The sequence below is a fragment of the Paenibacillus sp. HJGM_3 genome (assembly GCF_045062745.1).
Taxonomy (GTDB): domain Bacteria; phylum Bacillota; class Bacilli; order Paenibacillales; family NBRC-103111; genus Paenibacillus_AA.
Genome location: NZ_JBJGED010000012.1, coordinates 1 through 57,671 on the forward strand (window position 1 = coordinate 1; position 57,671 = coordinate 57,671).

The 57,671-nt window shown below is 58.2% G+C and carries 57 protein-coding genes; 51 read left to right on the forward strand and 6 right to left on the reverse strand.

Translation table 11 applies throughout. The features are described from left to right. The 25 genes from ACI5FR_RS14735 to ACI5FR_RS14855 form a co-directional block, all read left to right on the forward strand. The coding region (locus ACI5FR_RS14735) for a WIAG-tail domain (protein ID WP_405455449.1) at positions 1 to 714 on the forward strand (714 nt) is incomplete at its 5' end. Positions 715 to 1,290: 576 nt separating this feature from the next. Further along, on the forward strand, positions 1,291 to 2,094 hold the full coding sequence (locus ACI5FR_RS14740; protein WP_405455451.1) for a glycosyltransferase family 2 protein: 804 nt from the start codon (positions 1,291 to 1,293) through the stop codon (positions 2,092 to 2,094). A 12-nt stretch (positions 2,095 to 2,106) separates the two neighbouring features. Beyond that, positions 2,107 to 3,258 carry a glycosyltransferase family 2 protein gene (locus tag ACI5FR_RS14745; protein ID WP_405455453.1) on the forward strand — a complete coding sequence of 384 codons (1,152 nt, stop codon included), beginning with the start codon at positions 2,107 to 2,109 and terminating at the stop codon, positions 3,256 to 3,258. After that, complete coding sequence (locus tag ACI5FR_RS14750; RefSeq protein ID WP_405455455.1) at positions 3,255 to 3,992, forward strand: glycosyltransferase family 2 protein; 738 nt, start codon at positions 3,255 to 3,257, stop codon at positions 3,990 to 3,992. The genes ACI5FR_RS14745 and ACI5FR_RS14750 overlap by 4 nt, the downstream gene beginning before the upstream one ends. A 24-nt stretch (positions 3,993 to 4,016) precedes the next feature. After that, positions 4,017 to 4,739: a sugar phosphate nucleotidyltransferase gene (locus tag ACI5FR_RS14755; protein ID WP_405455457.1), complete on the forward strand. Its 723-nt coding sequence runs from the start codon at positions 4,017 to 4,019 to the stop codon at positions 4,737 to 4,739. Further along, a complete protein-coding gene (gene rfbB, locus ACI5FR_RS14760) occupies positions 4,739 to 5,728 on the forward strand; it encodes a dTDP-glucose 4,6-dehydratase (RefSeq protein WP_405455800.1) in 990 nt (329 codons plus the stop codon). Before ACI5FR_RS14755 ends, rfbB begins: the two co-directional genes overlap by 1 nt. Positions 5,729 to 5,756: 28 nt before the next feature. After that, the gene (gene rfbD, locus ACI5FR_RS14765; RefSeq protein WP_405455459.1) at positions 5,757 to 6,608 is read left to right on the forward strand and encodes a dTDP-4-dehydrorhamnose reductase; all 852 of its coding nucleotides are present in this window, start codon (positions 5,757 to 5,759) and stop codon (positions 6,606 to 6,608) included. Continuing rightward, complete coding sequence (locus ACI5FR_RS14770) at positions 6,605 to 7,063, forward strand: dTDP-4-dehydrorhamnose 3,5-epimerase family protein (RefSeq protein WP_405455461.1); 459 nt, start codon at positions 6,605 to 6,607, stop codon at positions 7,061 to 7,063. The genes rfbD and ACI5FR_RS14770 overlap by 4 nt, the downstream gene beginning before the upstream one ends. 38 nt (positions 7,064 to 7,101) lie before the next feature. After that, on the forward strand, positions 7,102 to 8,208 hold the full coding sequence (locus ACI5FR_RS14775; RefSeq protein ID WP_405455463.1) for a CgeB family protein: 1,107 nt from the start codon (positions 7,102 to 7,104) through the stop codon (positions 8,206 to 8,208). 12 nt (positions 8,209 to 8,220) lie between these two features. Further along, entirely contained in the window at positions 8,221 to 9,210 is a 990-nt protein-coding gene (locus ACI5FR_RS14780; RefSeq protein WP_405455465.1) for a GT-D fold domain-containing protein, read from the forward strand. 50 nt (positions 9,211 to 9,260) lie between these two features. Continuing rightward, positions 9,261 to 10,592, forward strand: coding sequence for a glycosyltransferase family 2 protein (locus ACI5FR_RS14785; protein ID WP_405455467.1), 1,332 nt, complete (start codon positions 9,261 to 9,263; stop codon positions 10,590 to 10,592). A gap of 18 nt (positions 10,593 to 10,610) precedes the next feature. Next, a complete protein-coding gene (locus ACI5FR_RS14790) occupies positions 10,611 to 11,588 on the forward strand; it encodes an NAD-dependent epimerase/dehydratase family protein (protein WP_405455469.1) in 978 nt (325 codons plus the stop codon). Next, positions 11,585 to 12,919 (forward strand): UDP-glucose dehydrogenase family protein, encoded by a 1,335-nt coding sequence (locus ACI5FR_RS14795; RefSeq protein WP_405455471.1) that lies wholly within the window; start codon positions 11,585 to 11,587, stop codon positions 12,917 to 12,919. Before ACI5FR_RS14790 ends, ACI5FR_RS14795 begins: the two co-directional genes overlap by 4 nt. Positions 12,920 to 13,013: 94 nt before the next feature. After that, the gene (locus ACI5FR_RS14800; protein WP_405455473.1) at positions 13,014 to 13,949 is read left to right on the forward strand and encodes a GDP-L-fucose synthase family protein; all 936 of its coding nucleotides are present in this window, start codon (positions 13,014 to 13,016) and stop codon (positions 13,947 to 13,949) included. Continuing rightward, positions 13,946 to 15,289, forward strand: a complete 1,344-nt coding sequence (locus ACI5FR_RS14805; RefSeq protein WP_405455475.1) for a glycosyltransferase — start codon at positions 13,946 to 13,948, stop codon at positions 15,287 to 15,289. Before ACI5FR_RS14800 ends, ACI5FR_RS14805 begins: the two co-directional genes overlap by 4 nt. Before the next feature lie 42 nt (positions 15,290 to 15,331). Then, positions 15,332 to 16,627 carry a glycosyltransferase 61 family protein gene (locus tag ACI5FR_RS14810; protein WP_405455477.1) on the forward strand — a complete coding sequence of 432 codons (1,296 nt, stop codon included), beginning with the start codon at positions 15,332 to 15,334 and terminating at the stop codon, positions 16,625 to 16,627. A gap of 65 nt (positions 16,628 to 16,692) precedes the next feature. Beyond that, positions 16,693 to 18,006 (forward strand): glycosyltransferase 61 family protein, encoded by a 1,314-nt coding sequence (locus ACI5FR_RS14815; RefSeq protein WP_405455479.1) that lies wholly within the window; start codon positions 16,693 to 16,695, stop codon positions 18,004 to 18,006. Positions 18,007 to 18,064: 58 nt separating this feature from the next. Continuing rightward, positions 18,065 to 18,274, forward strand: a complete 210-nt coding sequence (locus ACI5FR_RS14820) for a DUF4214 domain-containing protein (RefSeq protein WP_405455481.1) — start codon at positions 18,065 to 18,067, stop codon at positions 18,272 to 18,274. 22 nt (positions 18,275 to 18,296) lie between these two features. Beyond that, on the forward strand, positions 18,297 to 19,574 hold the full coding sequence (locus ACI5FR_RS14825; RefSeq protein WP_405455483.1) for a glycosyltransferase 61 family protein: 1,278 nt from the start codon (positions 18,297 to 18,299) through the stop codon (positions 19,572 to 19,574). Further along, complete coding sequence (locus tag ACI5FR_RS14830; protein ID WP_405455484.1) at positions 19,571 to 21,088, forward strand: glycosyltransferase 61 family protein; 1,518 nt, start codon at positions 19,571 to 19,573, stop codon at positions 21,086 to 21,088. The genes ACI5FR_RS14825 and ACI5FR_RS14830 overlap by 4 nt, the downstream gene beginning before the upstream one ends. 25 nt (positions 21,089 to 21,113) lie before the next feature. After that, positions 21,114 to 21,938, forward strand: a complete 825-nt coding sequence (locus ACI5FR_RS14835) for a class I SAM-dependent methyltransferase (RefSeq protein WP_405455486.1) — start codon at positions 21,114 to 21,116, stop codon at positions 21,936 to 21,938. A gap of 133 nt (positions 21,939 to 22,071) precedes the next feature. Beyond that, positions 22,072 to 23,070, forward strand: a complete 999-nt coding sequence (locus tag ACI5FR_RS14840; protein ID WP_405455488.1) for an alpha-1,2-fucosyltransferase — start codon at positions 22,072 to 22,074, stop codon at positions 23,068 to 23,070. A gap of 19 nt (positions 23,071 to 23,089) precedes the next feature. Then, positions 23,090 to 23,884 (forward strand): DUF4214 domain-containing protein, encoded by a 795-nt coding sequence (locus ACI5FR_RS14845; protein WP_405455490.1) that lies wholly within the window; start codon positions 23,090 to 23,092, stop codon positions 23,882 to 23,884. A gap of 40 nt (positions 23,885 to 23,924) precedes the next feature. Further along, the gene (locus tag ACI5FR_RS14850; protein ID WP_405455492.1) at positions 23,925 to 24,554 is read left to right on the forward strand and encodes an FkbM family methyltransferase; all 630 of its coding nucleotides are present in this window, start codon (positions 23,925 to 23,927) and stop codon (positions 24,552 to 24,554) included. A gap of 10 nt (positions 24,555 to 24,564) precedes the next feature. After that, a complete protein-coding gene (locus ACI5FR_RS14855; protein ID WP_405455494.1) occupies positions 24,565 to 25,272 on the forward strand; it encodes a hypothetical protein in 708 nt (235 codons plus the stop codon). Positions 25,273 to 25,301: 29 nt separating this feature from the next. Here the strand turns inward: ACI5FR_RS14855 and ACI5FR_RS14860 are convergent, their stop codons facing one another. After that, positions 25,302 to 26,114 carry a class I SAM-dependent methyltransferase gene (locus tag ACI5FR_RS14860; protein ID WP_405455496.1) on the reverse strand — a complete coding sequence of 271 codons (813 nt, stop codon included), beginning with the start codon at positions 26,112 to 26,114 and terminating at the stop codon, positions 25,302 to 25,304. 258 nt (positions 26,115 to 26,372) lie between these two features. Between ACI5FR_RS14860 and ACI5FR_RS14865 the strand changes: the two genes are divergently transcribed. From ACI5FR_RS14865 to ACI5FR_RS14875, 3 genes are all read left to right on the forward strand, one after another. Continuing rightward, positions 26,373 to 27,395 carry a mannose-1-phosphate guanylyltransferase gene (locus tag ACI5FR_RS14865; protein WP_405455498.1) on the forward strand — a complete coding sequence of 341 codons (1,023 nt, stop codon included), beginning with the start codon at positions 26,373 to 26,375 and terminating at the stop codon, positions 27,393 to 27,395. A gap of 2 nt (positions 27,396 to 27,397) precedes the next feature. Continuing rightward, positions 27,398 to 28,348 (forward strand): GDP-mannose 4,6-dehydratase, encoded by a 951-nt coding sequence (locus ACI5FR_RS14870; protein ID WP_405455499.1) that lies wholly within the window; start codon positions 27,398 to 27,400, stop codon positions 28,346 to 28,348. A gap of 318 nt (positions 28,349 to 28,666) precedes the next feature. After that, positions 28,667 to 29,785 (forward strand): glycosyltransferase family 4 protein, encoded by a 1,119-nt coding sequence (locus ACI5FR_RS14875; RefSeq protein WP_405455501.1) that lies wholly within the window; start codon positions 28,667 to 28,669, stop codon positions 29,783 to 29,785. Positions 29,786 to 29,919: 134 nt separating this feature from the next. Here the strand turns inward: ACI5FR_RS14875 and ACI5FR_RS14880 are convergent, their stop codons facing one another. Then, entirely contained in the window at positions 29,920 to 30,399 is a 480-nt protein-coding gene (locus tag ACI5FR_RS14880) for a DUF4214 domain-containing protein (RefSeq protein ID WP_405455502.1), read from the reverse strand. A gap of 243 nt (positions 30,400 to 30,642) precedes the next feature. Between ACI5FR_RS14880 and ACI5FR_RS14885 the strand changes: the two genes are divergently transcribed. Both ACI5FR_RS14885 and ACI5FR_RS14890 read left to right on the forward strand, forming a co-directional pair. Continuing rightward, entirely contained in the window at positions 30,643 to 31,101 is a 459-nt protein-coding gene (locus ACI5FR_RS14885) for a DUF4214 domain-containing protein (RefSeq protein ID WP_405455504.1), read from the forward strand. A gap of 45 nt (positions 31,102 to 31,146) precedes the next feature. Next, on the forward strand, positions 31,147 to 31,737 hold the full coding sequence (locus ACI5FR_RS14890; protein ID WP_405455506.1) for an FkbM family methyltransferase: 591 nt from the start codon (positions 31,147 to 31,149) through the stop codon (positions 31,735 to 31,737). A gap of 55 nt (positions 31,738 to 31,792) precedes the next feature. Here the strand turns inward: ACI5FR_RS14890 and ACI5FR_RS14895 are convergent, their stop codons facing one another. Further along, positions 31,793 to 32,602: a hypothetical protein gene (locus ACI5FR_RS14895; RefSeq protein WP_405455507.1), complete on the reverse strand. Its 810-nt coding sequence runs from the start codon at positions 32,600 to 32,602 to the stop codon at positions 31,793 to 31,795. Positions 32,603 to 32,822: 220 nt separating this feature from the next. Between ACI5FR_RS14895 and rfbG the strand changes: the two genes are divergently transcribed. The 9 genes from rfbG to ACI5FR_RS14940 all read left to right on the forward strand — a co-directional run bounded on the left by rfbG (position 32,823) and on the right by ACI5FR_RS14940 (position 39,344). Beyond that, positions 32,823 to 33,938, forward strand: a complete 1,116-nt coding sequence (gene rfbG / locus ACI5FR_RS14900; protein WP_405455509.1) for a CDP-glucose 4,6-dehydratase — start codon at positions 32,823 to 32,825, stop codon at positions 33,936 to 33,938. After that, the gene (rfbF, locus tag ACI5FR_RS14905; RefSeq protein WP_405455511.1) at positions 33,935 to 34,714 is read left to right on the forward strand and encodes a glucose-1-phosphate cytidylyltransferase; all 780 of its coding nucleotides are present in this window, start codon (positions 33,935 to 33,937) and stop codon (positions 34,712 to 34,714) included. The genes rfbG and rfbF overlap by 4 nt, the downstream gene beginning before the upstream one ends. Then, a complete protein-coding gene (locus tag ACI5FR_RS14910) occupies positions 34,711 to 35,622 on the forward strand; it encodes an NAD-dependent epimerase/dehydratase family protein (RefSeq protein ID WP_405455513.1) in 912 nt (303 codons plus the stop codon). The genes rfbF and ACI5FR_RS14910 overlap by 4 nt, the downstream gene beginning before the upstream one ends. Beyond that, the gene (locus ACI5FR_RS14915; protein ID WP_405455515.1) at positions 35,619 to 36,980 is read left to right on the forward strand and encodes a glycosyltransferase family 2 protein; all 1,362 of its coding nucleotides are present in this window, start codon (positions 35,619 to 35,621) and stop codon (positions 36,978 to 36,980) included. Before ACI5FR_RS14910 ends, ACI5FR_RS14915 begins: the two co-directional genes overlap by 4 nt. Positions 36,981 to 37,078: 98 nt before the next feature. Then, positions 37,079 to 37,342, forward strand: a complete 264-nt coding sequence (locus ACI5FR_RS14920) for a hypothetical protein (protein ID WP_405455517.1) — start codon at positions 37,079 to 37,081, stop codon at positions 37,340 to 37,342. A 50-nt stretch (positions 37,343 to 37,392) separates the two neighbouring features. Further along, on the forward strand, positions 37,393 to 37,683 hold the full coding sequence (locus tag ACI5FR_RS14925; RefSeq protein WP_405455519.1) for a nucleoside-diphosphate sugar epimerase: 291 nt from the start codon (positions 37,393 to 37,395) through the stop codon (positions 37,681 to 37,683). 37 nt (positions 37,684 to 37,720) lie between these two features. Further along, the gene (locus tag ACI5FR_RS14930; RefSeq protein WP_405455520.1) at positions 37,721 to 38,047 is read left to right on the forward strand and encodes an alpha-helical endospore appendage domain-containing protein; all 327 of its coding nucleotides are present in this window, start codon (positions 37,721 to 37,723) and stop codon (positions 38,045 to 38,047) included. A gap of 14 nt (positions 38,048 to 38,061) precedes the next feature. Next, positions 38,062 to 38,367 (forward strand): hypothetical protein, encoded by a 306-nt coding sequence (locus tag ACI5FR_RS14935; protein WP_405455521.1) that lies wholly within the window; start codon positions 38,062 to 38,064, stop codon positions 38,365 to 38,367. Between the two features lie 92 nt (positions 38,368 to 38,459). Beyond that, complete coding sequence (locus tag ACI5FR_RS14940) at positions 38,460 to 39,344, forward strand: SMP-30/gluconolactonase/LRE family protein (protein ID WP_405455522.1); 885 nt, start codon at positions 38,460 to 38,462, stop codon at positions 39,342 to 39,344. Positions 39,345 to 39,479: 135 nt separating this feature from the next. Here the strand turns inward: ACI5FR_RS14940 and ACI5FR_RS14945 are convergent, their stop codons facing one another. From ACI5FR_RS14945 to ACI5FR_RS14955, 3 genes are all read right to left on the reverse strand, one after another. Then, on the reverse strand, positions 39,480 to 40,514 hold the full coding sequence (locus ACI5FR_RS14945) for a YheC/YheD family endospore coat-associated protein (RefSeq protein WP_405455524.1): 1,035 nt from the start codon (positions 40,512 to 40,514) through the stop codon (positions 39,480 to 39,482). Between the two features lie 819 nt (positions 40,515 to 41,333). Beyond that, complete coding sequence (locus ACI5FR_RS14950; RefSeq protein ID WP_405455526.1) at positions 41,334 to 43,475, reverse strand: methyl-accepting chemotaxis protein; 2,142 nt, start codon at positions 43,473 to 43,475, stop codon at positions 41,334 to 41,336. 214 nt (positions 43,476 to 43,689) lie between these two features. Continuing rightward, positions 43,690 to 45,066 carry an extracellular solute-binding protein gene (locus ACI5FR_RS14955; protein ID WP_405455529.1) on the reverse strand — a complete coding sequence of 459 codons (1,377 nt, stop codon included), beginning with the start codon at positions 45,064 to 45,066 and terminating at the stop codon, positions 43,690 to 43,692. A gap of 211 nt (positions 45,067 to 45,277) precedes the next feature. Here ACI5FR_RS14955 and ACI5FR_RS14960 point away from each other — a divergent pair, with 211 nt between their 5' ends. From ACI5FR_RS14960 to ACI5FR_RS15015, 12 genes are all read left to right on the forward strand, one after another. Continuing rightward, positions 45,278 to 46,966: a polysaccharide deacetylase family protein gene (locus ACI5FR_RS14960; RefSeq protein ID WP_405455531.1), complete on the forward strand. Its 1,689-nt coding sequence runs from the start codon at positions 45,278 to 45,280 to the stop codon at positions 46,964 to 46,966. A 166-nt stretch (positions 46,967 to 47,132) separates the two neighbouring features. Further along, positions 47,133 to 47,987: a sugar phosphate isomerase/epimerase family protein gene (locus tag ACI5FR_RS14965; protein WP_405455534.1), complete on the forward strand. Its 855-nt coding sequence runs from the start codon at positions 47,133 to 47,135 to the stop codon at positions 47,985 to 47,987. 3 nt (positions 47,988 to 47,990) lie between these two features. Continuing rightward, on the forward strand, positions 47,991 to 49,019 hold the full coding sequence (locus tag ACI5FR_RS14970; RefSeq protein ID WP_405455536.1) for a Gfo/Idh/MocA family protein: 1,029 nt from the start codon (positions 47,991 to 47,993) through the stop codon (positions 49,017 to 49,019). A gap of 2 nt (positions 49,020 to 49,021) precedes the next feature. After that, the gene (locus tag ACI5FR_RS14975; RefSeq protein WP_405455538.1) at positions 49,022 to 50,323 is read left to right on the forward strand and encodes a neutral/alkaline non-lysosomal ceramidase N-terminal domain-containing protein; all 1,302 of its coding nucleotides are present in this window, start codon (positions 49,022 to 49,024) and stop codon (positions 50,321 to 50,323) included. A 22-nt stretch (positions 50,324 to 50,345) separates the two neighbouring features. Beyond that, positions 50,346 to 51,125, forward strand: a complete 780-nt coding sequence (locus tag ACI5FR_RS14980) for a glucosamine-6-phosphate deaminase (RefSeq protein WP_405455540.1) — start codon at positions 50,346 to 50,348, stop codon at positions 51,123 to 51,125. Next, positions 51,122 to 52,306, forward strand: a complete 1,185-nt coding sequence (locus tag ACI5FR_RS14985) for an N-acetylglucosamine-6-phosphate deacetylase (protein ID WP_405455542.1) — start codon at positions 51,122 to 51,124, stop codon at positions 52,304 to 52,306. Before ACI5FR_RS14980 ends, ACI5FR_RS14985 begins: the two co-directional genes overlap by 4 nt. 1 nt (position 52,307) lies before the next feature. Then, positions 52,308 to 53,171 (forward strand): sugar phosphate isomerase/epimerase family protein, encoded by an 864-nt coding sequence (locus ACI5FR_RS14990; protein ID WP_405455543.1) that lies wholly within the window; start codon positions 52,308 to 52,310, stop codon positions 53,169 to 53,171. Positions 53,172 to 53,293: 122 nt separating this feature from the next. Continuing rightward, positions 53,294 to 54,745 (forward strand): DEAD/DEAH box helicase, encoded by a 1,452-nt coding sequence (locus ACI5FR_RS14995; protein WP_405455545.1) that lies wholly within the window; start codon positions 53,294 to 53,296, stop codon positions 54,743 to 54,745. 52 nt (positions 54,746 to 54,797) lie between these two features. Beyond that, the gene (locus ACI5FR_RS15000; protein WP_405455547.1) at positions 54,798 to 55,340 is read left to right on the forward strand and encodes a hypothetical protein; all 543 of its coding nucleotides are present in this window, start codon (positions 54,798 to 54,800) and stop codon (positions 55,338 to 55,340) included. Positions 55,341 to 55,484: 144 nt separating this feature from the next. Next, positions 55,485 to 56,279 (forward strand): YhcN/YlaJ family sporulation lipoprotein, encoded by a 795-nt coding sequence (locus ACI5FR_RS15005; protein ID WP_405455549.1) that lies wholly within the window; start codon positions 55,485 to 55,487, stop codon positions 56,277 to 56,279. 160 nt (positions 56,280 to 56,439) lie between these two features. Beyond that, positions 56,440 to 56,769, forward strand: a complete 330-nt coding sequence (locus tag ACI5FR_RS15010) for a cupin domain-containing protein (protein WP_405455550.1) — start codon at positions 56,440 to 56,442, stop codon at positions 56,767 to 56,769. 20 nt (positions 56,770 to 56,789) lie between these two features. Next, positions 56,790 to 57,530: a GntR family transcriptional regulator gene (locus ACI5FR_RS15015; RefSeq protein ID WP_405455552.1), complete on the forward strand. Its 741-nt coding sequence runs from the start codon at positions 56,790 to 56,792 to the stop codon at positions 57,528 to 57,530. The last annotated feature ends 141 nt before the right edge of the window (positions 57,531 to 57,671 follow it).

Sequence of the window (57,671 nt, forward strand, 5' to 3'; positions counted from 1 at the left end):
CTGTCAGAAGGCTCGGTAGGAGCCGCCCAACTCGCCGACGGTGCGGTGAGTGCCCGTCACCTGGCAGAAGACTCGGTGGGAGCCGCCCAATTAGCGGACGGAGCCGTGAGCGCCAACCACCTGTCAGAAGGCTCGGTAGGAGCCGCCCAACTCGCCGACGGTGCGGTGAGTGCCCGTCACCTGGCAGAAGACTCGGTAGGAGCCGCCCAACTCGCCGACGGTGCGGTGAGTGCCCGTCACCTGGCCGAAGGCTCGGTGGGTACCGCCCAATTGGCGGACGGAGCCGTGAGCGCCAGCCACTTGGCCGAAGGCTCAGTTGGCGCCGCCCAATTGGCGGACGGCTCAGTCTCCTCGCAAGCGATCGCCCCTGAGGCTATACAGTCCGGCCATCTCTCGGACGGCTCCGTCTCGCCGCAGAAGCTGAGCTTCGCTCCGATCCAGACGTCGTCCGCGACCCGGAGCGCCTTGCAGCAATTCGGCATCGCGCCGTTCCGGTTCGGGATGCAGGATGAGCGCATCGAGCTCAGCGTCTCGTTCGAAGAGCCGTTCGCAGATATGAATTATGTGATCGTCGCGATGTCGAATCATGAGGCGTACAGCGTCACCCTCCGGGAACAAACGGCATACGGAGCTACGTTCAGCTTATTGCGGACCCGCTTCTCGCCGGAGCTCGCCGGAATCGTTCACTGGATCGCCATCGGCCGTAAAGCTTAGGCCGGGCATCCGGCCAACAACCGACACCCTTTCGCTTGCGAAAGGGTGTTTTTGCTTTGTCTATGGCAGGGAGTCGGAAACATTCCGGAGGCGGTCGATTAATTGTGGACGGCTCATCGAATCGATACAAACGCGATTTAGTTTGATTTCGCCAACTTACAGAAGTCTAGATTTCATTTGGACGAGCTCTAGTTATGATTCGCCGAATTGGAGCGCACGTTTAGAACACGGACCCTGGAATGCCGCCAATTAATTAGGCAAAATCGAACTGCATAGCGTGGACTTCCCTTAGGCACCTGCTCCAGTTGGGCAAAATCGAACTACTCGTTATTCGGATTCACGAAAGGGCTTCTTAAGCTCGAAATGATACGATCCACAATGAATCGACAGCATCCGAAATCGAAGTACACAAGGACAGCGGCTCTCTCTCGCTGCTTGCCTTCCCACCTCACGCGCTAAGGCGATTGCGGAGCCCTTTTTGCCCTCCATCCACTCACGCCCTTTCCAACGGGATGAAAGTACATAAGATGGGTTGTAGAGACATAGCCCGTCACAGTACCGGAGGTGAGGAAGAGGTTGAAGCCAAGACGCATTAGCAGAAAATCGCTCGCAGGAAGAAGCGGGCCCGCCCCTTCGAAAGTGGCGGCATCTCCGACTGTCTCAGTCGTTATTCCGGCCGTCAACGAACGTCGTACGATCGGCGGAGTGATCCGGCAAGCGTTCCGCGTCCATCCGAATACGGAAGTGATCGTGGTCGCGAACGGCTCCACTGACGGGACGAAGGAACTGGCCGCGAAGCTGGGGGCTCGCGTCATTCCTTACGACCGCCCCCTCGGGCACGACGTGGGTCGCAGCGTCGGGGCACGGCATGCTCGGGGCAGCATCGTCCTGTTCACCGACGCCGACATCGTAATCCCGGCCGGGAAAATGAAGCCGTTCGTGGAAGCGGTGGGGGCCGGGGTGGACGTAGCGCTCAACGAATACTCGGGCCCGACCTCGAAACGTCGCGTGCACAGCGTTGTGCTTGCGAAGCATGCGCTGAATACCGCCCTGATGCGTTCGGATCTCGGGGGAGCGTCCATGACGACGATCCCGCACGCTTTGAGCAGGAGCGCCCTCGAGCGAATCGGATTCGAGGCGCTGGCCGTTCCTCCTCTCGCCCAGGCGATGGGCGTAGCCAAAGGGTTAACCGTTAAGGCGGTGCATCCGATCGATGTCGGCCGGCTGAATCCGATCCGGCGGCGCCGGTCGCGCGGCAAGGATCCGCTCGAGGACTTGATCGTCGGGGATCACATCGAAGCGATGCATTGGCTGGCGGAGGCCACGAACGAGCGGGCGAATTATCCGGATTTGATCCGGCAAAGAGATTTGGTGAAGTAGATGAACCGACACTTGAAAACGAGCAGACGGTCGCGCCCGCAGCGAAGAAGAGGGGCGCTAGCCTCCCGGATTCGGGCCCGCGGACAAGGGCGAAGCCGAATCCGTGCGCGGAAGCGAATCCGAAGATGGCTCCAGGCGCCGCGTAGAACGATCGGCGGCACCCGGAAGACGAATCCTGCCTCCCTGGCTTCCAAATGGGCGGCGCTGGCCGCCCAAGCGGGTCGGGAGCTGGCAAACCGCCACCCGGTTCCGGATGGAACGGATCCGCACCAATGGATGAACCGGTTGTGGAACGAATGGCGTCAGAACCGGCTTTGGCCGGCCGAGGCGCATATTGCGGCGGCTGCCCGCTTCGTGAAAGGTTTCGGCAGCGTGATCGGAGCCGTGCGGGACGATACGGTACTGCTGCCTACGGCCAAGTCGGTCGCAGTCGTCATTAGCGTAATGAATGAAGAAGCCACGCTGCCTTTCATCCTGCGGGAAGTGGGACGGCTGCCGGTAGACGATTGCATCATCGTTATCAACGGGACTTCCGATACGAGCTTCACCATAGCCAGGGAATCGACGAATGCCATGATCGTGCATTATGACGAACCGCTAGGCCACGATGTTGGACGGGCGCTGGGCGCGAAGTTGACCGATGCCGAGATGGTGGTATTCCTGGACGGCGACATGCCCGTACGCGCGGAGCAGCTGATCCCTTTCCTGCAGTCTATCGAGCGGGGGGCGGACGTGGCATTGAACGACATCGATCCGTTCCTCGGCCTGTTCGCCCATCGCGATTCGGTCACAGTGATGAAGGAGTTCTTGAATCGGGCGCTCGGCCGCGCCGATCTCGCCGCCAATTCAATGACGGCGGTCCCGCATGTCCTGTCCCGGCGCGCGATTCGCGCGATCGGGCCCGCGCGGCTCGCCGTCCCCCCGTACGCTCAGGCGCTCGCCATCCGGGAAGGGCTGAAGGTGACCGCGCCCGCGAGTGTAGATGTCATCCGCAACAACCGGCCGCGGAAGAACAATATGGGCTTTAACAATGAAGTAGCCGGACTCATTATCGGCGATCACGTCGAGGCGTTGGTGCGGTTGACGAAGCAGGCCGGTCCCCGTCTCCATACTCCGGATCGGATGCGGGACCGAAACGCGGCGAGAGGGGGGGAATCGGGTTGAGCTTGACCAGCATCATTATCCCGAACTACAACGGAGCGAATCTGCTCGCAGGCTGTATCGCCTCGATCCGCCAATACACGACCGTTCCCTTCGAGATTATCGTAGTCGACAACGGCTCGACCGACGGCTCGCTCTCCCTGTGCATGCGGGAGAAGGTGAAGTTCCTCTCGCTGCCGGATAACCGAGGGTTTCCCCAGGCATGCAACTTGGGGCTGCGGATGGCGAGCGGCGAGGAGCTCGTGCTGCTCAACAATGATACCGTCGTGACGCATGGATGGCTTACGCATATGCAGCGCTGCTTGCGCGATGACGATTCCGTAGGCATCGTGGGCCCGTACACCAATTATGCGAGCGGCCGCCAGCAGGTAGAGCCCTTCTACCAGACGATAGATGAAATGCACGCCTCGTCCGCTCGTCAGTACGCGCCCGACCCGAGCCGGTGGACTTCCGTGGACCGATTGATCGGCTTTTGCATGCTGTTCCCTAGAGCGCTCTATGACCGGATCGGCGAACTGGACGAACGCTTCTCGCCGGGCCACTACGAGGACGACGATTATTGCTATCGGGCCAGGACGGCCGGTTATCGGCTCATGATCGCCGGGGACGCCTACGTGCATCATTACGGAGGATCCAGCTTTTTGACACGCGACCCCGGGCAGCTCGAAGCTCTGATCGAGCGGAATCGCCGGTTGTTCACGGAGAAGTGGGGCGTCGATCCTCGAGCCTTTCATTAGTCGGTTAGGAGAGGAGGCAGCGGAATGAAAGGCATTATTTTGGCGGGAGGCCATGGAACCCGACTGTATCCGCTCACGAAAATCACAAGCAAGCATCTGCTCCCTGTCGGACGATTTCCCATGATCTATTACGCGGTCAAAACCTTCCGGGATGCCGGCATTACGGAAATCCTGCTCGTAACGGCCCAGAAAACGGCCGGAGCCTACATCGAGTTGTTCGGCAGCGGCAAGGAGTGGGGGGTTCGATTGATGTACAGCGTTCAGGACGACGCCGGCGGCATCGCCCAAGCGCTCGCTCAAGCGGAACCGTTCATCGCTTCCGGAGAGAAGCTGGCCGTTCTGCTGGGGGACAATTTGTTCGAGGAGCCGATTCTTCCTTATGTGCAGCAATTCGACCGGCAATCCGGGGGTGCCAAAGTAATCCTGAAGGAAGTCGCCGATCCGAGACCGTACGGGGTGCCGGTGTTCGAAAACGACCGCATTGTCTTCATAGAAGAAAAGCCCGCCCAACCGAAAAACAATTACTGCGTCACCGGGCTGTACATGTACGACAGCGAAGTGTTCGACGTCATCCGGGGCATCCGTCCTTCCGCCCGCGGGGAGCTGGAGATTACGGACGTGAACAATACGTACGCCGCGAAGGGCGACCTCAGCTACAACCTCATCTCGGGTTGGTGGACGGATGCCGGCACGTTCGAATCGCTTCACGAGGCCTCGGGCCGGTACCTGCGAGGAGGGTCTTCATGATGCGGAACGTTCTCGTGACGGGCGGACTCGGATTTATCGGGAGCAATTACATCCGGTATATGCTGGAGCGTTATCCGGAGCTCAACATCGTCAATCTGGACGCACTGACTTACGCCGGCCATCCCGGCAATTTGGCGGATGTATCCGCATCGCCCAACTACCGGTTCGTCCAGGGCGATATTACCGATCAGGCTCTCGTGGGAGAGCTGCTGGGCGAAGGAGTGGAGGCGGTCGTCCACTTCGCGGCGGAGACACACGTCGACCGGAGCATCGATCATCCGCATCGATTCGTGCAGACGAACGTCCTGGGCACCCATGTGCTGCTGGAGGCCGCCCGCCGCTCAAGGGTTCGTCGCTTCCTGCACGTCTCCACAGACGAAGTGTACGGCTCCCTGGGACCGACGGGTCTGTTCACCGAATCGAGCCCTCTTGCGCCGAACAGCCCTTATTCCGCCAGCAAAGCGGGCTCCGATCTGCTCGCGCGGGCTTTCTGGGAGACATACGGACTGCACGTCATGACGACCCGCTGCTCCAACAATTACGGGCCGCGCCAACATCCGGAGAAGCTGATCCCGCTCCTCATCCTCCGAGCCCTGCAGGATAGGCCGCTTCCGCTGTACGGCGACGGGCTGAATGTGCGTGACTGGCTGCATGTGGAGGACCATTGCCGGGCGCTGGATCTGGTGCTGCGCAAGGGTCGCCCGGGCGAGGTGTACAACGTAGGCGCATCGGGTGAACGGACCAATCTGGAGGTAGCGCGGCTCATCCTGCAGGAGTTGGGCCTTCCCGATACGCGCATCGCCTTCGTACCCGACCGTCCGGGCCATGACCGCCGGTATGCGATCGATGCGGGGAAGCTTCGACGGGAGCTGGGCTGGAGTCCGAAGTACGCGTTTGAACAGGGAATCCGGCAAACGATCGCCTGGTATGCGGCATCCGCCGACTGGCTGGCCGGCCTGGCGGACCCATCGGGCAAGCCGCAACCATGAAGAATGACAACGGCAAGGGGGACTCATCGTGAGAATCGTCATTACAGGGGCAGAGGGCCAGCTCGGGCGTGATCTCGTTCGGGTGCTGGGTCCCTCGCACAAGCTGTTTGCACTCGGACGCCGGGAGCTCGACGTTACGAACCACGATCGCGTGCTGCAGCTGCTGGGAGAGATAGAGCCGCACATCATCGTGCATGGAGCCGCCTATACGAAGGTGGATCTCGCCGAAGCCGAAGCGGAAACGGCGTTTCTCGTCAATGCGTTCGGAGCGCGGAATGTGGCCGTTGCGGCGCGGAAGACGGGGGCGAAGCTCGTCTACGTCAGTACGGATTACGTATTCGACGGAGAGAAGACGGCGCCGTACAACGAGTTCGACCGTCCGAAGCCGATCAGCGTATACGGCGCCTCCAAGTGGGCGGGCGAGAACATGGTGCAGCGTTTTTGCGACCGCCATTTCATCGTCCGCACATCCTGGCTCTATGGGCTCCACGGCGACAATTTCGTCACGAAGATCGTGGCGCGACTACGAAGCGGCCTCCCCCTCACCGTCGTAAGCGACCAGTTCGGCTCCCCCACATACACGCTCGATTTGGCCGTGTTCATCAGCCGCTTGATGGAACAGGAGCAATACGGAGTGTACCACGCGTCGAACGAAGGCGGCTGCTCGCGGTACGAATGGGCGGCCGAGATCGCCAGACTGCTGGACGCCGAGCATGTGCCGATCACGCCTATCTTGACCGAACCGTTGTCGGCTCAGGCAGCGCGTCCCGCGTATTCCGTCTTGGACTCCATGGCCATTCGGTTGAACGGGCTGCCGAGGCTGCGAGGCTGGCGCGAAGCGTTGGAAGAGTTTATCCGAGGGGAGCTGATCCGGATATGAGCCTTGCCGGCGTGCAAGTCAAACCGCTCGTGAAGCATTATGACGACCGGGGCTTCTTCATGGAGCTGCTCCGGGAAGACGACGCCATCTTCGGGAAGTTCGGGCAAGCTTCGATCTCCCTATCGTACCCCGGCGTCATCAAAGCGTTTCACTATCACCGGCACCAAGACGACATTTGGTATTTTCCGGCCGGTCATGCCCAAGTCGTCCTGCACGACATGCGTACGGATTCCCCGACCCTTGGGCAGACGGCCGTGTACTACATGGGGGAAGACCACCCCTATTTGCTGTTTATCCCGAGAGGCGTCGCCCATGGGTACCGTGTGCTGGGCGAGAAGCCGGCGACCATCGTTTATTTCACCAATGAAGTTTACGATCCGTCTGCGCCCGATGAATACCGGATTGCTTACGACGACCCGGCTATCGGCTTCGACTGGCGGACGCGGAACAGGTGAGCCCATTACTGGAGCAACAGGAGAAGGAGGAAAGACCGGTGAAGACGAACCAACATCATTTTGCCGAAACGGAAGGAAAAAGAGACGGCTACACCGATGGACTGAGTTACGGCTACCATCACGGCAGGTGCGAAGCCATCCTGAGCAATACGCCGCGGGTCAGCCCCATTAAATGGGAGCTCAACGTTCTCTATGTGGGCTCCAATAACGGGCTTCCCTATGTACCAATCGATCACGGCATTGTGGAAGCACTGGGCAGTCTCGTTCGCGAAGTGCGGCACTGCGTGCCCACAGACGATATAGTCGGACTCGTCCAGGCATGGCGTCCGCATCTCGTGCTTGTGCTGGACTGCGTCCATTCGGTTACCGTCGACAGGGTGGATGCGATCCGGAGCCTGGGTGTGAAAACCGCCGTCTGGTTTCCGGATGATCCTTATTACACGGACGTGACCGTCCATGTCTCCCTGCATTACGATTATGTGTTCACGAGCGAGCTCAACATGGTGCAGTTTTATAATGAGCTGGGCTGCCCGCAGGTTTACTATTTGCCGTTCGCCACGAGTACTGCGGTCTTCCGTCCTTCGAAGATGGAGCCGGCTTACCGCTCGGAGATTTGCTTCTTAGGAACGGCCTATTGGAACCGGGTCGCCCTCTTCGACAGCATCGCCGATTATTTGGCCGAACGGAATGTGGTCATCGTCGGCTATTGGTGGGATCGACTCAAGAATTATTCCCGCTTGAAGGATAAGATCCGCCTCGGAGCCTGGCTCACCCCGCAGGAGACGCTCAAGTACTACTGCGGCGCCAAAATCGTCATGAACCTCCATCGTGAGCCCGGCGATCCCTCGATCAATCAGAACAGCTTCGCCATACCGGCGCTTTCCGTCAATCCGCGCACCTTTGATATTTGCAGCAGCGGAGCCTTCCAACTGACGGACGTTCGGGACGATCTTCACAGCCTGTACATGGCGGGGCATGAAGTCTCCACATTCTCGTCAACCTCGGATTTGATTTATAAGCTGGATTACTTTCTCTACCATGAAGAGGAGAGACGGCAGATCGCGCTGCGGGGGCTCTCCAGAACGCTTCAGCAGCATACCTTTCTCGCGAGGCTGCAGCAAATGCTCCAAGCGGTATGGACATAGGAGGGGGGCTCGATGAGGGTGCGCAAAATAGCAAGGAAGGGGAAGGTTAAGAGGAAAAAAATTAAAGCAATCCGTCGTGCTACGAGAAAACGGCATGCGCCGGCCAATCGAGGCTATGACGAAGGGTATAGCGACGCGCTAAAGCACGCCCAGGCCTTGAACAAGGCGGAATATCAGAATGGCTACGAATCGGGGTATAACCAAGGTTTGTATGCCGGTGGCGAGGGCATCGTGGAAGCCGCGCTGCCTCCGCTCATGACGCTGCCCAACTGCAAAGCGGAAGATGTCGTCACAGCCGGCGTCGAAAAGCTGATTCCGGCCCATGGCCGTCCGCTAGCCGATCCCGCAGCGGTATTCGAGAGGCTGATGGCCGCTATGGACGGCCATGCCCCCCTATCCGTCGTGCGCTTGGGAGACGGCGAAGCGCTGGCGCTCGCACAGGATGCGGCGATGAGCGTGGAGCAAGTGCAGCGGGAGGGGCATTTTCTTCCCTACGCGGGGGTTGACGTCCCTGATCTGGAAGCGCGGAATGCACTGGCCAACGCCATCCGAGGCGCCCATCTCGTAGGCATTCCCATTTCCCGGAAGCCCAACTTCCAGCCCTTGCTGTCGGCGGCTTTCCGGGCCCACGGCATCGACATCTCCGGTATGCAGCTTACGTCGTCCGTGATCAACTATCAGCTCTATGAGCGGGGTTTCCTCGGCCGGCTGCTGGACCGGAGAAAGGTGCTGCTCGTCGGGGACAAGGCGCCTGCGTTCGCCGAATGGCTGCATCCGTATGGGGTCCATGTAGTCGGAGCGATTGCGCCGGTGAACGGCGTGAAGGACGTCCCGCGGGTCATGAAGGAGATCGAGCCGATCCATTTCGATATTGCCCTGGTGTCCGCGGGAATCGCGGCCGTACTGATCGCGCAGCAGATCGCTGGGCAGCTGGGCAAGGTGGCGATCGATTTCGGACACCTGGCCGATCGGATGATGCTCGGGGAAGCTCCCTACCGCTAGCGCTTCTTCCGTATTTTCGGCCCCGCAGGGAAGAAGGGAGAGAAACCATCATGAAGGGCAGGAAACGAAAGCGCACGAAGCCGGGCGCCGTCCTGGGGCGCGAGCATGGCTATCGGGACGGCACGGCCAGGGGGATCGAGAACGGCCGAAGAGCGGGCTTCGAGACATTTCAAGCCGTTTTCCCGGGTACGAGCATCGTGATCCCTACCTACAATCAGCTGGACGTGCTGAGGGAGTGTATCGCCAGCATTGAAGCGTACACCGACTTGCCGCACGAAATTATCGTGGTCGACAACGCTTCGGAAGACGGGACGGCCGAATACTTGCGGTCGATGGCCGGCCGGGTGCGCGTCCGGCTGAATCCGACCAACGCCGGATTCGCGGGTGCGATCAACCAGGGGCTGATGATGGCCAAGGGAACGACGATCCTGCTATTGAACAACGATACGGTCGTGACCCGGAGCTGGCTCGGCAATCTGCTCGCCGTGCTGAATTCGAGTCCGAAGATCGGCTTGGTCGGCCCGGTGACGAACTACATCGGCAACGACGTGCAGCTCATCCCGACCCGCTATCGGACGATGGAAGAGATGCAGGCGTTCGCCGGCGAGTACAACCGGACGGATCCGTCGAAGTGGACGATTACCGGGCGGTTGACCGGGTTTTGCGTCCTTATGCGCAGGGAGACGTTCCGGAGGGTCGGGTATCTCGACGAAGGCTTCGAGGTGGGGAATTTCGAGGACGACGACTTTGGGCTGCGTGTCCGGCTGCTCGGCCTCGACTTGGTCGTGGCCAAGGACACGTTCATCCACCACTACGGCAGCGTCAGCATGAGAACGCTCGGCTCGCAGCTGAAGGAAGTGAACGGCAGGAATTCCGCATTCTACGCGAATAAGTGGGCCGGCCAACAGAATACGCTGCTGCCTACCCCCGTCGCCATCGCCGAATCGGTCGGTATGCTGCACATGTATCCGACCGGTGTACTAGTCCGTGGAGCGGCCCCGACCCTGTATTGGATCGAACGGGGAGTCCGCCATCCGGTCGAGTCGGAGACCGGCCTCCCGTATACGAGGCTGTCCCAGATCGATCTGGCGAACTGGCCGATCGGCCCGAGCGTTAGCGCCGCCCAGGTGAAGGAACGCGTCCACGGGGCGGGATCCGGCGGCGACCGGCCCTTCGCGGAGGGAGCATTATTGAGCTCCCCGGATGGGGCGAAGTATCAATACAAATCCGGGCGGCTCCACCGCTTCATGGGAGACATGGCCCTGTCGGCGTGGAACATGACCCGCCGGGAGACAGCCTCCGTGTCGGAGGAGGACTTGAAGCGCCACGAGCACGGCGAGTGGATCGTCGCCCCGCCGGTTCTGCGCGCCGACAATCTGTGAGTGGGGGGAAGAAGGAGCATGGGGATTACCGTCATCACCGGCGCCGCCGGATTTCTAGGTTCCCATCTGGCTCGGCGGCTTGTTGAGGCCGGCACGGAAGTCGTCGGCATCGATAATGGCTCAACGGGCCGCGAGTCGAACATCAAGCCGTTCGCCGGCTATGCCAATTTCCGTCTCGTCCTCGGCGACGTAACGGTTCCCTCGACGCTTGAAGCGCTCGCGGACTTAGACCCGGGGCGGGTGACGGAGATTTACCATTTGGCGTCGCCTGCTTCCCCGGTCTACTATCAAGCCCATCCGATCGCCACGATCGAGGCCAACACGACCGGCCTGCGGCACATGCTGGAGCTGGCCCGGCATCACGGCGCCCGGCTGCTCTACGCCAGCACGAGCGAAGCGTACGGCGATCCTGAGGTCCACCCGCAGCCGGAGGAGTATCGCGGCAATGTCAATACATGGGGGCCGAGAGCCTGTTACGACGAGGCGAAACGGCTGGGCGAAGTGTACTGCTACGAATATTATCGCTTGTACGGAACCCGGGTCCGCGTGGCACGGATTTTCAATACTTATTCGGCCGGGCTCCGAAATGACGACGGGCGCGTCATCTCCAACTTCGTAACCCAGGCACTGGCAGGGCGGGATATTACGGTGTACGGCGACGGCAGCCAAAGCCGCTCCTTCTGCTACGTCGACGATACGGTGGCCGGCCTGCAGCTGCTGATGGAGAAGGAGGCTGCGGAAGGCCAGATCGTCAATATCGGCAATCCGGCCGAGTATTCGATTCTCGAAGTGGCCCGCCTGGTCAAGCGGCTGACCGGTTCGGCCAGCGCCATCAAGTTCCTGCCGCTGCCCGCAGACGATCCGAAAGTACGCCGGCCCGTGATCGACAAGGCTGTCCGCTTGCTCGGCTGGACTCCGAAGATCGGGCTCGAGGAAGGGCTTAAGCTCACGGTCGACGCTTACCGGCAGGCTATGCGCGAGGGGGAAAAGCCATGAATGTAGTCTGCATCGGAGCGGGTTATGTCGGCTCCGTCACCGCCGCGGCCTTCGCGGAGTGGGGGCACCATACGACCGTCGTCGACATCGACCCGCGGAAGATCGAGCTCATGAACGCCGGGCAAAGCCCGATCTATGAGCCGGGGCTCGAGACGCTCATCGCCCGGCATGCCGGTACCCGCCTGTTCGCGTCAACCGCCTATGACGGGATCCGCGATGCGGACGTGGTGTTCATCGCGGTAGGGACACCGTCCACCCCGTCCGGCGGCGCCGATACGACCTATGTCGCGGCGGCCGCCCGGCGGATCGGCGAGCACCTGAACGGCGAGCGGTTCACGGTGATCGTGAACAAATCGACCGTTCCCGTCGGAACGGCTGATCTCGTAGCCTCCCTCGTCGAAGAGGCGTCCGGTCTGCAGGAGGGCACGCATTTTGCCGTGGCCAGCAATCCGGAATTTCTGCGGGAAGGGTTCGCGGTACTCGATGTGCTAGGGCCGGACCGGATCGTGGTCGGCACCGGTCATGACCGAACCCGGTCCGTCCTTCGCCAGCTGTACGAGCGGCTGCTATCGGCAGCCCCGGCGACCGTTTATTTCGAGACCGACGTCCGAACGGCGGAGCTGATCAAATATGCCTCGAACGCGTTCCTCGCCATGAAGATCAGCTACGTGAACGAAATGGCCCGCCTGTGCGAAGCGGTTGGCGCAAACGCGCTGGAGCTCGCCCACGGCATGGGCCTCGATTCCAGGATCGGCGGCAAATTCCTGCAAGTGTCGAGCGGCTGGAGCGGCAGCTGCTTTCCCAAGGATACGCAGGAGCTCGCTCTGCTGGGGAGGCACTACGACTGCGAGCTGAGTCTGGTCGAAGCGGCGATCGCCTCGAACGAGCGCATGCACCGCTACTGCATCGACAAGCTGCGGCGTCGGCTGAAGACGTTGAACGGCAAGCGGGTCGGCATCCTGGGCCTCACTTTCAAACCCGATACGGACGACGCCCGCGTGACCCAAGCCGCTGCCATGATCCGGGCCCTGCTGGAATTCGGCAGCCAGGTCCGCGTCCACGATCCGCAAGGGATGGAGATGTTCCGCCGGTATTACCCGGAGCTGTCCGTCCGGTACTGCGGCAAGGCGGAAGAGACGGCCCACGGCGCAGACGCGCTCCTGCTGCTGACGCATTGGGAGGAGTACCGCTCGCTCGATTGGCCCGGCATGCATGCCGCCATGCGCCAGCCCTATATTCTGGATACGCGCAATTTCCTTCACCCGCCGGCCCTGCAAGCGCTCGGGTTTCGGCTGGAAGGTTTGGGCGTGGAACGGAGTGCATTTGGATAGCTGTTCGGGTTGCTTCGGACCAGCCGGTTCATATGATATTGGAACCGAACGCGATCCATCGCTTGGCTGAATGACGAATAGTCGGGAGGGACCTATGGATATTGCGCACAAACGTATCGTCGTGACCGGGGGATCCGGATTTCTCGGGCAGCACGTAGTCATGAAGCTGCACGAGCTGGGTTGCGGGCTCGTCTTCGTCCCGAGAAGCAAGGAGTTCGATTTGAGGGTGGAAGCGGACATCGTCCGCATGCTGCATACTTATAAGCCGGATCTGATTCTGCATTTGGCGGCGGTCGTAGGCGGGATCGGGGCGAATCAGAAAAACCCCGGCAAGTTTCTGTACGACAACCTGATGATGGGGACCCAGCTCATCGAGCAGTCGCGCTTGTTCGGGGTGGAGAAATTCGTAGCCATCGGGACGATCTGCTCTTACCCCAAGCATACGCCAGTTCCGTTCCGGGAAGAGGAGCTGTGGAACGGATATCCGGAGGAGACGAATGCCCCCTATGGGCTCGCCAAGAAAATGATGCTTGTCCAATTGCAGGCGTACCGGCAGCAATACGGGACGAACTCCATCTACTTGCTGCCCGTCAATTTGTATGGCCCCGGCGACAACTTCGATTTGGAAAGCTCTCATGTCATTCCTGCGATGATCCGCAAGTTTCTCGAAGCCGGCGCCAGGGGAGACGACTCTGTCACGTTATGGGGGACGGGCAGCGCCACCCGGGAATTCATCTACGCCGAGGACGCGGCAGAAGGCATCGTCATGGCGGCCCGCGACTATGAGGAGATCGAGCCGGTGAACATCGGCTCCGGGCAAGAGATCTCGATCCGCGCGTTGGCGGAAACGATCAAGGAGCTGACCGGCTTCGGGGGCGGCATCGTCTGGGATACGTCCAAGCCGGACGGGCAGCCGCGGCGCCGGCTGGATACGTCGCGGGCCAAGGCGGCGTTCGGATTCGAGGCGCGGACGGACTTGCTCACCGGGCTCAAGCGCACGATCGCCTGGTACAAGGACTGGAGCCGATGAAGATCGGCGTTCACTTGGTGCATCTGCGTCCGGGCCGGATCGGAGGGGCGGAGCAATACGTTCGGAATCTGATCGAGTTTGCTGTCCGCAAACGATCAAATTGCGAAATGTATTTGTTCCTCCATCCGGACAATACCTCCACATTCCGGGAGGAGAACGGCAAGCTGCGAAAGATTGTAGTCAGGACGGATCGGGACTTGCATTCGCAGCTGCACCACTGGATCCGGGTACTGGAACTCGACATCTGGTTTTGTCCTCTGGCGGTGGTGGAACCCTATGCGGCCATTCCGACTGTAGTGACGATTCACGATATCCAGCATGAAATTTACCCTCGTTTCTTCTCCCCTGCGGAGTTGCAGAGCCGGAACCGCTACCTCCGGATGTCCGCCCGGTATGCCGACGCCATTCTAACCGTCTCGCAATATTCGAAGAAGACGCTGATCGAACAATACGGACTGCCGGACGATCGTATCCATGCCGTCCATTCCGATGCCGACCGGGTGTTCCAGGCCCGTCCCGACGAGCCAATGAATCGTCTTGTCAAGGCCAAATACAGGCTGCCGGAGCGGTACGGCTTGTACCCCGCCAACTTCTGGCCGCACAAAAATCACTTGAACCTGTTAAGAGCCCTTGTCGTGCTCCGGGACCGGGACAAACGAACGGTCTCGATGGTATTTACCGGGGATTGGCAATTGTCTGCCGAAGCCAAGGAGTACATTCAGGAGATCAAGCACTATATTCAGGCTCATGGACTCGGCGCTCAAATTTATTTCACCGGGTATGTCCCTCAGGAGGAAGTCCCTTATTTATACCGGAATGCGGAGTTCCTTGCCTTCCCATCGCTCTTCGAAGGGTTCGGGATCCCGCTTGTCGAGGCGATGAAATCGCGTTTGCCTATCGTATGCTCCAATGCCGCCAGCCTACCGGAGGTCGCGGGAGATAGCGCGCTGTTGTTCGACCCGGAGGATCCCTTCGATATTGCGGCCAAGCTGGTTGAAGTCCAGGACCCTTCGACCCGGGAGAGACTGATCCGAAGCGGAGAACGGCGCGCAGCCGATTTTTCTTGGGACAACACGACGGAAGTAACCTTTCATGTGTTCGACTCCTTATTGTCTGGAGGTATCGATATGCGAATCGCAAGAAAGCTGCAAATGATTTTTCAATTGGAAGGGTATGAGTTCGTGACCGAGCTATACAGGGAGTTCCTGAACCGGGAGCCCGATCCGGGAGGCCTTCAGGATCACGTGAACCTGCTCGCTTCCGGCATGCCCAAGATTAATATCGTGCTCGGCATTATGATGAGCCAGGAGGCGCAAAGCCTGTACAGCCGGGGTTACTAGTATTATCGCCGTGAGACTCGCGGCTCGGGGGAGGCCATCCGCATGCGTATCTCGGATAACCTGAAGCAGCTTTTGTCTCTAGAAGGCGCCGCTTACGTAGCGGAGCTGTACCGGCAATTGCTGGACCGCGAGCCGGATCCGGGCGGACACGCCCATCATACGGAGCTTCTCGAGGCCGGCATGAGCAAGCTGGAGCTGGCAGCCCGGATTTTGCAAAGTCCGGAGTCCATCGACCGCAATCATATGAATGACGAAGCCCCTCCGACCGGTTGGTACAGGGCGGTGGAGGATTGGTACAAGCATGCGAATCTTGCCTCCGCCCGATACATGCCGATCGAGTCGGGGCCTTATCCGGTTCCGGCGCATCCGAGAGGACTCGACGACCGGTATTTGGACAACTTCCAGGATTACCTCAGGCAGCGCACGCCATGGCCGCAGTTCGTCTGTATCGTTCCAGGGGGGAGGGCGGTAGGAAATCATGGGTCGGTCCTAACGCCGGATAGGAGGCTGCTGTGGGATATTTCGGCGGAATACAACATAGCGCCCGAGAGCCATTCCGTTCTGCAGCTTCGGCGGCTCCCTCCCATGACCTATCGGGCCGATACTGTCGCCGTTGTAACAACGGCCGGGCCCTACAACTATTTCCATTGGATGTTCGATGTGCTTCCCCGGTTCGAGCTGTTGAGACGATACGGGATCCACGTCGACGCCTATATGATCAATCGCGGTGACGGAGTGTATCCTTACCAGGACGAGACGCTGCACGCGCTGGGGATTCCGATCGAGCTGCAGATCAATTGCCGGTCAGAGACACACCTGAAGGCTAAACAACTTGTCGTTTCCTCGATGGCCGGATATTCCGGGCATCCGCCGGAGTGGGCCAGCCGGTTTCTTCGTCAAAAGCTGATGGTCGATCGGAACATCCAGCCTTTACCCGGCCGGCGCCGAATCTACGTCAGCCGCTCGGGCGCCGGTTATCGGCGTATTCTCAACGAAGCCGAGCTGGCCGGGACGCTCCAGAGTTTCGGGTTCACCACCGTATGGCTCGAACGATTAAGCGTGGCCGAGCAAGCCCAGTTATTCGTTTCGGCGGAGATGATCGTCTCCCCGCACGGGGCCGGGTTGACCAATCTGATTTTTTGCCAGCCGGGCACGAAGATTGTGGAGCTGTTGTCGCCTAACTACATCAACGGACTGTACTGGATCATAAGCGGGCATATGAAGCTGGAGTATTGGCATTTGGTTGGCGTTGCCGCATCTAATCTCTCGTACGAGGATTATTCCATTCCTATCGGAGCCGTCGAGCAAGTGATGCGAGCAATCGGTTGCCGGTGTTAGTGAAGGCTAGCTTACCCCAAATGAAAAACCTAGTACAACCCGGTTACTGAAGGAGGGGAGCTTGGTTGAGAATCGTAGAAGTCATGCGCGAGGTCCTGCAGCTTGACGGCCATGCCTTTATTGCCGAGCTGTACCGAGAGCTCCTATGCCGCGAACCGGATCCGGGCGGCCACCAGCACCATGTCGATTTGCTGGCAGCCGGAATGCCCAAGCTCGAGATGGTTGCAAGATTGCTGCGCAGTCCGGAAAGCATGGAACGCAACGGCTTTGAAGAGCTGCCACCCCCCACGGAGCTTTATCGCTCGACTCTGGATTGGGTGGATACGCTCCACTTGCCTCCCAGCGGGATTAACGCTTCCTACAAGAGCTTCGATTGCGGGCAAGAGGGGCTCCGATCCCAGCCGAAGGGAGAGGACGTTTCGTTCAAATGGAAATTTGAAATGACTCGGCAAACCAGCATGCCGCCTCCGCAATTCGTTGCCGTTATTCCGGGCGGACGAGTGATTGGGGAAAAAGGGGCGGTGATCAGCCCGGACAACAAGCTTCTGTGGGACGTTTCCATTGATTTCGACAAGGGAGGGTTCGATCATTCGATTTTCTCGGAAATACGCACCCCGCCCGTGAGGTATACAAGCGAGACGGTTGCCGTTCTCACCTCGAGCGCGAGCTACAATTACTATCACTGGACGTTCGATGTGCTAACCAGGATCGAGCTGCTGCGCCGCACAGGAATTCCGATCGACAAATATGCAATCAGCCGCCGTGGCGGCGACTTCTCCTTTCAAGACGAAACATTGGCGATCATGGGTATCCCGAAGGAAAAGCTGATCAAATGTGACGCCCGCACTCACTTGAGAGCGGAGACGCTCGTCGTTCCTTCTATGGCCGGCTATACGGGGCATATGCCGAAGCAGCTCTGCCAAGCGCTTCGCGAGCGCATCGTCTTGGATCGCGGACTTCAGCCGGTGAATGAATTCAAGCGGATCTTCATCAGCCGCTCTCGGGCGCCCCGGCGGAAAATGCTGAATGAGCCGGACGTGTTCCGATTGCTGCAAAACTATGGCTTTCGCAGCGTTGAATTGGAAGGGCTGACGGTCACGGAGCAGGCGAGGATCTTCCTCTCGGCAGAGATCATCGTGTCCCCGCACGGAGCCGGATTGGCCAATCTAGTCTACTGCACGCCAGGGACCAAATTGTTGGAAATCTTCTCGCCTAAGTACGTGCACCCTTGCTACTGGATTCTTAGCGAGCAGGCGGGGCTGGACTACTACTACTTAATGGGTGACGGAGAGTCGTCCATTCATAATTTCGGCAATGAGGATATCGTGGTGAATATGCGCGGTTTATCGGGTACCTTGGCCATGATGGGGCTGCATTAGCGAAGGCAGGTTCACCTTGTTTTGAAACTTACCTCTAATTGAAGCGGGAGGAATCGGGATGAGAATCGCAAGAAAGCTGCAAATGATCTTTCAATTGGAAGGGCACGAGTTCGTGACCGAATTATACAGGGAATTCCTTAATCGGGAGCCGGATCCGGGAGGCCTGCAAGATCACGTGAATTTGATGGCTTCCGGCATGCCTAAAATTAACATAGTCCTTGGAATCATGCTAAGCCAAGAGGCGCAAAACTTATACTATCGCCGCTAGTTTGTGGGAGGAGGGACCAACTTTGCGAATTAACGGGATCCTCAAACAGCTCATTGCTCTGGAAGGTGAAGCTTTCGTATCGGAAGTATACCGGCAATTGCTGGATCGCGAGCCGGATCCCGACGGACTGGCTCATCATACGGAGCTCTTGGCTGGGGGAATGAGCAAGATGACGCTTGTGGCCAAAATCCTTCAAAGCCCGGAGTGCAGCGACCGCAACCGTTTGGATGACCTCGCTCCGCCCAACAAATCGCTTGCATCGACGATAAATTGGGTTCACCAATCCGGTACAGGCTCTTGCACCTTATTCGAGTGGCACGCATACGACCAACCGGTCGAACCCAAGACAACGAGTGCCGAAATCCACCAAAACTTTCGGATTCCGATTGATTGGCCGCAATTTGTCGGCGTTGTCCCGCGCGGCAGGGTAGTAGGCCACCATGGATCGGTCATCACGCCGGACGGCGAACTGCTATGGGACGTTTGCGCCGATTACAGCAACCACACGCCTGAACTTCATCCCGTGATGAGCATCCCGAAGCTCCCGCCCATGACCTACCGAAGGGAAACGATCGCTTCGGTTTCGATCCCCTGGCATGCGAATTATTATCATTGGATGTTTGATGTCCTTCCCCGGTTCGAGCTGATCAGACGAAGCGGCATCCGTGTCGACTCCTATTTAATCAGCTCAGACCCATCAGTCGCCTTTCAGCAAGAGACGCTGAATGCGCTTGGGATTCCTCGCTCTGGGCTGATCCAGTGCGGGCCGGATACCCATATCAAAGCCGACAAGCTTGTGGTAACCTCTATGCCGGGTTTTGCGGGAAAGCCCCCGCTCTGGGCATGTCTGTTTCTTCGTCAAAAACTCATGCTCGACCGTCACGTCCACCCCGCACCAGGCCGGAGCAAACTGTATATAAGCCGGGCGGGTTCTACTTCACGGCGGATCCGCAATGAGCCGCAGCTGGCCGCCGTCTTGCAAGCCTATGGCTTTCAAGTTATCCAATTGGAGAAGTTGAGCGTCTCCGATCAAGCGAGGTTGTTCGCATCTGCGGACGTGATCGTCAGCCCACACGGAGCAAGTCTTACCAATCTGGTATTTTGCAGCCCCGGTACGAAAGTGATCGAGCTGTTCTCTCCTATTGCCATTCTTTCGTTGTATTGGCACATAAGCTGCAGTATGCGGCTGGACTACTATTACTTGATTGGGACCGCCGTCCATGGGCAGCACGGTGCCGATTACGACATCGATCTGAATGAAGTCCAAGTCTTGCTGAATAGGGCGGGATGTCACGTATGAGTCGATGCGCTGTTATTTTACAGTCCCTTTTCCGTTTGGACGACAGAGGATTCGTGACGGAGCTTTACAGGGAAATTCTCGAACGCGACCCGGATCCCGGAGGTCTGGCCCACTATACATCGTTATTAGCGGGAGGCCTATCGCGCCATGATCTGGTTGCCCGATTCCTTGTGAGCGAGGAATTCATTGCCCGCAGCGGGTTGCGGGATACGCTCCCGGTGCAGGGTACGTTTTGGACCACCGCCGAATGGTGGCAATCCGTGATGGGCTGTTCCGAGCATGCGGGTTACATGGAGTTTCCTAATGAAGAAAGCGTGCTTGTCACTCAACCCCAAACGATCGAATCCCGGGAACACCCGATGTTCGAGATTGTCCGGTCATGCAGCCGGCCGATGCAGCAATTCGTCGCATTCGTGCCGGGCGGCAGGGTTGTAGGGGCGAACGGGTCCGTGCTAACCCCGGACCACAAGCTGCTCTGGGATGTCTCCGTGGAATTCGTCAAGCCGAGGGTCCATACTCTGCACAGCAAGACGGAGCTGCCGAGGGCGACCTATATCCCGGAAACGGTGGCGGTGCTTACTTCCGACGTAAGCCAAAATTACTACCATTGGATGTTCGATGTACTGATCCGTGTCGTGCTGTTGAGACGGAGCGGGATGAAGATTGACCGATATGTGATCAGCCGGCGCAAGCATCTGAGGTTCCAAGACGAAACGCTTGCCGCGATGGGGATTCCTCCCGACAAGGTCATCGATTGTACGGAAGGTACCCATATCCGGGCCAAAATGCTGGTCGTGCCGTCCATGGCCGGTTATATGGGCAACCCGCCGAAATGGCTCTGCCGAGCTTTCCGCCAATTGATGGTGGAGGGGCGTGCGCCTGCGGCTGCAGGATATGATCGAATCTTTATCAGCCGTGAAGATGTTAACTACCGCAGAGTTGAGCACGAAGACGATCTTCTGGATGTCTTGGAAGGGTACGGGTTTCGGAAGGTCGTCCTTGATCGAATGTCCGTCTTGGAGCAGGCCGCCCTTTTCTCCTCGGCTCAAGTCATCGTATCCCCGCATGGAGCCGGATTGGCCAATCTGGTCTTCTGCAAACCGGGGACGAAGCTGCTGGAGCTGTTCGCTCCCGAATATGTGAATGCTTGCTACTGGTCCTTATGCGAGAAGGCGGGGATCGACTATTATTATTTGGTCGGGAATGGGGCAGTCCCCCCTGAGAATACGAATTCGCAAGCAAACATCGATGTTGATTTTCTCTCCGTCATACGGCTGTTGGACCGGATGGGCGTAGAACCGGCGGGACGAACGATCGCCGATATTCTGCAAACTGCGTTTCAAAGGGACGGATTTAATTATATAAAAAAATTGTACCGGGAGTTGTTAGGCCGGGAACCCGATCTACCGGGACTCCAGGATCATCTGCAGGCGCTCAGCACGGGCAAGTCCAAGCTGGCAACGGTTGAATCTTTTATGCGCAGCGAGGAAGCGCGCGAGCTATATCGGTATTAAGACCCTAAAAAAACGGAGGTTCGCTATGACGATTCAAGAGCGGATATCGGAAATCAAACAGAAGGTGGCGCCGATCCAAGGCTGGGTGTTCGATGAGGCGGGCGCGAAGCTGTATGAACTGGTACGCTTCCATACGCCTAACGGCACCGTAGTCGAGCTCGGATCGTGGAAAGGCAGGTCAACCGTCTGGTTGGCGCATGCGGTAATGGATCGAGGGGACGGCGTCGTGTACGCCGTGGATACATGGAAGGGCACGGCTACCGAGGAAGGGCATCAACAATTGTTAAGCGGGTACAAGGAAAATCAGCTGTTCGAGGAGTTTCGACGGAATTTGACCAACGCCGGCGTCTATCCGGGCGTGATTGCGATTCAAGGCGATACGGTGGAAGTGTCCAACCGGTTTCCCAAAAACTTGCCCATAGGATTGTTGTTCATAGACGCCTGCCACGATTATCCGGCGGTCAAAGAAGACTTCGAGAGATGGAGCCCTATGGTGGCAGAGGGGGGCTACATCGTATTTGACGATGTCCCTTCCTGGGAAGGTCCTACGAGATTCGTGGCCGAGCTGCCGCCTTCCTATAAAATCAGATCCATTCAGCATAATCAATGCATCGTGAAGAAAATGAAGGAATCGGACATCCGAATCGCCGACATCCTCCAGCATTTGTATCAAAAAGAAGGGCCGGCGTTCGTGGCAGAAGCCTACAAAGAGCTGCTGAACCGGGAGCCGGAAGAGGAAGGCTTGCTCGGACATGTGCAGTTGCTTGCCGGAGGCATGGGGAAGCAAGGGATTGTATCCGGCATTGTGCAAAGCGCGGAAGCGGCGCAGCTGTATCATCGGGGAAGATAAGGCTGTAAAGTCCCGGGATAGCGGCGCGGATCCTCCAGCTTGATTAAGCTTTTCACTGTCCACGAATTGGGGCTGGAGGATTCGCTTTGCTTTGCCGGTTCACATATATACCGAAAGACTGGCGGTGAGACCTATGAGTTGTGGGGACCGATTGCGGGAACTGTTTCAATTGGATGATGTAGGCTTCGTGACTGAACTATATAGGGAGTTTCTTGAACGTGAGCCCGAAGCGGAAGGCTTGGAAGGACATCTGCATTTGCTCCGATCCGGATTAACCCGCTACCAGATCGTCGCAGGTATAGCGGGAAGCCAGGAAGCTTTGCAAAAAATGAATGGATCCGAGCTGCCCGTTCTAGCGATGTCTACGTTGGGAGCGAATGGGAGATTCGGCAATCAGCTGTTTCAGTATGCGTTTCTTCGAGTGTATGCCAAACGTCACGGGCTCCGGGTCGAAACCTCCCCATGGATCGGCAGGTATCTATTCGGTTGCGCCGACCCTCCGATCTCAAGAGCTTGGCCGATGGTCACTCAAAGCTGGCAGGCCCCTCAAGACGATCACATCCCGCATTTAGTCCCGCCTCTCAGCAACGTGGATATATGGGGTTATTTTCAATATCACACATCGTATTACGCGCCCGACCGACAATTCATTCGATCTCTATTCGTCCCCACGCCGGCGGTGCGGGACCGGCTTCAGCCGGCGGTCCGACAGCTGAGATCGCTCGGCAAGACGGTCGTCGGCATCCATCTCCGCAGAACCGATTGCTATGTATTCACAACGCCCTCCGGATGGTACAAGCAGGTGCTGGCGGACCTTTGGCCTCGATTGGAATCTCCGGTTTTGTTTCTCGCGAGCGACGATCTGGACGCCGTCAGGTCCGACTTTACGCCCTTTCATCCCGTTACTTCCTGGGACCTGAACGTCTCCATGCCCGAGGCGGACTTTTATCCGGATTTCTATTTGTTAAGCCAATGCGACTATATGGCCATCTCCAACAGTTCCTATTCCTTCACCGCCAGTTGGCTGAACGATCGGGCGCAGTTGTTCCTGAAGCCGGATCCGAGAGCGGGCAAGCTGGTCCCTTACGATCCATGGAACTGCGAGCCTTTGTGGCATCCATTTACTTTTTAGGAAAGCGAGTGACGATAAAATGCATGAAGAATATACAATATGGGAGCAGCAAGGCAGGCCCGTTCCGCCTCCGCATGGAATCAAAATATGGGTTGTAAGGGAATACGGCGCGCGGTTCGGCTTGCGTACGCTTATTGAAACGGGAACGTTCCATGGGGACATGCTGCACGGAGTCAAATACCTCTTCGACCCCATTTACTCGATCGAGCTCGATCTTCATTTGCACGAAGCTGCTAAGGTCCAATTTGCTCCGTATGGGAATATTAAGCTGCTCCAAGGGGACAGCGGCGAAAAGCTCGGCCCGCTCCTCGCCAATCTCAGAGAGCCTGCCTTGTTCTGGTTGGACGGACACTATTCCGGAGGGATTACGGCCAGAGGCTCACGAGACACGCCGATCGTTCAGGAGCTGGAACACATCTTCCGCCATCCGATCAAGGATCACGTGCTGTTGATCGACGACGCCCGGTGCTTCGTGGGACAAGACGACTACCCCACAATCGACGAGCTCCGGGAAATCATTCATGGCTATGATCGGACCCTCCATTTTGAAGTAAGAAACGACATTATCCGAATTCATCGGCAGGAACCGGCAATCTCAGAAAAGGCGTTTCAACCGATGAGTCATCTTTTGCAGCTGGACGGGTATCCCTTTGTGACGGAAGTGTACAGACAATTTCTCAACCGGGAGCCGGAGCCTGAAGGGCTGCACATTTATGCGCAGCTATTGGCCGGCGGGATGCCCAAGCTGGAGATCATTGCTTCCGTCTTGCTGAGCGATGAGTCGAACTATCTGCTGCGTTCGTATCCCTTGTAGAGTTGCTGCTGAGCCAAATCTGAGACAAAGGAGTAATGTCATGATCTTGGATATTAGACAGCTGTTCCATGATTTCCGGATTACCCCCAAGGGGGTCATTCATATCGGAGCCCATGAGGGACAAGAGCTTCCTATCTATCTCGCCATGGGCTTTAACCGCATCTTGTTCGTGGAAGCGAACCCGAACGTATTCATTCGCCTGCAAGCCAACATTGGCGCCTTTCCCCAAGTAAAAGCCGTCCAATGCGCTATCAGCGACCGAAACGGCACGGAGGTCCTGCACGTCACGAATTTTGATGCCAGCAGCTCCATTCTGCCCCTGAAGCGGCATCTGGACATCTATCCAAGCATTCAGGAAGAGGCGCAAGTGGCCGTCACTTCTCGGACGTTGGATCTGCTCCTGCATGAGATCAATGAGCCGGCCGACCAATACAACTTCATCAACATCGATATCCAGGGCGCCGAGCTTCGCGCTTTGTCAGGGGCCTTAGCGACGCTGAAGCACATCGCGGCGATCAATTCGGAAGTGAATTTCGAAGAGCTCTACGCTGGCGGTGTCTTGATTCACGACCTGGATGCATTCCTGGCGTCCCAATCGTTTCACCGGGTCGCTGCCGCAGCGCCTCATCACCCTTCCTGGGGAGACGCTTTTTATGTAAAAGGTAGATAGGAGGAATTCTATGAGCGAAATGCATAGCTATGAACGTTCCTACCACTCCCAGAACGGCGAGGACGGAATCTTGCAGGAGCTCTTCACCAGAATCGGAGAGACGAATCGCTATTTTGTGGAGTTCGGGGTGGAGAACGGGCTTCAATGCAACACCTACTTTTTGGCGGCCCACCGAGGATGGTCCGGTCTTATGATGGAAGGATCGCCGCTCCTGTTCCCTCAACTTCAGGTTCATCTCGCTCCGTATCCCCAGGTCAAAACCGCTCATCATTTCATTACTAGAGAAAATATCGTTTCCTTGTTTGGCCTCTATGGGGTACCGCCCGAGCCGGATCTGCTGTCGATCGACATCGACGGCAACGATTATTGGGTCTGGCAGGCGCTGAGCGGCTACAGGCCGCGGGTTGTGGTGATCGAATATAATGCGGCCTACCCGCCGCCGCGCAGGATGGTTGTCCGCTACAATCCCGATTTCCAATGGAACGGGACCACCTATTACGGAGCCAGCCTCTCGTCGCTCGCCGAACTCGGCAAGCAGCTTGGATATGCGTTAATCGGAACCGACTCCCGAGGGGTAAACGCCTTTTTTGTGCGCAGGGACGTGCTGCCCTCCTCCGGCTTTCCCGAATTAACCGCAGGTCAGGCCTACAATCCGCCCGGCTATGGACTGCCCGGCATCGGTCACCCCCACGGGTCTGGACCGATTGTGGATGGATAAGGTTGCCTATGTAAGGCTGTTGATCACCCTCAACAGCCTTTCTTCCATAATGTGAGGCGGCTGGCGACGATTCGCTCGAAGTCTGCCTGTGTGAGCGACGGCCGATTGAAGTGCAGGCTCATGGAACGTGCCATATCGGCATTGCACGCGATCTCGAATACAGAAGGAGAGATCGAACGAGGCGTTAACAGATGCAGAGATGTCCCGTTGGAGTAAAGATTCAATCCGAACCGCTTCGCCAAATGGAATAAGGAATCGAGGGTATAGATCGAAATATGCTGTCCGCCGTCCAACGCATAGTACCACCATTCGCTAGGCAGCGGGCGATGAGCAGGCAGCAGCTCGGTGCTGAACAGAATGGAATCGGAATAGGCGAGAAGACGGTTCAATTCCGCGATCGGATGAGTGAAATGCTCGAACAACTCGAATGCCGTGATAAGCTCGTAACGCTCTCCCGTCGACAGATCGGCCTCCGCGCCCTTCGCGAACAGATTGGGGCAGAACGGATCATAGTGGCGGAAGTGGTACCCGGCATCCCGCATCAATCTAGTGAGAGTCCCATACCCGCCCCCATAGTCGAGGTACATCGCACCCGGATTCAAGAAAAGACCGATCAGCAGCTTGGTAATATCCGCATTTAGTATATTCCGGCTGAGCAGACCGATATCGCTGTCGATGATGGCGCTCGAGTAGGCTTCGTCCAGCCAATACGGAGCTTCGGTCTGGACGAAGCCGCACTGGGAGCATTGAAGATACGAGATTTGGTGTTTCTTCATGATGACCGCGTCCGCCATCCACCCGGACGGCGCCCCGCAGATGTTGCAGGTTCCCCCTTTCGACATGCAATCCCCTCCCTGACGATTTCAATGAACTTGCTCGTCCCCCGCACTTTCCTCAAAACGAAGCTAAGTTTAGTGTATGCCGGGTCTTCCCCGCTTGCTTGGACAAATCCTTCGCAACCTGTGGACAATAGCCAATTTCCCGCCAATCGGGTCAGTGTCCTATATCGTGTCCCAGCCTGTGCATAGTATATAAACATCTCGCATGCTACTAGAGCCAAGGTATGGATTGTGAGGCGAATCCGGCGAGGAGGATACAGGATGAAGATTCTAATCATGGCCGGAGGGAAGGGCACGCGCTTTTGGCCGAGAAGCGTGTCGGGCAAACCAAAGCAGTTCCTGGCCCTGACCGGAACCGAAACAATGATTCAACTCACCTATCGGAGGTTCCTCAAGTGGCTTCCGCAAACATCCGTCTACGTCGTGGCTCCGGTGTCTTACTTGGACATGATCGCTGAGCAGCTGCCTGAATTGAACCGAGAGCAAATCATTGTGGAGCCGGAGCAGAGGGACACAGGCCCCTGCATCGCCCTGGCGGCGATGCACTTTCTGAGCGGCGGACAGGATGAGGTGCTCGTGACAACCCCCTCGGATCAATACATTCCGGAAGACGGTCCGCTCCTGGAAGCTCTGAAGCTGGCGGAGGAGACGGCGAACGCCGGCCGCAACATCGTCACCCTCGGTATCGTGCCTACTCGGCCGGAGACCGGGTACGGGTATATCGAGGCGGAGGAGGAGGGCCGGGAGGCGAGGCCCGTCAAAGTCCGATCGTTCGTGGAGAAGCCTACTCTGGACAAAGCCGAGAAGCTTTTCACACAGTCGAACATGTACTGGAACAGCGGCATTTTTATATGGAAACCGTCGACGATCGCCCATTACATGCAGCTCCATCAGCCCCGGCTGTGGGAGCTCTTGAACCGGGATCCCGCGCATCCGGAGCTGGTCTACGGCAAAGTCCCGAAGCTTTCCGTCGATTACGCCATCCTTGAGAAGGCTGAAGCCATTTATACGATCCCCGTGTCGTTTCCGTGGGACGACGTCGGCACGTGGACCTCGCTCGAGCGCATATTCCCGCCCGATTCCGAAGGGAACGTCTCGATGGGGCACGTGCATACGCTCGCCACATCGAACAGCATTCTGTTCTCCGAGCACTTGCAGTCGGTTGTGATCGGGGTGCGGGACCTTATCGTCGTCTCCACGGAGGCAGGGCTGTTGATCTGCCATAAGTCCATGGAGCAGCAAATCAAGGACGTTATACATGCACTGGAGCACAAGGAGGAATAGCGATGACAAAAGCGTTGGTCACCGGCATCTCGGGATTCGTCGGCAGCCATATGGCGGAATTCCTGCTCGAGAGGGATATCGAGGTGGTCGGGACGATCCGGATGAGAAGCCGAATGGACCATATTAAGAATTTGAAGGATGTGCAATTGGTGGAATGCGAGCTGCGCGATCCGTTCTCGGTAGAGAAGCTCATCCAAGAAGCGAAGCCGGATTTGATCTTCCATCTGGCTGCCCAGAGCTTCGTTCCGACGTCCTGGAATTCCCCGATGGACACGATCTACAACAACATCGCCGGCCAGGTCAACATTATGGAAGCGGTCCGCCATATCAACTTGGATTGCAAGATCCAAGTGGCATGCTCCAGCGAGCAATACGGGCATGTCGAGCCGGACGAGGTGCCGATCAAGGAGACGAATCCGCTCCGGCCGCTGAGCCCTTACGCCGTCAGCAAGGTGGCTCAGGATTACTTGGGCTATCAGTACTACAAGAGCTACGGACTGCATATCATTCCGACCCGCACGTTCAACCACACCGGCCCGCGCCGGGGCGAGAACTTCGTAACATCGAACTTCGCCAAGCAGATCGCGGAGATCGAGAAGGGGAAGAAGCCGCCGATTCTGTATGTAGGCAACCTGCAAGCCAAACGGGACTTCACCGATGTAAGGGACGTCGTTCGCGCCTATCATCTCGCACTGGAGAAGGGCGAGCCGGGGACTACGTACAATATCGCCTCCGGAACCTGCTATACGATTCAGGAAATGCTGAATCTGCTCCTCTCCTTCAGTTCCATTCAGATCGAGATCCAGGAGGATCCCGCGCGCCTTCGTCCATCGGATGTGGAGATCTTGCTGGGCGATTACACGAAGTTTCATGAGAGGACCGGATGGAAGCCGGAAATTCCTTTCGACCAAACGATGAAAGATTTGCTCGATTATTGGAGAGCGCGGGTCTAGCGCTCCTCCATATATGGAGCTTGGAGGCGGCCCGCTCATTCCACGGAGAAAGGGGAGAAGCTGATGAGGCGCAAGGTGACCGCGAGGCGAAAAAAGAAGCAACGCGCTATTGCACGAAATGCACGCAAACGTGCGATTTCGCGAAAAGCGCTTAGAAAAAAACGGCACCTGATCGGACGCAGCAATGCAAGAAGGAACTCTCAACAAAGGAAACCTCAAAGTAGGAAACGGCTGATACGCGCAGTTAAAAAAAATCACCTCAGAAAAAAGCTGAGAGCCCGCCGCAGAAGAACAAGACACGTCTCTGCTCCCGTTCCGGTGCCTCAACCGCTCGCGACCGGGGTGAATCTGGTCGCCTTCAACCGGGCGGAGATCGGCATCGGCGAATCCGGCCGGCTGGCGGCGAGGGCGCTCGCCACAACGGACGTTCCGTTCGGCATCATTAACTTCCCGATGATCGTGGCGCCCGGAATGGATGATCGGACTTGGGTTCATAAGGAGATGCCCGATCCGATCTACAAGGTGAATTTGTTCCATATGAACGCGGACAGCATGCAGCAGGCGTATCAGCATTTCGGCCCCCGCCTGTTCGGCGGCAGGTACAACATCGGGTACTGGCACTGGGAGCTTCCCGACTTTCCGGAGAAGGATATCGCCTCCTTCGCCTTCGTGAACGAGATCTGGGTGCCGACTACGTTCGTCCTGGAGAGCGTCAGGCGCAAATCGCCCGTTCCGGTTCTTAAAATTCCCCACGGCATCGAAGTTCAAGTGATCCCGGAGTTGACCCGGGAGACGTTCCAGCTCCCCCGGGACCGGTTCTTGTTCTATACGATGTACGACGTGCAAAGCTTCCAAGCGCGGAAAAATCCGCAAGGGGTACTCGAGGCGTTCAAACGGGCGTTCTCCCGGCACGATCCGAGCGTCGGGCTCGTAATCAAGCTGAACAATTCCGTCTTCAGTTCGCAAGACAGCGAGCTGCTGCATCGAATGATCGACGGGTACCCCAATATTTATATAATCGACCGGATTATGAACCGGCTGGAAGTCAACTCGCTCTTGAATTTGATCGATTGCTACGTCGCGCTTCACCGCTCAGAAGGGTTCGGCCTCGGGTTTGCGGAAGCGATGTATCTGGGCAAGCCGGTGATCGGAACGAACTGGTCCGGCAATACCGATTTTATGAACTCCGCCAACTCTTGCCCGGTCGATTACCACTTTACGAGCGTAGGCAAGAATTATGGCCCCTATCAAGCCTATCAGACCTGGGCGGAGCCGAGCGTGGATCATGCCGCCGGCTATATGAGGGAGCTGGTCCTCAATCCGGGATGGCGCCGGCAGATCGCCCTGAACGGATTCAATACGATCCGAAACGAATATTCGCCTCAGCTCGTCGGGCAGCAGATGAAGGAGCGGCTCATGCAGCTCGGCTTGATCTAATCTCGTGCCAGGTGAGCAGCATGCGGTTGGCCTAACGGCGACAATCATGCTGTTTTTTTATAAACCTGGGGCCCCCGCAAAGGGGCTCTGCCCTGGAATAAACTTCAAAGGCCCACATCACTTTGTGGGGTTATTTAAAACTGCAACGCATGCTGGATGAACCTTCGGCCGAGCGTATCCGGAGCGGCATGCACGAGCTGCCGGAACTCCTCCGACGCCATGAAGTCGGCGGCCAATGCGACCGGATCATACCCGTGCTGCAGCCGCTGAAGGTGGCCTTGAAACCCCCCCGGATCCGGCATGCGGGTGAGCAGCTCGACGTAGTAATGATGCACGATATGCGCCGGAGGCAGCGTGAGCAGATGCCGGAGCTTATTGGCAATGGTCGGCATCTCGTGCAGAACCGGCGGCCCGTAGTAGATGGCGCGCGCCTCAACACCCTGGATCAACCCACTTAACATCTCTATTCTAGTCATCCCGGCTGCTAGGAGTCCCATATGGGCGTGCAAGCTTCCCGGATCCGCCTCGCGATGCAGAATATAACGGAAGAGCGATTGGATGAACGCTTCGTCAGGCTTGTTGTAGGCAAGGTAGACCAGTTGCAAAATCTTCAAGGCTGTCACCGCCCTTGTGTGGGATCAACAGGAAGAGGTATACGTTTCTAGAATACTAGTGTATGTATTCGATAGAAAATGGCTTGGACATCTGAACCTCTAGCAACCGTGGAAGTTTCGATCAGATGCTTGCTAGAGGCCGGTTCTTCCGAAATTGGACGACTTGCCCGTGTGACCTGCGGAGGAACAATCCGCCTCCGGTCATATATTGTTCATAGACTGCCTGGGAAAGGATGCGTGGCCGTGAGTACATTCGAGAACATCGTCAATATCGTCAGTGCACCCGACCCTGCCGAGTTCGTGCGGGGCGTTTACCGGGAGCTGCTGCAGCGGGAAGCGGAGCCCGCAGGGTTAAGCGGTCATCTGGAGCTGATGCATGGGGGAACGACACGGCTGCAAGTTATTGCCGGAATCATGCTCAGTGCGGAATACCGCTCGGTCCTGAACAGCGGGGCGCCTTCCCAGTATCCGGGTCCTACGCTGCATGACCGGATCCGACACTTGACCGGCGGCTCGTACGCGCATTACGTAGTCAACTTGTATCAGGAGATGCTGGGCCGGGCTTGCGGTCCGCAGGAACGCATCATGCTGCTTGCACACTTAATGAGGGGCCATGACCGTCTCTTCATGCTCAGCGAGGTGCTGCGGGCGCCCGAATTTATCGAGAAGCTGCGGACCCGCGTTCCCCACATCCCTATCTAGGAAGCCGTGCCGGCTCATGCTGCCGCGGTGCGAGGAGGTCGACGCATGAAATTATCTCAAGATAACGAGGAATTGTTCCATGGCATTGGCCCGGGCGATGTAGCGATCGATTGCGGAGCGAACATCGGAGTAGTTACCCAGAAGCTTGCAGACCTGGGGGCTTTCGTGTTCGCGTTCGAACCGAACCCGAGCGCGTTCGCTTACTTGAGCAACCGGTTCGCCGCTTATCCGAATGTGTTCTGCATCAACAAGGGCGTCTGGGACCGCAACAGCAGCATGCGATTATACCACTTCGTGGAAGCGCATCTGGACCCGCTCCGGTACTCCTACGCCTCCTCCATCTTCGACACCAATCCGATCGTGAACACGGGGAATTACACCGATATCGAAGTCGTTGATTTGTGCGAAATCGTGGAAGCCCTGGATCAGCGCATCAAATTCCTCAAGGTCGATATCGAGGGCGCGGAGTTCGAGTTGATCGAGAAGCTCATCACGTCGAACATGTACCGGTATATCGACTTGACGCTCGTGGAGACGCACGAGGGGCTCGTCCAGAATCCGGTGGAGAAGATGGCCCGGCTCCACAGCCTGATGCAGGAACGGAACATTACGAACATCAACTTGAATTGGAATTGACCTTGGTCGAAGACAAAACACCCCCCAGCCTGCAAGATAAGGTCGGGGGGTGTATTCATACACGAATCCATTGGCGGGTTGGGTAGTGGAAGACGGCCATCCCGTCGCTAATTGTTGGCGTCATATGAAAGTAGGGCATATACATTTTGGCGCGGCCCTGAAAATGAAGCGAGTTTAGCTTAATGAACGAATTGGAATCCATTCGCCGGCTATAGAGCGTATCGCCGGACAAGTACACTTTTCTTAGACCGTCCATCATTTCAAAATCGTAGTATTGGACATTGATATTGGAATCGAAATAGGAGTCGCTGAAAAGTCCGTGGCGGGTGTCGGTATAAAGGTGGCTGATGACCATATCCGAGAGGGCCGGCTGGCCGATCTCGTAAGTGAACCGGACCAGACCGCGGAAGACATCGGGGTCGTCGAAGCCGATCAAGATCAGATTGCAGAACGCCTCCAAGGATTCGAGGTCGCAGATCGACGTCCACGTGAATTCGAACGTGAATTGCTGGAACTCTGGATTGTTCACATCGGTATATAACAAAACATCCGAATCCAAGTAACAGCATTTGGCGAGCTTATGATGCCGCATGAATTCCCGCAAAATGAGCCAGCGTTGGAAGCAAAACAAGTTGTAGTTGTAATCGTTCTCGCTGACATGCTTGTATGTCGTCGCCAGCTGTCTCGCGTCGTGCATGAAATTTTCCATCCGGGTGTGGTGCACCAGGTGCGAGCCCAGGACGGCATTGTCCTCGGTCCCGATCAGCACGACGGTCGATTGCGGATTGCTCCGCTTGGCCTGATGCAGGCTGTAGATCAAATATTCCTCATAGTTTTGATGGATAAATACAATCGGCATAGCCACTAGAAGCGTCCCTCCTTCAGCCGCATCGATCCGACGCCGCAATAGTTTCTACTAAGGTATGTCCGAAAGAAGGTTCCGAAACGGCCCTTGTACAGGAGACTTGCCTATTTTGCGTGGACATGTGGAATTCGTGGATACGCGGTTATCCCCCGGCTCATACGATGTAGGAGCTAGTCAGCAATCCTAGGACAACAGTTCATGTCCAGTTGGGTGGGAAACGATGATCGACCAAGCGTTCTGGAACGGAAAACGAGTGTTTGTAACAGGGCATACGGGGTTTAAGGGCGCCTGGCTCAGTCTATGGCTCCACTCACTTAGGGCGGAGGTGACGGGCTTCGCTTTGCCCCCTCCGACAAAACCAAGCTTGTATGAGATTGGCGGGCTATCCGGAATCGTCCGCTCCACCGTCGGCGACATACGTTTGAGGGACCAACTGCAGGAAGCGGTCAGGCAGGCGAAGCCCGACATCGTCATTCATATGGCCGCACAGCCGCTGGTGCGGGCCTCGTACCGGGCGCCTGTGGAGACTTACGAGACGAATGTGATGGGAACGGTCCATCTGCTGGATGCCGTCCGTACCGCCGTTGCCGATGGAATCGCCATTCGAGCCGTCCTGAACGTCACTACGGACAAATGCTACGAGAACCGCGAATGGCATTGGGGATACCGGGAGCAAGACGCGCTCGGCGGGTATGACCCTTATTCGAACAGCAAAGCGTGCTCCGAACTTGTGACCGCTTCGTACCGGAGCTCTTTTTTCGGCGAGAGCGCGGAGCCGGACGGGGGGCTGCCGGTGGCGATCGCGACGGCCCGTGCGGGGAACGTCATAGGGGGAGGGGACTGGGCCGCGGACCGGCTTATTCCCGACAGCATGAAGGCATTGTTAAATGGGCAACCGATCGTTGTCCGTCACCCTAGCTCCATCCGGCCGTGGCAGCATGTGCTGGAGCCGCTAAGCGGCTACCTGCAGTTGCTGCAGCACATGGTCCGGGATCCGAAGCGGTACAGTGAATCCTGGAACTTCGGTCCGGACGATGCCGATGCGAAGCCGGTCGAGTGGATCGTGCAGCACCTATGTACGGCATGGGGTGAGGGAGCCGCGTACGAGATCCAGCCGGTACCGGACCGATCCCCCCATGAAGCCCGCTATCTGAAGCTCGATTGCTCCAAAGCGAAGCAGGAGCTCGGCTGGGCGCCGAGATGGAGGCTGCTTCAGGCGATCGAGCAGATCGTCCGCTGGAATAAGGCTTACCGGGACGGGCAGGACATGCGGGCCGTGTGTCTGGAGCAGATCCGGCAGTACAACGGCGAAACGCTAAAGGAGGATGGCGGGTGAAAGTAGTCATTTTGGCGGGCGGTTATGGCACGAGAATCAGCGAAGAGTCCCATCTGAAGCCGAAGCCTATGATTGAAATCGGCGAGAAGCCGCTCCTCTGCCATATCATGTCGATTTATTCCCATTACGGCTTCAACGATTTCATCATTTGCCTGGGTTACAAGGGCTATGTGATCAAAGAATATTTCGCCCACTATTTTCTTTACAAGTCCGACGTAACGTTCGACTTCAGGGTCTCCGGCGAGGAGCAGATGACCGTGCATCACCAGGCGGCGGAGCCTTGGAAGGTGACGCTCATCGATACGGGCAAAGACACGATGACAGGGGGAAGAGTGAAGCGAATTAGGCCTTATATCGGAGACGAACCGTTCATGCTGACATACGGGGACGGCGTCTCCAGCGTGAATATCCGGGAGCTGGTCGAATTCCACCAGGCCCACGGCAAGCTGGCGACCGTAACCGCGACCCAGCCGACGGGAAGGTTCGGGGCGCTAAGCTTAACGGACGACGATACCGTAGCCGGCTTCCAGGAGAAGCCGAAAGGGGACCGGAACTGGATCAACGCGGGATTTTTCGTGTTGAACCCCGGCGTGTTCGACTACATTGCCGGCGATGCGACCGAATTCGAGAAGGAGCCGCTCGAGCGGCTTAGCCGCGACCGTCAGCTGAAGGCGTTCAAGCATACCGGGTTCTGGCAGCCGATGGATACGCTGCGCGACAAAAATTACTTGGAACAGCTCTGGAAATCGAATCAGGCCGAGTGGAAGTACGGGTGAGCGTAGAGGGCCTTCATGTGCTGGTGACCGGCGCCACCGGATTCCTGGGCAGTCATCTCATTCGAGCGTTGCGGGCGGCTGGGTACGAAGTTAGCATTTTGAAGCGAAGCTCCTCCGATTGTTCGCGGATCGCCCCGCTGCTCAGCGAGCTGGCGGTCTTCGATCTCGATCGGGACCGGGTGGAGGCTCCATTTCGGCAAAGGCGCGGGATAGACGCCATCATTCATGCCGCCACGCTCTATGGCCGCCAGAACGAGAGGTCCGGGGAGCTGCTCGAGGCTAACGTGGCTTTCCCCTTGAATCTTCTGGAGATCGGCCTCCTCCACGGCACGCCTCTGTTCATCAACACCGATTCGTTCATTCATAAAGGAGCGGGCGATTACGCTTACTTGCAAAGCTACGCGCTCACCAAAAAACAGTTCGTCGAATGGGGGCGTCTCCTAAGCCGAGGGCAGCCGATCCGATTCGTGAACGTGAGGCTGGAGCATCTCTATGGCCCGTTCGACAGCGGGACGAAATTCGCGAGTCAGGTTATCCGCGCCTGCCTGAACAATGAACCGGAGCTGCGCTTGACGGCCGGGGAACAGCGGCGCGATTTCATCTACGTAGAGGATGCCGTCCAAGCATACATCCGGTTGCTGCAGCCTGCGGCGGGAGCCGGTTTCGCCGAATACGAGCTGGGCACAGGCCGCTCCATGACGATCCGGACGTTCGTCGAGCTGGTGAAGGAAGAGACATGTTCGAAGACGGTGCTCAATTTCGGCGCTTTGCCTTACCGATCCAATGAGATCATGCAATCCGAGGCTGACATCGGACCGCTTCAGGCGCTCGGCTGGTCATGGTCGTTCGATGTCAGGGCGGGTATCCGACATTTACTAGAACGTGAATACGGGAGGTGCCATCCATGATACGGAGGAAAAAGAAACGGCGGCTGAAGAGCGGGGAGTCTCGCCGAAGAAGGCTGCGGCGCCGGAGGAGCGCATCGCGGAGGAAACGGCTTCGAAGAGTCGCGCCGCGTTGGCGGGATGCAGACGGTTCCACTCCGGTCCGCGTCAGCGTCATCATCCCTTCGTACAATCAAGCGGCTTATATCCGGGACACGATCGAGAGCGTGCTCCGCCAGGATTATCCGCATGTCGAGATTCTCGTGATGGACGGAGGCTCCACGGACGGAACGGTCGACATCCTGCACCAATACGCCCAATCGGTCCCGGAGCGGTTTCGCTTCGTGTCGGAGCCCGACCGGGGCCAGGCTCACGCGGTGAACAAAGGGGTGGCCATGGCGGCGGGGACGATTATCGGGTGGCTGAACTCGGACGATACGTACCATCCGGGCGCGATCGCCAAAGTGGTTCGAAAGTTCCGGACACATCGCAACGCTTCGGTGGTGTACGGGAAAGCAAATTACGTCAATGAGCGCGGCGAGTTCCAGTATCCTTACCCCGTCAAACCGTTTAACCGGGATCTTTTGATGACAGAATGCTTCATCTGCCAGCCCGCCGCATTTCTCAAAAAGGACGCGTTCGTGAGAGTCGGCGGTGTGAAGGAAGACTACAAGTTTATTTTGGATTATGAATTGTGGCTGAGGCTGCTGCCTTCGGGCGGTTTCTATTATATGGATGAGCTGATTGCCGATTATAGGCTGCATGAAGCCAGCAAATCGATGTCGATCTGGAAGGACGTTGGGCTCGAGGAAGTATTGTGGGCGTTTCGCGTTCACTATGGGGAAGGCGCGGTGGCGGCCAAATGGGTGGCGGAGTATGCGCACCATCATTGGCCGAAAGGCGTGTTCTGGCTGCTGAACCGCTACAAGGCGAACCGCGTATTCGGCCGGTCGCCGGAGCTGCTCGCCATCGACCGCTATGAGGACGGGTGGGTGCCTGCAGAGATCGGAATCGTGATCGGATCGGGGGACCCGAACAGCGTGATTCACTCGCTCCTCATCAAAGGGCGTCATGCGATCCCAGACGCGGTGGGCACCCTTCACCTAACCGTCTACGTGAACAAGGATTTGCAAAAAACCTACGAAGTGAATGCGGACTCCTTCGTCCTGGTCATCCCGATTCATGCCGCGGGTCAGTCGATCGTCAACATCCGGACGGAGGAAACGATCCGGCCGCTGCAGCATGGGCATCCGGAAGATGACCGTGTCGTCGGGTTCATAGCGGAGGAGATCGTCCCCTTATCGGCCAAAGAGTATGAATTTTATGAGGCTTATAATCGGGAGCCGGCTACGATTCCGACGTGGCTGCTGCATCATAAATGAATGCGGCAGCGACATTCGAGTTCCGCGGGTACCTTTACCCGGTTCGATTCATACAATGAGGGGGAGAAAAGTTACGAGCTCTAACAGGAGGTTCCGGTATGAAGCGAAAGAAACGGCGCGTTTCCGGGAAGAAGGGCAAAAAGCCGGCCAAAGGCAAACGCCTCTCCATTGGAAAGCGCAGCAAGTTAAGAAGAAAATGGGCCAAGCGAAAAAAACGAGGCAAGAAGCGGATCACGCCGCATAACCCGAGCTATGCCGAAGTCTACGAAAAAAACTATAACGCCGCGTATGAGAAAGGGTATCAGGTCGGATTCGCCAAAGGGTTCGAAGAAGGCCATGAGCAGGCTTACACGGCAGGCTGACACGGCCGGCTGATACGGCCGGCTGACACGTACGAAGGAGGATTGCGCCGGTGCAAAAGCGAGTGACGTCCATCATCGGGCATATGGCCAAATCGCATATGGAGCTGGCCCGAATACTTGAAGCGAAGCGGCTCAATATCGTCAACACGGCGCATGTGATCGGAGCCCTGCCGAATACGAACCTGCAGTTCGACGGGGCTATCGCCGTAGGGAGCCAGGCAATCGACATCGCCAAGAGCGTCAGCCAATATTTGACGTCCCTGGCGGACTTGGAGGAAGCGATCGCCGAGAACTTGGAAGTCGTGATCAAAGAGCTGACCGACGGAGAAGAGGAAGAGTAAACCGGCCAAACCGGGGCTGGGAAAGGGGGGGGAATTCATGAAACGCCGAGACGCGTTCCTGCGGATTTTGGATGCTTCGGTCAAGCTTCAATACAACATCTCGCTCATCCTGGAAGCGAAGGCGAACGAGACGGAGAAATCGCGCGATTGGATCTGCGGCCATATTAATCACAAAGTTTTTTACAGCCACGAGGATCAAGTGAAAGGTCCCCTCGAATATCATGAGCAGTTCCTTGAAGTGATTGACGGGCTGACGAAGATGGAGTACGCGCTGGCCAAAAATTTGAAGGTGATCTTGAACCGGAGCGAGGATGACAACTCTTCCGGCATGTCCGGGTCGGATGTTGGCGGCTTCATGAATTAGGGGGATAAGGAAGCATGGGTCTGATCCGCAAGCATCATGAACTGCAATTGGACATTCTCGACTCGCTCGCCAGAAGCCAGAAGGCGCTCGCCAGAATCATCGAGAGTCTGGCCGACATTTCCGCTGCCTCCGAGGAAACGGCGAGGAGAGTACAGGCGAATATGGAAGCGATCACCCGCTACCAGGAGTCGCTCATGGTGAAGCTGTGCGGGATTCGACCGAATCGAGTGCGGACTTCGCCTCCATCGAAGCCCTGGATCAATCGAGCCATGCATGTAGTGGGATCGGCCGATTGCTCCGTCCCGAAGACATCCGGTTAACTGAACGTAACCCGGATGTCTTTTCTATGTTACAATATGGAAGGGACAAGGAAGCGCAGCACGTACATATATGTGGGATGGAGGATTCGGCTATGCAGTGGGAAGCGGAATTGGTTGTGGACGCGAAGTCCTTATTGGGGGAAGGACCGCATTGGGATGCCGGGCGGTCAAGCCTGTTGTGGGTCGACATTACGGGGAAGCGCCTGAACGAATACAAGCCGGAAGGCGGGGAGCTGCGCGCTTATCCGTTCGAGGAGATGGTGACGGCGGCCGTACCCGCTGCGGACGGCGGCATCCTGCTGACGTTCCCGCATTCGATCGGCCTCTTCGATCCGGAGAGCGGCACGGTGCGGACGCTCCTGGACGGCATCGAAGCGGACAAGGCGGAGAACCGGTTCAACGACGGGAAGTGCGACGCGACCGGCCGCTACTGGGGCGGGACGATGTCCATGAACGATGTACGGGGACAAGGGTCCGTCTACAGCCTGGATCCGGATCTCCAGCTTCGCGTGCGCGAAGAATTCGGCCCGGTTACGTGCTCCAACGGATTGGGATGGAGTCCGGATAACCGGACGATGTATTACATCGATACGCCGACCTACGAAGTGGTTGCGTTCGATGTGGACCTCCAGAACGGTGAATTGGCCAACCGGAGAACCGCGATTCGCATTCCGAAGGAATTCGCTTATCCGGACGGGATGACGGTCGATGCGGAAGGGATGCTGTGGGTCGCGCATTGGGGCGGCTTCCGGGTCACACGGTGGAATCCCGCAACTGCCGAATGCATCGGCACGGCGCATGTGCCGGCCCCGCAGGTAACCTCGTGCACGTTCGGCGGCCCGAATCGCGACGAGCTCTACATCACCTCGGCCCGTGTCGGCTTGTCCGACGAGGTGCTGGCCAAGTATCCGCTCACCGGCGGTGTATTCCGCATCAAGCCCGGCGTAAGCGGGCTGCCGAACCACACGTTCGGGTGAGCGCATCCGAATATGGCAGAACGGAAGACGAAAGACCTTCAATCCGAGGATTGAAGGTCTTTGTGCGCTTGGCCATGCCTACAGGCATGTAACCATGACAAGCATTGATCCATATACTGAACCATCCCTGCCTCATCATTTCCGGCTCAGGTAGTGCGCGTATTGCATCGGTTGCTTGTATACGGCAGTCTGGCTCTCGAATTCTTTATACAAATCCTTCTGCGGATTTCCGTTCAATTCGATGATCCAAAAATGGCGGTCGTTGTCCAACGCAAAATCAACGCTCAGTTCACCCAAGTGGAGTCCGGACCGCGTTTCCAATTGCTGAGCGGCCGTCACACTGACGGATTCTATGAATAGCCGGACCACCTCAATCTGTTCGGGCGCGTAGAAGGGCCGAAGCGCCTCTTCCGATAAACAAATGGTCTCGCTGATGCTTGTATTGTAGCAGCCTTTATGGGCGATCCGGCTGACTACATTCGTGACGCTCCATTCGCCGCTCCCGTTCTTTTGCACGAGCACGCGTAAATCGAAGGTTTGCTCGTTCACTTGCTGGATCGGGATCCCTTGCTGGATGATGTAGGGTTTCTTGCGGATCAGACCTTCAAGATGTTTCAATAATTTCCCGCTGTCAGGCAAGATAGTATTAGGCGAGAAATGATGATAGCCAATATGGATTTCCCCGGATTCCTTCCGTTCTACGCGATATACCCCTTTTCCTTGTAGTCCGTACACAGGCTTTAAATAGATGACGTTGTGCTTCTCCAGGAAAGAAACGACTTCTTCGGGACGATAAAGGATCGTTTCCGGCAAGTAGGGGGCCAGACTTTCCAGCAGGTGCGTATGAACCTCGAATTTGTTGAATTTGTTCGTATGGTTGAAGCAGGTTTGGCGGCCGATTACGTGCTCCAGGCGCCGCATGACCTTGATCCGTTCCAAGTCGTAACAACGATTGTATACGGACCGGGGAAAAGCAAATCTGCGGAACATCCACTTCCCTTTCGAACGATGAAGGCCAATAATCGTCCTTCGCTTCCAGTTGATCGATGAAGGCGTAAAGCTGTATAGCGGCATATTGGGAGGTGAGAAGCGCATGTAATGCTGCAGGACATGCCTTCTTTGCTTGCCGGCGGCTACCATAATGCCTACATAACCTTTTTTGGAGTTCAATCGGCTTCCTCCTTCTGTGGCGATAGCAGGGTCGTATTAGGGTATGTACAAGAAAGTGAAAAGGCATGGACGATAATACAAGCCGGCGGAAAATGGGTTCGTATGGAGCGCACCGATTATTTCAAACGGGAATAAGTTGTTCTGTGGGTGTATTACACCCCGCAAATGGTGTGGGAGTACACGAATAGTAAATAAGGAGTGTGTGATTATGGGAAGAGTAGGACCTCCTGGACCTCCCGGGCCTCCTGGACCGCAGGGGCCTCAGGGACCACAAGGACCTCAAGGACCTCCGGCGGTTACATCCTTTGCCTTCTTTTGCAGATCGACTGATCAAACGCTTGGGCCGGCTTCTTCAGGCGGAGGATCGGACGGCGGCATCGTACAGTTCACCAGTCAGCTCGTGAACGGTACAGCCATTTCGTTCACTTCTCCATCCAGTATTAACATTCTTCAAGACGGGATTTACGAAATTACCTGGGAGGTATTCCCCCAACAGGGCAATACGGCGTTTGGATTGTTTAGAGATCCAGCCGGGCCGGCCCCTAAGACGCTAATTCCGTGCAGCAATTATGGAGCAGGTTCGGGCAACCAAACGATTCCAGGGCAAGTCGTGACACCATTATCGGCGGGCGACGTGATTACACTGCAACGAATTGACCAAACCGGGATGAACGTGGTAATCCAAGGGAGCATCGGAGGGAACACTCCGACGACCAGCGCTTCCCTTTTTATCGAAAAGCTGGCATAAGGAGAAAAGCCGCCGGATCACTCCGACGGCTTTTCTCATTCGGTTCTTATTATGTACATAACTTCGGTCAATCAGATCGTGAACTTGCTGAGCGATTCCTTGAGCGAGTTCGACAGCTCCTCGAGCTTCTCGGACAGCCGGACGAGCCCGCTGCTGATGCTGAGCTGCTCGGTGCTGAGCGAGGCGACCTCCTGCGAGGTTGCGGACGATTCTTCCGCTACGGCGCTGACGTTGCTCATCGCATCGGCCAGTACAAGCTGCGACTCTTTCAACTCCTGGATCGAGCCGGTCACGTCGCGCAGCTGGACGGTGAAGCCGGTCACGCGCTCCTGCACTTGCTTGAAGATTTCATCCGTATGCTTCACGGAGGCGATCTGCTCCTGGAAGAGCGGGTACGCTTCCGTCAAGACGGATACCGTCTCCTGAATCTCGTGCTGAATCGTCTCGGTGATCTGCCCGACGACGTCGATCGATTGCTTCGACTGGTCCGCGAGCTTGCGGATCTCGTCGGCGACGACCATGAAGCCTTTGCCCGCGGCACCGGCTCGGGCCGCTTCGATCGTGGCGTTCAGCGACAGGATGTTCGTCTGCTTCGTCATCGTGTTCAGCACGTCGAGAATTTTGCGAATCGAGCGGGTGCTCTCTTGCAGCTTCTCGACCTTCATCACCATGGAGCGGGTCATTTCTTCGGTCGTGTTCGTCTTGGTGATGAGCTCGGACATGTAGATCTTGCCTTGGTTGCTCGACTTCAACACTTCGGAGCTGGACGCTTCCATCTGCTGATTGGAGGCGACCACTTGGTTCACCTTAAGATTGATGTTGCTCGTCAAGTCGTTGCCGCGTTCCGCCTCCATGGCCAGACTCGATGCGCCGGAGGCGATCTCCTCGGTGGCGACGGCGATCTCCTTGGCCGAGAGCGCCGTCTTCTTCGAGGCGTCCGAGAGCTCGGCCGCGGTGTTCAGCACTTCTTGAGCCGAATCGTTCGTCTGGCGAACGAGGTGCGTGATCTGGTCCATCATCAGGTTGAAGCTGTCGCCCAGCTGACCGATCTCGTCCTGACGACCCGTGGCCCGCATCCGCACGATGAGGTTCCCGCGCGCGCCCTCGTTCATCAGATTGCGCATCGCGACGAGCGGGGAGCCGATCATCCGCATGACGAGCAGGCCGAGCCCGATCGCCACGATGGACGCGATACCGACCATGACCCACATCACGGTCGAAATCTTGTTCGCTTCCTTGACGAGCTCTTTGACCGGTACGTTCCCCGTCAAGTACCACTTGGAGCGGCCGAGCACATCGTAGGCGACCAGATGAGTCTCGCCGTTGACCTTCGACTCGAACGTGTCGGTCTCGCTCGACGCGGATTTGGCCCGGCCCGCGACATCGATCGGATAATTCGCTTCCATGTTCTCCGTCTTGGCCGACCAGACGATCTTGTTCGTAGGGCTGACGATTGCGATTTCGCTGCCTTCTCCGATCGTGAGACCGTTCAGCACTTCCTTGAGCGCCGATTCCTTCACTTCGATGACGAGGATGCCTTCCACGCTGCTGGACTTGATGTTGCGAAGCACGCGTGCGATCGCGAACGTGTTCGGCGACGTTACATAACCGGCTTTCAGAGCGGGCAGCCAGATCCCCTTGCCGTCGCCTTCCTTCACTTCCTTGAACCATTCGCTCGTGAAGACCGTATCCTTCATGCTCGTGGAAGTCTTGTAGCTGTCCGATTCCGGAGCCATCGGGATAATGTTGATGTCGGCGATCTTGTTATTCGCCATTACGTAGCTCTTCAGGCGGTTGTTGACCGCCGAGCCGGCCTGGAGCTTGTCGAAGGCGCTGAGCGTCTTGTCCTTGTATTTGGTCAAGTTGTCGGCCACCGTATCGTCGGACATCAGCTGTACGGAGATCGTTTCGAGGCTTTCCAGGAAAAAGTCCAGCTTGTCGGCCGACTGCACGATCGTTTGCTTCGAGGCGTCTGATACTTTGTCGGTAATGATTCCTTTGGAGATTTGCGCCGACAAGAGGCCTACGATGACAACGATGGCGACGATGCTGACGAAAAATAACAGGAACAGCATGACGCCGACGGAACGAAACGGATTTTGCAACGTAAGCTTCCCGCCTTCCTGATTGGATTCTGCGTTCGTCATTGGCCGCTTGGCTTGGTTCATCGTCCCTTTGAAGCGGGACCGCCATTGCGTCAACTTGTCCTTCATGAAAAAGCCCACCTTTGCCATTTTGTCATTGCTGCTTTGCTGTATAACCGTATTCGACATGATTTTCCAATCTCCTCCGAGCGGGAAGGAAGGAAAGGGGAAAAATATCGGAAAATCTTAACATTTAGTCCTAAAGACCTATGAAATAAACATGAAAAAACCCCGGATAGGTCCGGGGTTCCTCATGCATGTGTACTAACAGCGATCCGTTAGTTTACGTACCGGCGATAATCCGGATCATCCGGTCGGCGAACGAGTCGGCCGACTCGAGACCCGTCCAGAACAGCTCCATCTCCGCTTCGAGCTCCCCGATAAGCATCGGGTCTTCGAACATATCGCTCAAGTAATGGCAATTGATAATCTGATCGCCGACGATGTTCAAGGCGCGAAGGTCCTCTTCCTCGCATACCTGGTCGTTGACGGTCAGGCAGGACAGGAAGCTCGTCGTCTTAGCCAGCTCGACCTGCAGCTCGGGATCGAGCGCCGTCTCCAGGAACTGAGCGGTCAGGTCGAAGTCGGGGCAATGGGTCGGGATCATGAACCCGTTGGCCACGAGAAGCGAAGCTTTCTCCGGCCCGAACGGCAGGGGCGCGATCTGCGGCTCGAACGACAGGTCCGCCGCCCATCCTGCGGCTTCGATGGCGGTGGTCAGCACCATGGCGGTCTTCTCGTAGACGAAGGCCTTCGAATTGGCGCCGTAAGACGGCTGGCAGAGGGTCACCGAGCGCTCGCGGTAAACGGCATTGTGGATGAAATCGAGCGTCCTCACGAGCGCCTCCCGGCTCGAGCCGGGTTGGAAGTGGTAGCCGTTCTGCAGCGCGATGACCGGCCAGCGGCTCGAGGACGACGAGAAGAGCAGGCCGTATTGGTTCGTGATGCCGTCCGCGTCCGTATCGAGGGTGAGCCGCTTGGCGGCCGACAGGAAATCGGACAACGTCCAGTCCGGCTCCGGCCGGGGAATGCCTTGCTCCGCGAACAGCCGGGCGTTGTACGCCAAGTAGACGGGCGAGAACGTGGCCGGCATCGCCTTCACTTCCCCGTCTCGTCGGAAACCCTCGACCAGGCGAGGGTACATCGCGTCGAGCGTTCCCTGGAACCGGTCTTGCAGGCTCGCGAAGGAGGCGAACTGGTTGAGCTCGTCGAACTGCCGATCCGTGACGATCAGCAGGTGCGGGGCGTGGCCAAGCTCCATCGCCGTTCGCATCGATTCGCGGAAGTTCGTGCTGGGGAAGCTCAGCAGCCTCACTTCCACATTCGGGTACTTGCGCTTGAACGCCTCGATGATGATCGGCAGGCAGTGATCGACGTAATGCGAAGGAGCGGGCGCCATGATGCGAATCACCTTTGTCGCGCTCTCCGGGATGACGAGGTCGGGAGAGACGATCGTGCCTTGGCCGACTTTTTTGATTATGAGTCCTTCTTTTTGCAGTTGTTCAAGCGACTTGCGGACGGAAGTCCGGCTAATCCCGTAATACCGGCAAAGCTCGTTCTCCGACAGGAGAAACTCTCCGGGCTTGATGTAGCCGGATAAGATTTGCTCTCTCAAAATATGGGCCAGCTTGGAGTAGCGAAATTCACTTTCACGTCTCATGTCTGTCGTCCAATCCTTCAAAAATGGTTTCAATCTTCAATTATAGCCGAATCTTCAACAAATTGATACAGGCAATGTGTTGTCTATCCTACCGTCGGCCTATCCCTCGGACCCTCTGAAAAAAGTGCTGGTCACATTCCGTTCTCCGAGCTAGAATACAGGTATGATACAATTAAAAAATTCTAACTTAAAACAAGGAGAGTCGGCTACTATGCGTATGGCAAAATTGGCGGTATTGGTGGATCGGCAAGAAGCGGATTCTCGTCGAGCGCAAGGCGTAAACGTATTCGAATCGTATATTGCGGAGCTGCTCGGGCAAGCGGGCGTTCCGTTCGTACTTATCGACAGTGTGGAGGAGCTCATGAAGGTGAACCCGGATGTGGCGATCGCCGCTTTCGTCCGGGAGGGGGCCGCGTCCGCGGAGGCGCTATGGAGCTATGCGGAGAACGGAGGCTCGCTTATCGGCCTCGGGAATTTGGGAGGTTTGAGCAAAAAGCTGAAATGCACGGCGCTTTCGCCGCTGAAGCCGGGTTATGCTCATCTGCCGGAAAGCTGGGTCGACGAGCGTCCGCTGCGGTTTATGAAGGCGACGCCCTGGGCGACCGGGAGCGATAATGAATATGTAGCGGAGCGCATCGGCTCGGTGAGCGGCGGGGTTCAAGTGCAGGCCGACGGACCTGCCGCGGTGCTGCAATTCCGCGTAGGGACCGGGACGATCGACCGCTGGTCCGTCGATCTGGTGAACACCGTCGTACAGCTCCAGCAGGGCACGCAGCCGGTGTTCGAGGACGGCATCCCGGCCCCGGACGGGTCCGGATCGCTGGATGACGGCTGGCTTAAGGCCGATGACGAGACCGCCGTGGATTGGGTGGCGGATCGGGCGGCTACGCAGACCGGGCAGCCCTATTATCCCCATCCGTATGCGGACCTCTGGCGGGAGGCGCTCGTGGGCCACGTCATCCGGACCGCCCTGGCTAAAGGACTGACGCTGCCGTTCCTCGGTCATTGGCCGGACGGCTTGAGCGGCGTGGCGCTCATCTCCCATGACAGCGACGGCAACGAGGACGAGGCCGGTCTGGCCACTCTGGAATTGTTGAAGGAATGCGGCGTCCAATCAACATGGTGTATGATCGAACCGGGCTACAGCCCGTCCTTATATGAAGCGATTCGGGCAGACGGCCATGAACTCGGCTTTCATTATAACGCGATCGATCATCCTTGGACCCGGGAACAGTTCTTGTCGCAATTCAAGTGGCTGCAAGGGGCGATCGGAAGCGAGACCGTCATCTCGAACAAAAACCATTACACCCGCTTCGAGGGATGGGGCGAGCTGTTCCGCTGGTGCGAGGAGACGGGCATCCAATCGGACGAGTCGCGCGGGCCGAGCAAGCGGGGCAACGTAGGCGTACCGTTCGCGACTTGCCATCCGTACTTCCCGATCGCCTGGTGCGACGAGCGCAACCGGTTTTATGACGTGCTTGAGCTCGGATTTTTCACGCAGGACATGGATCTCGGGTCGTGGGCGGACAGCAGCATTATCGAGCCGTGTCTCGCGATCGCTAAGCGCGTTGAAGGCGTCGCTCACTTCCTGTTCCACCAGTACCACATATTACGGCGGGAGGAAGTGCGGGCTGCGTTCCGCAAAGTAGTGACCGAGGCGCGCCGACAAGGCTTTGAATTTTGGACGGCGGATCGGATCAACGCTTGGACGCGGGCGCGCCGCCAAGTCCGGATCTCGGCTTGCGAGGGCGGACAGGTCGAGCTCGAGGGCGAGCTGAACGGCGTGGTCGTGTGGGTGCCGGTTCGTTCGGATGAGCAGACGGGAAGCGAAGGGCTTGAGTTCAAATATGGAGTCGCTTGCCGAAAAACGACGGCGTTCAGAAAACGCGCGGTGGTATAAAAGGAATGTTATCGCTCCTGACCTAGTTCCGGGGCACTCAAAAAATTTTGATACTCGCATCGAAAGAAAAGTCAACATTTCCCCCGGGAAACTTGCTATAGTCAAACAAGATGCGTAAACCGAAACCCCGCAAAGTGACGTGGGCTTTAAAAAGGGAGTGGAATTTGTGGTACTGGACCGATTGGGTGTACTGACCGACGAAGTATCGGCCCGTTTCGACGAGGCACTGGATTGGATAACGGAGCAAGGGTTGAAGCACGTAGAGATTCGAGTAGTGGACGGTGTGAACATTGCCAATATGAACGACGAGCAAGTGAAGGAAGTACGCCGGAAGGTGGAGGCGAAGGGCTTGTTCATCTCGGCGATCGCATCCCCGCTGTTCAAGTGCGCGCTGGATCCCGAGCGGCCGGTCGCCTCAGGCGACATGTTCGGCCAGAAGGAAGAGAGCGTGGAGGCGCACTTCGCCAAGCTCGACCGGGTGCTCGCAATTGCGGGCCTGCTCGGGACGAAGCGCATCCGCATCTTCTCGTTCTGGCGCGAGAAGGAGCCGGAGCGGTACACGGCGGAGATCGTGGCTCATCTGAAGCGGGCCGCCGCGGTCGCGGAGCGGGCCGGCGCGCTGCTGCTCGTAGAGAACGAGCCGTCCTGCAACGGCGGCTTCGCGGAGGAAGTGGCGGCGATCGTGAGAGGTGTCGGCTCGCCGGCTGTGAAGGGCCTGTGGGACCCGGGCAACGAAGCGTACGGCGGGCACGAAGCGTATCCGGCCGGGTACGCTGCGATGAAGGATGTGCTCGCGCACGTCCATCTGAAGGACGCGTACGTGCGGCCAGACGGAACTTCGCGCTGCGTGCCGCTCGGTTCGGGCTCTGTACCGGTCATAGCGCAATTGAAGGCGCTAATCGCCGACGGCTACGACGGGCTGTTCACGATCGAGACGCATTATGTGCCGGAAGGCGGTACCCAGATGATGGGCACCCGCATGACGCTCGACGCCTTAAGGACTTTATCTCAGGGGGTATAACAAGTGGCTAAAACTTGGGGAATCGGAATAGTGGGCTGCGGCACGATCGCGGATTTTCATATGAAAGCGCTAAGCGAAATCGAGCAGGTTCGAGTCGCCGCGGTCTCGAGCCGAAGCGAGGAGAAGGCGCGCTCCGTGGCGGAAGCGCAAGGCTGCGCGTGGTATACGGATTACAAGGCGCTGCTGCACGATCCGAACGTAGACATCGTCTCCGTGACGACGTCGAGCGGCAGCCATCATCGGATCGGGCTGGACGTGCTGAACGCGGGCAAGCATCTCGTCGTCGAAAAACCGGCCGCCATGACCTCCGCTCAAGTGGCCGAGCTCATCCGGACGGCGGAAGCGAACGGCGTCACGCTGTCGGTCATCTCCCAGCGCCGGTTCGAAGCCCAGCACCAGGCCGTTCGGCAAGTGCTTGATGATGGGGCGCTCGGCAAGCTGCTGCTGCTGGAGATCTCCCTGCCGTTCTACCGGACGCAGGCTTACTACGACAGCGCCGACTGGCGCGGGACGCTCGTGGAGGATGGGGGCGCGCTTATGAATCAGGGCATTCATTCCATCGATCTGCTGCTCTGGTTCGGGGGGCCGCTGGCTTCCATCTACGGGAAAGTGGCTACGCAGACGCACCGGATGGAAGCCGAAGACATCGGGCTCGGCATTCTGCAGTTCAAGAACGGCGCGTTCGGCACCGTAATGGCGTCGACCAGCATTCAGCCCGGCTTCCAGGCCGCGCTGAACATTTACGGCGAGAAAGGTACGATCAAGCTGGAAGGGACGCAGATCGTCCATTGGACGGTGCCGGGTGTACCGGAGCCTGATTTCGGCGCACCGGCTGTCGGAGGCGGAGGCGTGTCCGATCCGAAAGCGATCTCGTATGTGAATCACAAGCTTCAATTCATCGATGTGATCGAGTCGATCGAGACCGGCCGCACCCCGCTCGTTACAGGGATGGACGGCTTGCGGGCCGTACAGCTCGTCGAGTCGATCTACGCTTCGTCCGAGTCCGGCAAGCCGGTCCTCCTGGAGGGATAACGATGAGTGCTTCCGCAATGCTGATGGGGGTGTCCAAAGTCGACATCACGCCGCTCGAGCCGATTCCGCTCGCCGGGTTCGGCAATCGCACCGGACCGTATGAAGCGATCAGCAGCCGCCTGTACTTGAGGGCCAATGCATTTCGCCAGCAGGTGAACGGACAGGACGTGACGGCGCTTGTGGTGGAAGCCGACATTATCTGGTGGGGACCGGAGCGGATGGCGGGCATTCGGGGCAAGCTGCTCGACCGGTTCGGCATCCGCCCGGAGCACGTCATCCTAAGCGCGTCGCACACGCACGGCGGGCCGCAGACGACGACGCAATTCGTCGATATGCTGGGCCTTCCGGACGCCGGTTATATGGACCAGCTCGAGGATTGGCTCTTGCAGGCGGTAGGCGCTGCGATCTCCACGCTGGAGCCGGTGTCGATCGAGCGTGGATCCGGCACTTGCCAAGTCGGCATCAACCGGCGCAAGTGGGTGAACGGGGCGATGGTAATGGCTCCGAATCCGGACAACTACATCGATACGAACGTCGAAGTGTTCCGGTTCACCGCCGAGTCCGGAGCGACCAAGGCCGTATGGATGCACTACACGTGCCATCCGACGGTGACGAACCTCAATCAGGTCAATTCCGATTACTCCGGAGCGGCGATGGCGATGCTCGAGCAATCGATCGGCGGAGGAACCGTCGTGTCGTTCCTGCAGGGGTGCTGCGGCGATACAAGACCCGCGCTCTTCCGGGACGACAAGTTCTACTCGGGAGACGCCGAAGACGTCCGGCGGCTCGGCCGGATGCTCGCCGACGCGGTGACCACTGTGCTGGGCCGCCCGATGAAGCCGGTGCCTCCGGGGAAGCTGGGCGGCCGCCTGATCGGCGTGGATCTGCCTTATCTGTCTCTGCCGAGCGAGGAAGAGATCGCGGCGACGGAGAACGCCGAAGGACTTCCAGGCCAATGGTCGGTCAAGCTGCGGCGGAATCCGCAACTGCTGACGCCTTCCATCCCGCTGCAGCTGAGCCGGCTGGATATCGCGGACGGAATGAGCTTCATCGCCATGGACGGCGAGATGGTGCTGGAGTACAGCGAGAAGGTGAAGCGGCTGTCAGGCGGCCGGGCGCTGGCGCTCGGCTATAGCAACGGCATGATCGGGTACGTCCCTACCGCGAAGCAGGTGGAGGAGGGCGGCTATGAAGGCCGAGACTCTTCGAAGCTGTTCATGCTGCCGGCCGTATTCGACCCGAGAGTGGAAACCGTCATTGAGCAAGGGATACAGGAACTGCTGCAGGGGACAGATCATCATTGAATCGAACCGAGGAGGAAGAACTATGCCATTGCAAGCGCAACCGGTATTGGCGGAGAATGTCGAGGAATTGAAGGTGAACGTATATGCCGATCGGAGGCAGCTCGGTTCCGCCGCGGGGGGGGCGGCGGCGGCCACGATCAAGAGGCTGCTCTCCGAACAGGAGACGGTGCGGATCATCTTCGCCGCGGCACCGTCGCAGAACGAATTCCTCGAGACGCTGGCCGCCGACGCGGGGATCGATTGGAGCCGGATTACGGTGTTCCATATGGACGAATACATCGGACTGCCGAATGACGCCCCGCAAAAATTCAGCCGTTTCCTGTGCGACAAGCTGTTCGACCGGGTCAAGCCGGGCCGGGTGAACTTGATCGACAGCTCGACGACGATCGAGGAGGAATGCCGCCGGTACGGAGCGCTCATCCAGGAAGCTCCCATCGACATCGTGTGTCTGGGCATCGGCGAGAACGGCCATATCGCGTTCAACGATCCGCCTGTCGCCGACTTCAATGACCCGCAGGTGATCAAGGCGGTCGAGCTCGATGACGCTTGCCGGCAGCAGCAAGTGAACGACGGCTGCTTCCCGACGTTCGATGCTGTCCCTACGCACGCGCTCACGCTCACGATTCCTACGATGATGGCGGGACGCCATCTGTACTGTATGGTGCCGGGGCCGACGAAGCGGGCGGCGGTGCAGCGCACCCTGAACGGATCTATCTCGACCGAGTGCCCGTCGACCGTCTTGCGCAGACATGCGGATTGTACGCTGTACGTAGACCGGGATTCTTATGGAGGCGGGCAATGAGGAGTTCTGAAGGAAACACTGTTGTAGAAGGCTTGCACTACCGCACCGGAGAGCCGATTCGGGTTACGCTAAGCGGTGGCGTCATAGAGTCGATCGAACCGAGGACCGCATCCGGTATCGCTGCGGGCCCCCGGATCGCGCCGGGGTTAGTGGATCTCCAGATCAACGGCTACCGGGGACTCGACTTCAACACGATCCCGATCGCGCCCGGTGTCGTAGAGCGCGCGACCCGCGAGCTGTACGCGGAAGGGGTGACGGCGTACTACCCGACGGTGATTACCAACAGCGAAGCCGGCATCGCCGAGGGAGTGAGGGCGATCGCGGCCGCGTGCCGGAGCGACGAGCTGTGCCGGCGGACGATCGCGGGCATCCATGTGGAAGGCCCGTTCATCTCGCCTGAGGACGGCGCGCGCGGCGCGCACGCCCGTGAATACGTTCAAGCGCCGGACTGGGACATGTTCTGTCGCTGGCAAGAGGCGGCGGACGGTCTTATCCGCATCATCACGATCTCGCCCGAATGGGATTCGAGCCCGGCCTTCATCCGCAATTGTGTAGCGAACGGCGTTACGGTCTCGATCGGACATACGCTGGCGAGCCCCGAGCAAATTCGCGCCGCGGTCGAGGCGGGGGCGACCATGTCGACCCACTTCGGCAACGGGGCGCAGCTGATGCTGCCGCGGCACCCGAACTACTTGTGGGAGCAGCTGGCGCAAGACGCACTCTGGTGCTGTCTGATCGCCGACGGCTTCCATTTGCCCGATCAGGTGCTCAAGGTGGCGATGAAGGTGAAGGGCGCGCATGCGATGCTCGTCAGCGACGCCGTCTACTTGAGCGGGATGCCCGCGGGCGAGTACAAGACGCATGTCGGCGGCCACGTCATACTCACGCCGGAAGGCCGGCTGCACACCGCGGCGAACGAGAAAGTGCTGGCCGGCTCCGCCCAGATGCTCTTGTGGGGCATCGAGCACGTCGTGCGCCGAGGACTCGCGAGCATGAGCGAAGCGTGGGACATGTCCTCTGCGCGCCCGGCGGCGTTCATGAACTTGCCGGAGCGTGCAGGCTTGGCCGCCGGAGCGCCGGCCGACCTGGCCCTGTTCGATTGGGATGGCGACCGCGTCCATTTGCAGCAAACTTACAAATCCGGCGAGCTCGTGTTCGACCGGACCAAGGAGAGTGACTAACATGAAATTCGCGGCATTCAGCGGAGTGTTCATCGAATACAGCATACAGGAAGCGCTTAGAATGACGAAGGAGCTCGGCATGGACGGTCTGGAGATTGCCGCCCGCGAGCCGCATCTGTCTCCGACGACCAGCGCGATCCGAATTAAGGAAATTCGCCGGGTGGCGGACGATCTAGGTCTGCAGCTGCCGGTATTGGCGGGTTACATGGGCGGCTTCTCCACCGCGAGCGACAAGGAATCCGAGCAAGCGTTCTCCGACTTCCAGCGGCTCCTTGCGGCGGCGGGCGAGCTCGGCTCGACGATGATCCGGGTCGCCCCGGGAGGACCGAATGCATTCCTCGCTCACGACTATCATTATGCCAAATCCGCATTTTGGATCGACAAATGCGCGACGGAGGCCAAAAAGCAAGGCGTGAGCATCGTGCTCGAGATCCACAACGTCTCGATCGCCGAGACGGCGGAAAGCAGCCACCGGCTGCTCGATTTGATTCATAATGAGAACGTCGGGATGATTCACGATGCGGGCAACATGTACATCACGGATACGGACTATGGCCGGGATTCCGTGATCCAGCTCGGCAAGCGAATGTTCCACGTCCATGTGAAGGACGAGTTGCGTGTGGACGCGGTCGGCGCGCCGGGGACGTTCACGAATTTGACCAAGCACGGGGAAGAAAAGTTCCTGCAATCGCGCCTCGGCGAAGGCGGAGCGGATCATCAGCCGCTGTTCGACGCGCTGGTGGAGACCGGCTACGACGGCTGGGTCACCCTGGAGTGTCATGCGCCGTTCCCGCCATTCGAGCGGCTGCAGCACGATTTCAGCTTTGTAAAGGCGATGCTCGACAAGGCGATCAGCAAAAGATAACAACACAAGATTTGTTTCCGAGGCCTCCTTTTCAGGGAGGCTTTTTTCGGTTTATGCCAAATTGTGCTATAGTAGTGGACAGAAGCCTGATCATGAGAAGCGGAAATGAGGAATCCATTTAGATGACCACCAGTTTTGAAACATTCGAACTTCGCCCGGAGCTACTGCAGGCCTTGGCCGAGAAGGGGATTACGGCCCCGTCCGACATTCAGGCACAGGCGATCCCCCTTGTCTCCCAGGGGCGGGATTTGATCGCGCAGTCGCAGACCGGCTCGGGCAAGACGCTCGCCTACCTGCTGCCGATTCTGAATCGGCTGAACCCTGCGCTGAAGGAGCTCCAGGCTGTCGTGCTCGCCCCGACTCGTGAGCTCGGAATGCAGATCCTTGGAGAGATGGAGCGCTACGGAGAGCCGCTTGGCCTGCGGTCGCAGGCGCTGATCGGCGGAGCCGCGATTAGCCGGCAGATCGAGAAGCTGCGGCTGCATCCGCATTTGGTCGTCGGGACGCCCGGCCGGATCATGGAGCTGATCCAAGCCCGGAAGCTGAAGATGCACGAGGTGCGCACGATCGTCGCCGACGAGGCAGACCAGCTCGTCTCGCTCAGCACGGTTGAGGACGTGAAGCGAATTCTGAAGAGCGCGCTCCGCGACCGCCAGCTGCTGTTCTTCAGCGCCACGGTGACACCGGAGCTGCAGCGCATCGCCGACCGCTGGATGCGGGAGCCGGCCCTTGTCGAGATTAGGCCGGAGCAGCGCACGGCGAGCACGATCGAGCATTATGCGGTTGTCTGCGAGGAGCGGGACAAGCTGGACGTGCTGCGTCGGCTGTATTACGCGCTGAAGCCAGCCTCGGCGCTCGTGTTCGTGAACGAGATCGAACCGATGGCGGAGGTGGTCGGGAAGCTGGAGTTCGGCGGCATCCCGGCGGCCGCTCTGTACGGCGACGCGCCGAAGCAGGAGCGTACGAAGGTGCTGGGCCGCTTCCGCGAAGGGAAGCTGAAGCTGCTGGTTGCGACCGACGTAGCGGCTCGCGGCCTTGATATCGAGAACATCACGCATGTGTTCCATCTGGATCCGGCGCCGGACGCGGACCATTACGTCCACCGCGTAGGCCGGACGGGGCGCATGGGCAAGCAGGGCGTGACCGTCTCGATCGTCGCCGAGCGGGAAGCGTTCATCCTCCGCAAGTTCGAGGAGCAGCTCGGCATTCGCATCGAGCGCCGCACGCTTGCGGAGGGCAAGCTGCTCGCGCCGGGGGCCGCACGGCGCGGCGCCGGGACCCGCGCGGGCGGGCGCCCGAGCCCGGGCCCGGACGCCCGCCGCGGCAACACAACCGTCGCCGACGTGTCGGCGACGCCGAAGCCTGCGGCGGCGGCAGCGGAGCGCCCGCCGCAAGGGCCGGCGCCGGCCGCGCGCAAGCGGGCCGACGGCTCCGGCGCCGCGGCCGCTCCGTCGGCGGCCGCGGGCAAGGCGAAGGCGCGCGAACGGGAGCGCGAGCGCGACAAGAAAAACAAAGGCGCGCCGAAGTGGCTGAAGGCCAAGCAAAGCCAGCGCCCCGACCCGCCGCAAGCTTAGCGCTATCGCTTGTGTACATGAGGAGATTCGATCTCGTGGGAGAGATGCGACCATGTTGAAGAAATGGCTCCTGACGCTCGCGATCCTGGCGGCGATTGCAACGGTGCTCGTAATCGCGCTGCTTTGGACCGTCCGGCCGACGGAAGCGCTCGATTTGAACTATAAGCCAATATCCGTCTCAGCGAAGATCAAAGAGATGATCGCTTCGCGCAGCCTGGAGCTTCGGCTGACGGAGGAAGAGCTGAACCAAATCCTGAAGCGGGAGCTCGCGGTTCGCAAACTGTCCTTGCCGAATGTGCAAATTCAGGGCGCGCGCTTCCAGCAGGACGGACAAATGGTCACGGCCCATGTGCAGGCGGAGCTGTACGGCCTGATCCGCACGCAGGCGGCGCTCTCGTTCCGTCTCAAGTGGGAGCCGCCCAATCTGGTGGCGGAGCATGTGAAGACGACGGCGGGCCCCTGGACCGTGCCGGTCCGCCGATTTCATTTGGATCCGATCGTAGTGCCGATCGATGATGAGCTGCCGCCGCTCGTAGCGATCAAAGATGTCAAATTCGAGCCGTCGGCCATCGCTGTGTCGTTCCGACTGAAATAGCGGCCGAATCGGAGAAAGTCAATCCATCCCCCGGCTTCCAGTGAGAAGCCTCTTCGTTAGTGAATGGGGCATCATCGGAAAGGCGCATCCTAATCCTGTTCGGCCAAATGGGATGCATCTTAACCGAAACGGGGGATGAAGAGCTTGACGAACAACGGGAAGAAGGCGGCGCTCGTATCCGTTCTAGCTGCAGGTATGGTGTTTGGGGCTGTAGGCTGCGGGAAGATGCCGGCTCGCGAGGGCACAGGAACGAACGACACGGTCAAGACGCGGATGCTGACGAACAACTACCGTCCGTTCAACTACGGGACGGGGAACCACCGGGATCTGCGTCTCGGGTATGACCGCTACCGCGGGACAGACCCCGATCTGATCCGGGATGCCGGGGACTTGAAGCTCGGACTGAACCGAGACAACGGCTTTACCGGCTACGACCGCGATGGGGTCAACAATTGGCGCGATTACAAGGCGGCGAACCGGGGTCACAACATCACGAGCTTCGAGACCAACGAGCAGTTGGCCAAGGAAATCACTTCCATGGGTCCCGTAGAATGGGCCAGCGTCATGCACGCGGGCAACTCCGCTTATGTGGCGGTGAAGCTTAAGCATGGGGCCGATCTCGAGGCGACCGGTCACGTGAAGACCCAGATCGCGGACAAGGTCCATACGGCGAGGCCGGAGGTGCAGAATGTCTACGTGTCCTCCAACCCGGATCTCGTCGGCCGCTTCCAGCAGTACGGGGAGGAGATTCGCCAAGGAAGGCCTGTATCCGGACTAGTGAATGAATTCAGCACGCTCGTACAAAAAGTATTCCCTACGAATGCTTCCTATGGCACGAACGAGGCTTACAACCAGCCGGGGCGATACGGCATACACGGCACCGACGGGGTAAGCGGAGACGGCATGCATGGAACCAAGACCGCTCCAGCGACTCCGTAGCTAGAACGAATCAGGCTGTCCTTGCATGCAAGGATGGCCTGTTTCACCATTCTCACCTAATTTTCCCCCAAGCCGACCTAATCGCACTCTGTACCATTATGCCCCAGGGGATGCTATACTATCAGAAGCATGTACTTCTATTCGGGGAGTGTGGACGGTCATGTTCATTCAAGCTTCGCACATCGCATTCGAGACGTTAGAGCCTGGACTCGAGCGGCGCATATTGGGATATACCGAGCAAATGATGGTGACGGAGGTCCGGTTCGCCAAAGATGTCGTAGGGGCTTTGCACCATCATCCGCATCGGCAATCGGCTTATGTAGCGGCAGGTTCGTTCGAAGTGACGATCGCAGGGGAGACGAAGGTGCTCGTTCAGGGAGACGGATACATAGTGGAGCCCGACATCGTGCACGGCGTCAAGGCGCTAGAGGACGGTTCGGTTTTGATCGATTTTTTCACCCCGATGCGAGAAGATTTTCTCAAGAAATAAGGACGGATTGGATAGCTACGATGAGCCAGCAACTCGACCGGACCACACCGGTACCCCTCTATTATCAATTGTATCAAATTCTGGAAAATGAAATTACGAATGGGAGCCGCAAGCCGGGCGATTACTTCGGCACGGAGCTCGAGCTGCAGGAGCAGTACGACGTCAGCCGGGCGACGATTCGGAAAGCGCTTGAGCGGCTCGAAGCGAACGGCTATGTGAACCGGATTACGGGAAAAGGCATCTTCATCGCCGCCGTCCGGCTCCGCATCGATCTGCCTGAGCTGCTCAGCTTCAGCGAGGAGATGAAGCGGCGGGGGATGCAGCCGGGGACGAGATTGCTGGGCGCGGAAGCGGTCGAAGCGCCGGTGGCGGTAGTGCAAGCGCTGCAGCTCGCGGACGGCTGCGAGGTGCTCCAGCTGAGGCGCATTCGGTTGGGCGACGGGCAGCCGATCGTCTATTCCGACTCCTATGTGCCGCTCGCGATCGGGCTGACGCCGGAGGATGACTTCTCCGGTTCGTTGTATGAGCGGATCCACGAGGCGTGCGGCCGGTATGTGGATGAAGCGGCGCACAGCATCGAAGCTGCCGTGGCCGACGCCGAGCTGGCGGAGCATCTGCATGTCGAAGCCGGATTCCCGCTGCTGGCGTTCCGACGAACGGGATACGATGCGACTGGAGCGCCGATCGTGTATGAACGGGGCTTTGCCCGCGCGGATCAATATTCGTACGAGATCAAGCTAAAGCGGTCGGTCAGAAGCTGACTGCACAATCCTGTAAGCCTTCGAGCGGAACCGAAATCAGTCTCGGGACCGTTGCCGCGTCCACACCGGATGAGCTATACTGGCATATGAAACTTTAGAGCCGCGCTATTGCCAGTGGTACATCTTAGCTTAATGGGGGTT

Bases quoted from the DNA above. Each gene is read 5' to 3' on its own strand.
- ACI5FR_RS14890 (WP_405455506.1), top strand. From the start codon at position 31,147: ATGAAATTATCTCAAGATAACGAGGAATTGTTCCATGGCATTGGCCCG.
- ACI5FR_RS14980 (WP_405455540.1), top strand. From the start codon at position 50,346: ATGCCATTGCAAGCGCAACCGGTATTGGCGGAGAATGTCGAGGAATTG.
- ACI5FR_RS14810 (WP_405455477.1), top strand. From the start codon at position 15,332: ATGCGTATCTCGGATAACCTGAAGCAGCTTTTGTCTCTAGAAGGCGCC.
- ACI5FR_RS14940 (WP_405455522.1), top strand. From the start codon at position 38,460: ATGCAGTGGGAAGCGGAATTGGTTGTGGACGCGAAGTCCTTATTGGGG.
- ACI5FR_RS14990 (WP_405455543.1), top strand. From the start codon at position 52,308: ATGAAATTCGCGGCATTCAGCGGAGTGTTCATCGAATACAGCATACAG.
- ACI5FR_RS14845 (WP_405455490.1), top strand. From the start codon at position 23,090: ATGCATGAAGAATATACAATATGGGAGCAGCAAGGCAGGCCCGTTCCG.
- ACI5FR_RS14975 (WP_405455538.1), top strand. From the start codon at position 49,022: ATGAGTGCTTCCGCAATGCTGATGGGGGTGTCCAAAGTCGACATCACG.
- rfbB (WP_405455800.1), top strand. From the start codon at position 4,739: ATGCGGAACGTTCTCGTGACGGGCGGACTCGGATTTATCGGGAGCAAT.
- ACI5FR_RS14790 (WP_405455469.1), top strand. From the start codon at position 10,611: ATGGGGATTACCGTCATCACCGGCGCCGCCGGATTTCTAGGTTCCCAT.
- ACI5FR_RS14870 (WP_405455499.1), top strand. From the start codon at position 27,398: ATGACAAAAGCGTTGGTCACCGGCATCTCGGGATTCGTCGGCAGCCAT.
- ACI5FR_RS14915 (WP_405455515.1), top strand. From the start codon at position 35,619: ATGATACGGAGGAAAAAGAAACGGCGGCTGAAGAGCGGGGAGTCTCGC.
- ACI5FR_RS14840 (WP_405455488.1), top strand. From the start codon at position 22,072: ATGAGTTGTGGGGACCGATTGCGGGAACTGTTTCAATTGGATGATGTA.
- ACI5FR_RS14920 (WP_405455517.1), top strand. From the start codon at position 37,079: ATGAAGCGAAAGAAACGGCGCGTTTCCGGGAAGAAGGGCAAAAAGCCG.
- ACI5FR_RS14860 (WP_405455496.1), bottom strand. From the start codon at position 26,114: ATGTCGAAAGGGGGAACCTGCAACATCTGCGGGGCGCCGTCCGGGTGG.
- ACI5FR_RS14830 (WP_405455484.1), top strand. From the start codon at position 19,571: ATGAGTCGATGCGCTGTTATTTTACAGTCCCTTTTCCGTTTGGACGAC.
- ACI5FR_RS14820 (WP_405455481.1), top strand. From the start codon at position 18,065: ATGAGAATCGCAAGAAAGCTGCAAATGATCTTTCAATTGGAAGGGCAC.
- ACI5FR_RS15010 (WP_405455550.1), top strand. From the start codon at position 56,440: ATGTTCATTCAAGCTTCGCACATCGCATTCGAGACGTTAGAGCCTGGA.
- ACI5FR_RS14755 (WP_405455457.1), top strand. From the start codon at position 4,017: ATGAAAGGCATTATTTTGGCGGGAGGCCATGGAACCCGACTGTATCCG.
- ACI5FR_RS14800 (WP_405455473.1), top strand. From the start codon at position 13,014: ATGGATATTGCGCACAAACGTATCGTCGTGACCGGGGGATCCGGATTT.
- ACI5FR_RS15015 (WP_405455552.1), top strand. From the start codon at position 56,790: ATGAGCCAGCAACTCGACCGGACCACACCGGTACCCCTCTATTATCAA.
- ACI5FR_RS14795 (WP_405455471.1), top strand. From the start codon at position 11,585: ATGAATGTAGTCTGCATCGGAGCGGGTTATGTCGGCTCCGTCACCGCC.
- ACI5FR_RS14855 (WP_405455494.1), top strand. From the start codon at position 24,565: ATGAGCGAAATGCATAGCTATGAACGTTCCTACCACTCCCAGAACGGC.
- ACI5FR_RS14835 (WP_405455486.1), top strand. From the start codon at position 21,114: ATGACGATTCAAGAGCGGATATCGGAAATCAAACAGAAGGTGGCGCCG.
- ACI5FR_RS14950 (WP_405455526.1), bottom strand. From the start codon at position 43,475: ATGAAGGACAAGTTGACGCAATGGCGGTCCCGCTTCAAAGGGACGATG.
- ACI5FR_RS14955 (WP_405455529.1), bottom strand. From the start codon at position 45,066: ATGAGACGTGAAAGTGAATTTCGCTACTCCAAGCTGGCCCATATTTTG.
- ACI5FR_RS14960 (WP_405455531.1), top strand. From the start codon at position 45,278: ATGCGTATGGCAAAATTGGCGGTATTGGTGGATCGGCAAGAAGCGGAT.
- rfbG (WP_405455509.1), top strand. From the start codon at position 32,823: ATGATCGACCAAGCGTTCTGGAACGGAAAACGAGTGTTTGTAACAGGG.
- ACI5FR_RS14805 (WP_405455475.1), top strand. From the start codon at position 13,946: ATGAAGATCGGCGTTCACTTGGTGCATCTGCGTCCGGGCCGGATCGGA.
- ACI5FR_RS14780 (WP_405455465.1), top strand. From the start codon at position 8,221: ATGAGGGTGCGCAAAATAGCAAGGAAGGGGAAGGTTAAGAGGAAAAAA.
- ACI5FR_RS14785 (WP_405455467.1), top strand. From the start codon at position 9,261: ATGAAGGGCAGGAAACGAAAGCGCACGAAGCCGGGCGCCGTCCTGGGG.
- ACI5FR_RS14985 (WP_405455542.1), top strand. From the start codon at position 51,122: ATGAGGAGTTCTGAAGGAAACACTGTTGTAGAAGGCTTGCACTACCGC.
- ACI5FR_RS14995 (WP_405455545.1), top strand. From the start codon at position 53,294: ATGACCACCAGTTTTGAAACATTCGAACTTCGCCCGGAGCTACTGCAG.
- ACI5FR_RS14930 (WP_405455520.1), top strand. From the start codon at position 37,721: ATGAAACGCCGAGACGCGTTCCTGCGGATTTTGGATGCTTCGGTCAAG.
- ACI5FR_RS14935 (WP_405455521.1), top strand. From the start codon at position 38,062: ATGGGTCTGATCCGCAAGCATCATGAACTGCAATTGGACATTCTCGAC.
- ACI5FR_RS14770 (WP_405455461.1), top strand. From the start codon at position 6,605: ATGAGCCTTGCCGGCGTGCAAGTCAAACCGCTCGTGAAGCATTATGAC.
- ACI5FR_RS14850 (WP_405455492.1), top strand. From the start codon at position 23,925: ATGATCTTGGATATTAGACAGCTGTTCCATGATTTCCGGATTACCCCC.
- ACI5FR_RS15000 (WP_405455547.1), top strand. From the start codon at position 54,798: ATGTTGAAGAAATGGCTCCTGACGCTCGCGATCCTGGCGGCGATTGCA.
- ACI5FR_RS14865 (WP_405455498.1), top strand. From the start codon at position 26,373: ATGAAGATTCTAATCATGGCCGGAGGGAAGGGCACGCGCTTTTGGCCG.